This window comes from Mesorhizobium sp. M0663, from assembly GCF_040320585.1.
In the GTDB taxonomy this organism is placed as follows: Bacteria; Pseudomonadota; Alphaproteobacteria; order Rhizobiales; family Rhizobiaceae; genus Mesorhizobium.
Map to the genome: position 1 here is coordinate 1 of NZ_JAMYPX010000027.1, position 57,671 is coordinate 57,671.

Below are 57,671 nucleotides of genomic sequence, written 5' to 3' on the forward strand. Positions count from 1 at the left end.
TGATCGCCGCTATCGCGGTCGCCGCGGCGTAATTATATTCCTCCAGCCGGATGACGATCAGAAGCGGCGCGATCTCGGATTTGAACGGCAGGTTGCCGGCGATAAAGATGACGGAACCGTACTCGCCGACGCCGCGCGCGAAGGCCAGCGCGAAACCGGTGACGATGGCAGGCGCCAGTCCGGGTAGTAGAACGCGGCTGATGATCTGGAAGCGATTGGCGCCGAGCGTGGCGGCCACTTCTTCGACCTCCTTGTCGATCTCCTCCATGATCGGCTGCACGGTGCGCACGACGAAGGGCAGACCGATGAAGACCAGCGCGATGACGATGCCGAGCGGCGTATACGCGACCTTAATGCCGAGCGGCGTCAGCAGGCTTCCGATCCAGCCATTCGGTGCGTAAAGCGTGGTCAGCGCGATGCCGGCAACCGCCGTCGGCAGCGCGAAGGGCAGGTCGACCATGGCATCGGCGATGCGGCGGCCTGGAAAGCTGTAGCGCACCAGCACCCACGCGACGATCGTGCCGAAGACGACGTTGACGGCGGCGGCAATGAAGGCGGTGCCGAAGCTGATTTCAAGCGCGTTGATGGTGCGGCGGTCGGTGACGATCGCCCAGAAGTCGGTCCAGCCGAGCGCCGCCGAGCGCCAGATCAGCCCGGACAGGGGAATGAGGATGATGAGGGTGAGGTAGGCAAGCGAGAAGCCGAGCGTCAATCCGAAACCCGGAATGACGCTCGGCTGCCTGAATCGCCACCCCGCCTTGGCGGGTGCTGTGGTCATGTCGTCCTGATCTAAATGCTACTGGGCCGGTTTGTAGATCTGGTCGAATATACCACCATCGCCGAAATGATAAGGCTGTGCCTTCTTCCAGCCGCCAAAAAGCGGGTCGTCGATGGTGATCAGCTTGATCTCAGGCAGCTTGGCCAAGTCCTCCGCCGGCACCAACTCGGGCTTCGAAGGGCGATAATGGTTTTTGGCGATGAGCGTCTGGCCTTCCTTGGAATAGAGATAGCTCAGATAAGCTTCGGCAACTTTCCGCGTGCCTTTGGCGTCGACATTAGCGTCGACCACGGCGACCGGCGGCTCGGCCAGGATCGAGGTCGGCGGGTAGACGATATCGAAATTGTCGGCGCCGAACTCGTCGAGCGCCAGATAGGCCTCGTTTTCCCAGGCGAGCAGCACGTCGCCCAGCCCTTTTTGCGCGAAGGTCACGGTTGCGCCGCGCGCACCGGTGTCGAGAACCGGGACATGCGCATAGAGATTGCCGACGAATTCCTTGGTCTTGGCCTCGTCGCCGCCATCCTTGGCGCTGGCATAGGCCCAGGCGGCGAGATAGTTCCAGCGCGCACCACCGGAGGTCTTGGGATTCGGCGTGATCACCTGGACGTCGTCCTTGACCAGATCGCCCCAGTCATGGATGCCCTTGGGGTTTCCCTTGCGGACGAGAAAGATGATGGTCGAGGTGTAGGGCGCCGAATTGTTTTCGAATTTCGTCCGCCAGTCGGGATTGATCCTCTTCGCTTTCGAGACAATGGCGTTGATATCGCCTTCGAGCGCCAGCGTCACCACGTCGGCGTCGAGGCCGTCGATCACGGCGCGAGCCTGCGCGCCCGACCCGCCATGCGACTGCTGGACGGTGACCGTCTCGCCTGTCTCGGCCTTCCAGTGGGCGGTGAAGGCCTCGTCGAATTGTTTGTAGAGCTCACGCGTCGGATCATAGGACACGTTGAGAATGGTGGTGTCGGCAAACGCGAAACCGAGCGTGCCGAACTGGACAGACGTGGCGACCAGTGCGCCGAGCAGTTTCCTGAAATGAGGTTTGGTCATTTCCGCCTCCGTTGAACTCGCGCCAATCTACCGAATTGATAGAATTTAGATGCATTCAATGTTGCCTTTTTTGGCCTATTGAAGCAATTTTTCGCCTAGTTTCGGCGATGCGAGAAACTATTTTCCCCGCATGGACCATGATCGCGCTCCCGACGCGATTATCTAGAGACGGCTAGCTTTTCGGCAATGGCTGCGTCGCGCCCGAAGGTTTCGGCCGGCTATTCGGCGGTAACGGGAAAGTTGAAGCGCTCTTTTGGAAACGGCTCGTTCTCCAGCGTGAAGTGCCACCATTCGCGGGCGTAATTCTTGAAGCCGCCGGCACGCATCGCCTCGACAAGTCTTTTGCGGTTAGCCGCCGCTTCACTGGCTATGGATCGGTGAGCCGTTTCGCTCGCTGGATCGAAACAGTCGAAACCCGTGCCGAAATCGAGCGTGTCGGCATCGGTCGCGCCGCAGGACGGTTTCGGAGCGCTCTTGCGGTCGGCTCGCGCGATCGCGACATCGACCGTCGATCCGCGCGAATGGGTGGACAGTTCGCCGATATAGCCCTTGGCGATGAGATCCTTGCGCTTGACCTTTGGGTACCACTGCGGGTCCGGTGGTCCACTCGTTTTTGTCCAGTCACCCATGTCGGAGACAGCCCGCGCAGGGCGATAGCAGTCGAACACGACCAGCGTCAGCCCTTCGGCGGCAATCGCTTTCTGCACTGCCGAAAGCGCTTGCGCCGCTTGCCTGGTGAGGACGCATACCGGCGCATCGTAGCCGCTTACCTTGCGATGCAGGAAATTTTCGAGGCCGGCATAGCGGATATCCTGCCGGATATTGGGATCGATGTCGGCTAGCCGAACAAAGCTGGCGGGCAGCGCGTCAGCAGACGCCGAGAAAGTACCGGCGGCCGAAAGCAAGACGTAAAACACAATCCCCTGAATCACCTGCCGGAAATTATTCAAGGGAAACTTTCACTCGACGAAAACCTTCACACTGGCCGCGCGTCCCGCCGCGTCGATCACGGTTAGGGTCGAATAGCCGGCGCCGTCCGGCTGCCAGGTCGCGGTGCGCCGCCGGTCGATGCCGACCAGCGGCTTGCCGTTGGCCAGCCAGCGGAATGGTGCGCGGCCGCCTTGCAGCTTGAGCACCAGCGGCGAGGGGTCGGCCGAGGAAGTGCCGAGATCGACGCGAGCGCCGTCGGGCGGAAAGATGATGGTTGGCGCAGGTTCGGTCGGCATCGCCTGTACCAGCCCATCGGCGCCGGCGCCGAAGCGCGTCAGCGTCACCGGCAGCTCCTCGCGCTTCGGACGCCGGACGCCGGACGGCTGGCTCGGCAGCGGTACGGCGGCCAGGCTGGAACGGACAAAACCTTCGAACAGGATGGGCGCAGCCGAGACATAGCCGGACAGGCCGGGCACAGCGCCGGCGTCGGGGCGGCCGACCCAGACGCCGAGCACGTAGCGGCCGTCGAAGCCGACCGACCAGGCGTCGCGATAGCCGTAGGAGGTGCCGGTCTTGTAGGCGATGCCGCGTTGGGCGGCACCCTGGGGAGGCTTGACGCCTGACAGGATGTCGGTGATCTGCCAGGTCGCCTGCCCGTCGAGGATGGTGGTGGTCGAGCGTTCGGCATTCGCCGGCTCGGTGCCGTCATGCAGCGTGTGTGCCTTGCCGCCATTGGCAAGGCCGGCATAGAGTTGGACCAGGTCGCGCAGGGTCACCCCGACGCCGCCGAGGCCGATCGCCAGGCCGGGCGCTTCGTTGACGGGCAGGATAGGGGTCACATCGGCCTGGCGAAAGCGTGCCATCAGCCGGGCCGGGCCGACCGCGTCGAGCACGCGGATCGCCGGCACGTTGAGCGACAATTGCAGCGCCTGCCTGATGCTGACATCGCCCTGATAGCCCATGTCGAAGTTCTTCGGCCGATACCCGGAGAAATCGGCTGGGCTGTCCTCGATCAGCATCTCCTGCGCCACCAGGCCCTGTTCGAAGGCGAGGCCGTAGATGAACGGCTTCAGCGTCGAGCCAGGCGAGCGAACGACCTTGGTCATGTCGATCCAGCCCGAACGGCTGGCATCGAAGAAATCGGCAGAGCCGACCTCACCAAGAATATCGCCGGTACGGGCATCGGCCAGTACCATGGCCACCGAGAGGCGAGGGCCGAGCCTGGCGGCCGCATCCTTGGCCACCTGCTCCAGCCCTTCCTGGACACTCTTGCGGATCGTCAGTTGCAGCTTCTGGCCGGGAATGGCCTTGGACAGCATCGTATAGGCCGCATGGGCAGCGAGCGCCGGCAAGGTCCGCCGGAGCCCCGACACATCGTCGAGCGCGGCACGCGCGGCCTCACGTTCGCCGAGCAGGCCCGCCGAGACCATGCGGGTCAGCACGCGGTCGCGGGCGGCATGGGCGACGTCGAGGTTGCGGTCAGGGCGCCGCTTTTCCGGCAATTGCGGCAAAGCGACGAGCAGGGCCGCCTCCGAGACCGTCAGCCGTTTCGGCTCCTTGCCGAAATAGGCAAGCGAAGCCGCGCGCACACCTTCGAGATTGCCGCCATAGGGCGCCAGCGTCAGATAGCGTTCGAGGATCTCGCGCTTGGAAAGCCGCCGTTCGATCTGGAGGGCGCGCAGCATCTGCTTGATCTTCGAGCCGAGGCTGCGGCTGTCGCGCGGTTCGATCAACCGGGCGAGTTGCATCGGCAGCGTCGAGCCACCGGACACGATATGGCCGCTGGTCGCGAACTGGCCGGCGGCACGCGCCAGTGCCAGCACGTCGACGCCTTGATGATCCCAGAAACGCTTGTCCTCATAGGTGACCAGCATGTCGACGAACTGCTTGTCGACCTGGTCCAGGCTGGTAGCGAGCCGCCAGTAGCCATCCGGCGTAGCGAAGGCGCGCAGCAGCTGGCCGTCTCGGTCCTGCACCTCGGTCGAGACCGTCAAAGCAGCCGGCAGCGGCGGCGGAAATGCGCGGTCGAGCTGCCAGAGGGCGGCGGCGGTGATTGCAGCGAGACCGGCCAAGGAAATGCCCGTGATGGCCGCTCGGCGCAGGAATTTTCTGGAGAGCACGGCGCTGCCCTTCTTCCTTCTCCCCTTGTGGGAGAAGGTGGATTGGCGCGCAGCGCCAAGACGGTTGAGGGGTGCTGGCGAGAGCGCTATTGGTGCCAAGCTGGAACACCCCTCATCCGACCTCGCTTCGCGAGGCCACCTTCTCCCACAAGGGGAGAAGGGAGAGCCGGCCGCGACCTCGGCTCCCTTTCTGCATCGCTGAAGATTGGCAAAATCCTTTGCGAAGGCGCCATCGCCATATTCCTATCCGCCATTTTTTGCCTTACGGCGCCTTGACCTCCATCATGCCGGTGGCGGTGCGGGCCGAATATTGCGGCCGGTACATGTCCTCGATCGTTGCCGCCGGGTGGGCGTAGGTGCCCGGCGTCACCGCGCGCACGACGTAGGCGAGTGTGATGTTGCGGTCGCCGTCGCCGTCGTTGGGATTGAACGCCGCGACGAAACGGTCGTCGCGGAATTCGAGATGGGCGGCATCGGTCTGCGCCAGCCAGGAGAAGTTCGTCAATTGGGCGCTGGAGACCAGGCCCGGATTGTCGATCTCGAAGCCGGCCGGCAACAGGTCGCTGATCAGCAGTCGCGAAGGCCAGGTGTTCTGCTCGTAAACCTTGAGCACGACGACATAGCGTTCGTTCTGCTTGACCTCCGTCACGTTGGCCTCTGTGCCGTCTAGCTTGTAGTAGGTACGGCTGATGGTAAAGCCGTTGCCGCCGGCCGGCAGAGGCTGGATCGGCGAAGCCACGGTGGTGACGACCGCCTGCAGCGGATTTCTGCCGGTGTTGACGATGGTCAGCGGACTGTCGGCCAGGTCGCCACCGGCGATCTGGTCCGAATAGCCGCCGGCATGCGGTGCGCCGTTGACGGTCAGCGCGATCGAATCATGCCGGCCTTCAGCGCGCGGGCCGCCAGCAGCATCCAGGACTCGTCCTGTGTGCTGGTCCACCTGGCGTCGGCGCGTTCCCTGGTCACTAGTTGGATCAGCGCCGGCACGATGGTCGGCACCGGCTTGCTTTCCGCGGCAAGCGCCAGGATCGCCGCGCCGTCGCGCAGTGGCGAGCCATAGTCGGACCGGTAATAGTCATATTCGGGCGTCGACTTGGCCAGTTGCAGCGCGGCCTGGAAGGTTGCCTCCGAGCGCTGGGTGTCACCGTAGAGCGCGAGAGACGCCGCCAATTGGGCGACGGCCATCGGGCTGGTAAAGGCTTCGAGCTGGGTGTCGGCATAATAACGCAGATCGCCGACCGAGGCCTTTTTGTTGCGGGCAAGCACATAGAGCGCATAGGCGATCTCGCTGCCGCGATCCTGGACGTCCTGATCGTAGCCGATCGCGTTCTGCAGATTGCTCAGCGCCTGGTTCATCGCCAGGGCCGGTACGTCGTACTTCTGCTCGCGCGCCCGGGTGAGGAAATCGGTGACATAGGCGTCGAGCCACAGATCGCCGGAACCCGGACCCCACAGGCCGAAGCTGCCGGCCGAGGCCTGATAGCTCAGCACCTTGTAGATAGCGTCCTGGGCGCGGCCATGCAGATCGGGGTCGCTGGCCATGCCGATGCCGGAAGCCATCTCGTTGACGTAGAGAAGCGGCATGGCGCGGCTGGTGGTCTGTTCGGCGCAACCATAGGGATAGCGGTCGAGCGTCATCAGCAGCGACGGTACATCGAAGGCAGCCGCCTGCGAAACGCCGACGCTGACCGAAGCGCCATCGAGCAGGCTTGCCGCCAGCAGTTCCTTGTCGACGCGCAGCGCGCCGCCATTGCCCTTGAGGTCGACGACCATGCGGGTGGTCACCGGTAGTTGCGCCGGGCGCACCGGCACATAGAGCGTCTGCTCGACGGCGGTGCCGTCGGCATGCGCAAGCTTGATGGTGATCGAGGCGTTGCCTGCGGTCTGCGCAATCAACGGCACGGTCAGCGTCTGCCGCTTGCCTTTGGCCAGCGTCAGCTTTTCAGGCAAGGCGGCACTGCGGGTAGACAGGTCGCCCGTCGTGTCGATGGTCAGCTTGTAGTCGCCAGCGGGGCCGTCGGTGTCGGCGACGTCGAGCCGCATGACGGCGGAATCGCCGGGCGCCAGGAATCGCGGCAGGCCGGCGGTGATCACCACCGGATCGCGAACGATGACGTCGGACTGGGCATGGCCGACTGCTTCCTTTGTCCAGGCGACGGCCATGACGCGCACGGTGCCGTTGAACTGCGGTATGTCGAAGTCGATCCGCGCCTTGCCGTCGGAGTCGAGCTGGACCGGGCCGGAGAAGAAGGCGACCAGCTTTTCGGTCGGCGGACTGCCTTGCGATTGCATGTTGGCGCCGTCGCCGCCGGTGCGCAGCTTACCGGTTGTGCCCAGCGAGCCGTCGATCAGCCGGCCATAGATGTCGCGAACCTCGAGACCGAGCATGCGCTGCCCGAAGAACCAGTTCTCCGGATCCGGCACCTTGTAGTTGGTCAGGTTGAGGATGCCGACGTCGACGGCCGCGACCATGACATAGGCGTTGGTGCCGGGCTGAACGCCGGCTACGGCGACCGGGATCGACAGCTGCTGGCGCGGCATGGTCTTGTCCGGCGGCGCCAAGCTGACGGCAAGCTTCCGCGAGCCGGGATCGAGCTTCAGCCATTTGACGCCGATGGCGCGCGCCGGCATACGTGTCTCTTGCGCATCGCCCGGCCTGAACAGCGTTGCCGTGACGTAGGCGCCGGCACCCCAGTCGTCGCCGACCGGGATGTCGACGGTGCTGCCGCCGGCCGGCACGCTGGCGGTGACGGTCTTCAGGAGCTTGTCGGCGCCGATGGTGACGAGCAGCTCGCCGGCAAAGTGCGGCGACACTTTGAGCTTGGCCACTTCACCCGCCGCATAGGTATCCTTGTCGAGGGCGATCTCGAGGCCGTCGGGCGTTTCGGTGGTGGTGGAACTGACATACCAGCCGGCGTCGAACTCGTAGCTGGTGGCCGGGCCTTCCGGATCCGCTGTCTCGATCTCGAGCCGGTAGCGGCCCCAGTCGACCGGGAGCGACACCGTCGCCTCGCCATCGGCGCTCAGGTCGACCTGGCCGTTGGCCACCGCCTTGGTGAAGGTGACCGGCTCATAGTTCCAGGAGTTGCTCGAGCGGTACCACTGGTAGCTACGCTCGACCTTGACCAGCGACCACTGCGCGCCCTTCAGCGCCTCACGCTTGCCGTCTGGGTCGACAGCGATCAGGCTGAACTTGGCCGTGCCGTCTTGCGGCACCTCGTCGTCGTCGAAATCCGGGCGGATGCCGATCATGTGGCCCTGCGGGCGGATGCCGATATTCAGCGAGCGCTCGACGGCACGGCCGCCGGTTTCACGCATCCTGACAGTGACCTTTGCATCGACCAGCTTGGTGGTGGATGGCAATTGATCGACCGAGACCGGGAAGGTCGCCTTGCCGTCCTCGCCGACCACCGGCAGGCCGGTGAAGGGCGTCACCGTCGGTTCCGCCGACTGTTCGTCGGCCAGACCGAAGGAATAGCCTTTGAAGCGGTCCCAGTCGCGGGCGGTCGACAGCGTCAATTCGCCTTCGAGCGCGAGGCCCGCGGCCGGCGCGCCGTAGAGAAAGCGGCCGTCGACGGTAATGTTGGCGGTCTCGCCCTGCGCGATCTCCTGCTTGTCGGAGGACAGGTCGAACTCGATGCGGTCCGGTACGAAGTCCTCGACCAGGAACATCTGGCTGGCGACCGCCGCCTGCTTGGGATCGGTATGGATCGCCACCGTCCAGGTGCCGCGCATGGCGTTGGGTTCCAGCGGCAGGTCGACCGCGTGACCGCCGGCCGATGCGCCGTCGCTGACGATGCGGCGGTCCTCGACGCCGTCGGGCCGCGAGAAGATGAAGGTCAGCGGCAGGTTCTCGACCGCCTTGGCGGCACTGTCGCGGGCAAGAGCCGCGACATGGACATCTTCGCCGGCGCGGTAGATGCCGCGCTCGGTCCAGGCATAGACGTCGAGCGCGCCAGGTGCCGGCCGTCCGGCGACGCCACGGTCGGACAGGTCGAAGCCGGCGCGGCCCATATCGAGGAAGACGAAATCGTCGTCGCCCTGTTTGGCCATCAGCACGGCCGGGGCCATGCCGCTGTCGCCGCGCGTCAGGCCGGGATTGAACACCGCCCGCCCTTCCGCGTCGGTGGTCGCGGTGCCGAGGATTTCATTGTTCCTGGCCAGCAGCGTCAGCTCGGCGCCGGCGATCGGCTTGGCGGTTGCGAGCGAACGGGCAAAGACGTTCAGCCCATCCTGTCCGGTATAGGTCGACAGGCCGATATCGGAGACGACGAACCATTGCGTGGCGTGCGAATCATAGTCGTCGCTGCGATCGTTGACGGCTTGTGCGGTCAGCACATAGACGCCGGGCTTGCGCTTCGGCAAAGCCTCGTCGATTGGGAAGGAGGTAGTGACTTCCTTGTTGAGGTCGTTGGCGATGTCGAGCTGGCCTTGCCAGACCGGCTCGCCCATCTGTTCGGAGATGTTCGAAATGTCGTAGCCGTCAAGCTGGCGCAGGAACTGATATCCCGACAGAAGCTGGGCCAGCGAGCGGTCGCCGATGCGGAAGAGCTTCATTTCGGCGGCATTCATGTTGACGGTGACGACCGGTATGCCGCGGCGTGCGCCTGCGGGCAGCACGAAGCTGTCGCCGGTGAAGCGGGCCGAAGGCGCGCGGTCCTGCACGTAGATCGACAGAACCACCGGTGCCGCGGTGACTTCGCCAATGGCGGCCGGCAAGCCGGCGCGGAAGGTCACGTCATAATGTTGGCCGTGCTCGAGTCCTTCGACGCAGATCTGCTTGTCCTTGGCTTCGACGCCCTTGGGAGCGGCGTTGTCGACAGTAACGAACTGCGAGTAGTCGACGCCGGTCTTGACCAGTTCCTCGGAGAACTGCGCGCAGATGCGTGGCGCGCTGGTGTCGGCATCGACGGTATGATCGATGACGCGGAAGCCCTTGCGGGCCTTGAGATCCTGATAGGCGGCCCTGACTGCCGGCGAATTGACGAGAGCGAGGCTCGCCTCGTAGGCCTGCAGGGCCGGCCTGTAGAGATCGCGGCGATCAAGGCCGTCCCCGAGCAGCGCCAGCACGTCGGCGCGCGTCTTGGTGGTGCGCAGCAATTTGTAGGCGTTGAAGGCGGCGGAAGTGGCGTTCGCCGGTAGGGTCGACGGCTCCGAGCTGTTGGCGGTCGGATGGACGGCAAGCGTTTCGCGCGCCAGCTCGAGCCAGAGCTGGCCATCATAAGGCAACACCGAAACCGCCGCTTCGTATTTGTGCATGGCCGAGCGATGATCGCCCGTCAACGCCGACTGTTCGGCGCCGGCTCTCAGCGCCGTCAGCCCTTCTGTCGGCTTGGTGTAGGTCGGGCCAGTGAGCTTGTTGCGGTATTGCTGGGCCTGGTCGGCCATCCAGTTGGGGAAGAAGGCGAGTTCGGGTGGCGCGCCGATGTCGGGATCGCCATCGATGTTGACGATCTTGCCGGCGACGGCGCCGCCGAAGGGTTTCAACGAATTGTAATCGGATTTAAGGAAGCACCATTTGGCCTTGAGGTTGTAGGTGAAGGCGCGGCAGGCCGGGTCGCCGAGGCAGGTGGTCTTGCACTGGTCGAGGCTGACATTCTGGTCGGATCTGAGATCGAAACCGAAATAGTCGGAATTGTCCGATGTCACCACCCGCCGGGCTTCGGCCGCTTGCGCGACACCGCTCCAGGCAAAAAAGAGAAGGAAAAGAATCGATAGACCACGAGCCGCGCGCATTGCCATAAACCCCTCCAGACAAGTGCTTACGTCCAGAAATCTTCAAGCTTCAGTCGCGCTTGTCAACATCGGGACGCGGCAGGATCCGCCTGCCAACGGTTTGCTTTCCGGCCGGTGACCGGTAGTAGCTCCATAGGACAGGGGATCACGCTTTCTTGCGGCGACGCAGAAGGTGTGAGTTCCAAGCCCTGTCTATTTCAGCAATTGGATTGTGGCCCCTTTACGAGTGCTTCAGAACTTCATTCCAATTTTAGGTTTGCGAGCTAGGCTAGGAGCGTAATGCCGGCGTATGAAAGGCAGATGTCGGGAGGAACCGCGCCACGGCGCGCGCTTTCGCGCGCCCTGCTTTTCGCATTGTTGTGCTCTACGGCACTTGTTGCCGAAACCGGAAGTGCGGCAGCCTTCGAGATTTTCGGCATCAAGCTGTGGGGATCCAAAGACGAAGATGCCGATATCGTCGACCCGCTGCGCTATGCGGTGACGATCGAGGCGCCGGACGCCGACAAGGATCTCGCCGAGAAGCTCGAAAACGCCTCGGCGCTGAAGGCCGACGAGGAACACCCGGTATCCGGTTCTCTCGGCCTGCTGGCCAAGGCGCGCAGTGACCGTGAGCAACTTGTTGCCGCACTCTACACTGACGCCCGCTACGAGGGTGTCGTCACCATCACTATTCAGGGCAAGCCGCTCGACGATCTGCCGCCCGATGCCGAGTTTTCGGGTCCGCAGCCGATACCGGTGGTGATACGCATAGCAGCCGGGCCGAAATTCACGCTTGGCAACATCAGACTGGAAGGCGATGCGGCGGGGCTGGCAAGTGCCGATTTCGGCCTGATCGCCGGCGGTGACGCCAGTTCGGGCGCCGTGCTCAAGGCCGAGGCGGCGATCGTGCGGGCACTCAAGCAAGAAGGCAGGCCGCTGGCCAAGGTGACGGGCCGCGAGATCGTCGCCGAGCACGCCGGTTCGACGCTCGACGTGACGCTTGCCGTCGCGGCCGGCCCGGTCGCCGGCTATGGCGACACCACTGTCGAGGGCACGGAAAACGTCGACCGCGACTTCACTGAATATATGACCGGCCTTAAGCGCGGGCGCCAATATTCGCCCGATGAGATCGACGATGCGCGCGACCGGCTGCTCGGGCTCGAGGTCTTCAACAGCGTGACGGTGAAGGAAGCCGACGCCCTCGACGCCGAGGGCAACATCCCGATCGGTGTCCAGGTAAGCGAACGCAAGCCGCGCTATTTCGGCATTGGCGGCAGCTTCTCAAACACCGAAGGGCTGGGCCTCGAAGGCTATTGGGGGCATCGCAATCTGTTTGGCCGCGCCGAAAAGCTGCGCATCGACGGCAAGATCAGCGGCATCGGCAGCAACGACTTGACCCAGCTCAATTACAATGCCGGCGTCATGTTCGAAAAGCCGGGCGTGATCGGGCCGGCGTCGAAATTCATTGCCAGCGTCAATACCGTGCTGGAGCACCCCGACGCCTACGACCATTTCTCGGTCAAGGGCAGCACCGGCCTATCCTACGAACTCGACAAGAAGCAGACGGTTTCCGCGCAAGTCGCGCTGGATTATTCGAGGATCCACGACGCTTTCGGCAAGCACACCTATCTGATCGCCAGCATTCCACTGCAATATGTCTACGACAATCGCGACAGCAAGCTCAATCCGACCCGGGGCTTCAGGGTGCTGGCCTATGGCGAGCCGAGCTACGACATTTTGAGCGGGGCTGCGTTTGTCAAGCTGAAGGGCGAGGGGTCGGCCTACCAGTCACTCGATTCGGCCTCGAAATTCGTTTTCGCCGAACGTGTCGCCATCGGCTCTATCATCGGCGCCAGTCTTCAAGATGTTCCGGCAGATCGACGCTTCTACTCAGGCGGCGGCGGTTCGGTGCGCGGCTATGCCTATCAAGGCATCGGCCCGAAGGACAGCAATGGAGAGCCGATCGGCGGGCTTTCGTTCTTCGAGACCTCGGTCGAGATGCGCATCGCCGTCACCGACAAGATCGGCGTCGTGCCGTTCGTCGATGCCGGCACGGTGTCGACCAGGCAGGTCCCCGATTTTTCGGACATGAAGGTCGGCGCGGGTGTAGGCTTGCGCTATCTGACGGCGTTCGGGCCGCTGCGCGTCGACGCGGCGGTGCCGCTCAACCGCGGCCCCGACGATCCTCATTTCGGCATTTATGCCGGCATCGGCCAGGCATTCTGATGGCAATATTCAGGCGCATCCTCCGTATCCTTTTCTACACGCTGCTCATCGTCGTGGCAGCGGCGGTGGGGGCGCTCGTCGTGCTGACCAAAACCGAGCGCGGCCGCGAAAACCTTGCCGGCATCATCTCGACCATGGCCTCGACCGGTGATCGCAAGGTCACTGTCGTCGGCATCGACGGTATCTGGTCGGGCGCGCTGAGGCTCGATCATGTCGTTCTGGAGGATCGCGAAGGCGCCTGGATGGTGGCGCGCAACGTGGCCGTCGACTGGTCGCCGCTGGCACTCCTGTCGAAGAGCTTCAGCGCCGATCGCATTGGGGCCGAGCGTATCGAGTTGGCAAGGCTGCCGGTGGCCAATACACAGTCGAGCCAAAGCGGAGCGACGACGCTGCCGGTTTCCATCGACGTCAGGCAACTCGACCTTCCCGAAATCGCGCTCGGGCAGGCTCTGGCCGGCAGCGGTGTCGCCGAACTTGCAGCCAAGGGAGCGCTCAAGGCGGACGCCTCACCATTGGCGATCGAGACCAACCTCAACATCGTTCGCCACGACGGCAAGCAAGGCACGGTCGACGCCAAAGCCCATTTCGCGCCGGCCGACAACAAGCTCGACCTCGACCTTAAGGCATCCGAGCCGGCCGGCGGCATCATCGCCAACCTGCTCAACCTGCCGGGCGCGCCGCCGGTCAACATTGTCGTTTCCGGCACTGGACCGCTCGCCAACTGGAATGGCATCGGGACCTTCGTTGTCGACGGCCGGATCGTCACCCAGCTTACCGGTCGCCATCAGCTCACCGACAAGGGTCATTATGTCGAGGCCAATGGCGATGGCGAATTCGAGCGCTTCCTGCCCGAAACCCTGAAACCGCTGTTTGCCGGCAAGACCACCTTCGACCTCGCCGGCACGGCGACCGCGGCCGGCGGCGTCGATGTCGAGCGCGCCAATATCGACAGCGGCGCCTTGCACGCGACCGCCGCCGGCATTGTCGATCCGAACGGCGCCAGCGACCTTTCGGTGAAGCTCGCCGCAAAGGGGCCGCCGATCGTGCTCAGCCTCGGCAGCGAGGCGCAACCGATAACCGTGGCAATCAAGGATGCCACGGCCCGCGCTTTCGGCGATGGCAAGGCGCCGATGGTGGATATCGGCGCGTCGCTGGTCTCGGTGGTGGCGGGCGGCACGCGGGTGGACGACCTGATCGGGCAAGTGCATTCCGATGGTTTCGACATTCAGAACCGTAGCGGGCCGGTCACCATCAAGCTGACGGCGGCCGGCCTGAACACCGACGTCGCGACTTTGGCGCCGCTGATAACGGGCAGGGTCAGCGCCGGTCTCGCCGGCTCCGTCAGCAAGGAACAGATTGTCGTCGACGAAGGCACGCTACGCAGCGACGCGCTCAACGCGTCCGTAACAGCCACAGTGGCGCTTGCCGATCTGTCGATGACGCTCAAGATGAATGCCGACGCGGCTTCGACGGCGCTGCCGCCGCAAATCAGCTCGGTTCTCGGCGAGCGCGTGCAGTTTTCCGCAACCGCGACACGCGACCCGGACGGTGCGTTCGCCGCCAACGCATTGCAACTCACCTCCGGCACGCTTAGCGCCAGCGGCACCGCCAGTGCGCAAGGCACCGATATCCGGGCCGATATCAAGGGTACGCTGGGCGACGTGTCGGTGCTGTCGCCGCTGGTCGGCGCCAAGGTCGGCGGCGCCGTCGGTTTCGGGCTTACCGCAAGCGGCGCGCGCAGCGCACCGGATTTCTCGGTTTCGGCCAACAGCGACAGCCTGACGGCGTCCGGCCATGCGGTGAAGCAGATCAAGCTGAGCGCGAGCGGCAAGGCCGATATCGCCAGTCCCGCCGCCGATGTCTCGCTGACCGGCTCGGTCGACGACCAGCCGCTCGACCTCAAGGCATCGCTGGTCACAACCGACGGCAAGCGCTCCATCAATGGACTTGCCGTCTCGTTAGCCGACAACAACGTCTCCGGCGACCTCGGGCTCGACGACAACCTGCTGCCGCTCGGCACGTTGACCCTCGATGCCGCCGATATTGCTCCGCTGGCCGCACTCGCAGGCCAGTCGGTAGCCGGCGACGTGCGCGGCACCATCCGCTTTGCGAACGACAACGGAGCGCCGACGGTCGCGATCGATGCGACGAGCGCCGTGATTTCGCGCGGCGAACTGGCGGCGAAGACAATCGCCGTCAACGCGCTGGTCGCCAATTATCTCAAAGCACCGGCAATCGCCGGCAAGATCAAGGCCGACACGATCACCTCCGGAACCACGGTGATCAGCGGCATCGATGTCGACCTGAAGCGCGATGGCGACTGGACCGGCTTTAGCGGCGGCGCCACGGTCGCCGGCATTCCGGCCAGCGCGTCCGGGCGCGTCAGGGTTGCGAACGGCACCACCAGCATCGAGCTTGCCTCGGGCGAGGCGACCGTCCGCGGCATCAAGGCAGCTGTCGCGCAGCCATCAGCGCTGACAATCGCCAATGGCAGGGTGAGCATAGAGAAATTGGCGCTCGGTGTCGGCGGTGGTTCGGTTGCCGTGTCGGGTACGGCCGGCCAGACGCTCGATCTCGCTGCCACCTTGTCGGCGATGCCGGCAGCGCTTGCCAATGATTTTTCACCGGGTCTCGATGCCGTCGGCGCGCTCAGCGGCACCGCGCAGGTCACCGGATCGTCGGCTGCCCCAGATATTCGCTTCACCGCCCGGCTCAGCGGCGCCGAAACCAGCCAGACCCGGCAGGCTGGGCTCGGGCCGCTGGATCTCGACGCGGCAGGCCGTTTCTCGTCGGCCAGCGGCCTGGCCATCGAGCAGGCGACGCTTGCCGGCGAGAAAATCTCCGGCAAGGCAGCCGGCACCATCAATCCGAACGGTGCCAGCGATTTTTCGCTCGACCTGGCCTCTACCGGTCCGAGCCTGCCGTTGTCGCTTGGCAGCAAGGAGAGCCCGATCAAGCTCGAGCTACAGGCGATATCGCTAACGGCGGCCGGGCAGGGCGCCCAGCCGAAGCTCGACATTTCCGCGACGCTGCCATCGGCCGCCACCAATCTAGCTACGATCGAGGGCATCACGCTTGCGCTGCACTCCGATCGCTTCGACGTGAAAGCCCGGACCGGGCCGATCTCTGGCTCGGTGACCGCCGAAAAACTCGGCATCGACAATCCGACCGTCGCGCCGCTGATTGCAGGGAAAATCACTGCCAAGCTCGCCGGCAGCCTTGCCGCCGATACCATCGTCATCGATAGCGGCACGGTGACCAGCGACGCGTTGAACAGCGGCTTCAACGGGCGGGTCTCGCTGGCCGACGGCGCCATCGACCTCAATGTCAGGGCGGACGCCACCTCGGCGGCACTGCCGGGGGCGGTACGTGGCGTGCTCGCCGAGCGAACGCAATTCAGTGCCGCGCTGAAGCGGGACGCCAATGGCAATGTCACCGCCAATACCGTCAGGCTGTCGTCCGGTTCGCTGACGGCAGACGGCCAGGCGAGCCTTGCCGACAACAAGCTCAGCGCCGACGTCAAAGGCGCGCTAGGCGACGTCTCGCTGCTATCCAAGGACGCCAAAGGCGCCATCTCTTTCGCGCTGAATGCGCAAGGCGCCAGCACCGCGCCGGATCTGTCGCTGAGTGTCAACAGCGACAGGCTTTCGGTCGCGGCGCGCGAGATCACCGGTCTGAAGCTCACTGCCACCGGCAAGGCTAATGCCGCCAACCCGGCTGCGAATGTGCAACTCACCGGAAATGTCGGCGGCCAACCGCTGCAGGGCAGCGCCGCGCTGGCGACATCGGACGGCAAACGCGCCATCAATGGACTTTTGCTGTCGCTCGGCAAGAACCGTATCTCCGGCGACCTGGCGCTCGACGATGCCTTCCTGCCGGCCGGCACCGTGGCGCTCGACCTGCCCGATATCGGTCCGCTTGCGGCCCTGGCACTGGAAAAGGCCGATGGCGATGTGCGCGGCACGATCGCCTTCTCCAAGGCGGGTACCGTGCCGCAAGTCGCCGTCAAGGCGACGACGGCCTCGATCTCGCGCGGCGATGTCTCGGCCAAGGCCGTGAGCATCGACGCGCTGATCGCCAACTATCTGGCGGCACCGGTGATCTCGGGCAAAATCCGTGCCGACAGCGTAACTTCCGGCGGCACGGCTATTCGGGGCGTCAACGTCGATCTCAAGCGCGACGGCGAATGGACCGGCTTTTCCGGTGGCGCCACCGTCAAGGATATTCCGCTGAGGGCGGCCGGCCGGGTCAAGGCGGTCAAGGGCACGACGACGGTCGAACTTGCCTCCGGCGAGGCGACCATCCGCGGCATCAAGGCGGCCATCGCCCAGGCCTCGACCATCAACATCGCCAATGGAGTGACCAGCCTCGACAGGCTGGTGCTCAACCTCGGCGGCGGCACGGCGACGGTCACGGGCAAGGCTGGGCAGGCGTTCGACCTCAACGCGACGCTGGCCCGCATCCCGATCTCGATAGCCAACAGTTTTTCGCCGGGCCTCGATGCCGCCGGTTCCATCTCAGGCACGGTGAAGGTGACGGGCGCGCCGGCCAATCCGGCCGTTGCCTTCAAGATCGACGCCGCAGGCGTTCAGACGTCGCAGACCCGTGGTGCAGGTTTCGGCGGCATGGGCGTTTCATCCTCAGGTACGTATTCGGGCAACAGACTGACCTTCGACGCCAACATGAGCGATGCCGCCGGCCTCGGCCTCAAGGGCGGCGGCACGATGACGACATCAGGCGGGCCCACCCTTGATCTCAACTTTTCCGGCAAGGTGCCGTTCGCCTTCCTCACCAGGACACTCGCCGCGCAAGGCCTGTCCCTGAGCGGCACGGCCGACGTCGATGTGCAGGTGCGCGGCCCGGCGACGTCGCCGGTGATCTCAGGCACGGTCCGCACGTCAGGCGCCCGCCTGCTCGACGCGCGCTCGGGGCTTGCGATCAACGACATCACTGCCGATGTCGCTATCGGCAATGGCGTGGCCAGGATCAATCGCCTGACCGGCACGCTGTCGACACGCGGCAGCCTTTCGGCCAGCGGCACCGTCGGCATCGATCCGGCTAAGGGTTTTCCAGCCGATCTGTCGATCAAGCTCGTCGACGGCCGCTATACCGACGGCAAGGTGGTCACTGCCAATCTTGGCGGCGACCTGACCGTCAAGGGACCGCTCATCTCCGCGCCGGTGATTTCCGGTACCGTCAACTTGGCCAAGACCGTCATCACCGTACCCGAAAAGCTGCCCGGCTCGCTGGCCGAGCTCAACGTCAAGCACAAGAATGCGCCGGCCGCCGTACGTGCGCAGGACAAGGCGTTGCGCCCGGCCGCTGCAAGCAGCGGTGGCGGCGGCAGCGGCCTCAATCTCGACGTCACAGTCAATGCGCCGAGCCAGATCTTCATCCAGGGCAGGGGTGTCGACGCCGAGCTCGGCGGTTCGCTGCGGCTGACCGGCCCGGCATCGTCACCCCAGGCGGTCGGCACCTTCACCTTGCGGCGCGGGCGGTTGACGATCCTTGCCAAGCGGCTGACCTTCACCGAAGGCACCGTCGGCTTTTCCGGCTCTCTGGTGCCCTACCTCAATCTCACGGCGCAATCGAAGACGACCAGCGCCACCGTGACCATCGTGGTGTCGGGCGAGGCGAACAATCCGAAATTCACCTTCTCCTCGGTACCCGCGTTGCCGGAGGATGAGGTGCTGGCGCAGCTGATCTTCGGCCGTTCGATGTCGAACCTGTCGCCGCTGCAGATCGCGCAGCTTGCCGAGGCTGCCGGACAACTGGCCGGCGTCGGCGGCTCGACCTCCCTGCTGCAGAACCTGCGCAGCGCAATCGGCGTCGACGATCTCGACGTAATCACCGATGAACAGGGTGGCACCGCCGTCTCGGCGGGCAAGTATCTCAACGACCGTACCTATGTGACGATCCAGAAGGGCGACAGGCCGGGCTCGGGTAAGGCAACCGTCGATCTCGACGTTGGGCGCGGCGTCAAGCTGCGTGGCGAGGCAACCGACGCCGGCGAAGCCAAAGGCGGTGTTTTCTACGAACGGGAATATTGAAACCGGCCGTTCGCGCAGAACAACTGGTTGCCTGAAGAACGAGCGGCGCAGCGGCGAATGTCCCAGTTTAATTGCCCGTTGAGATTTCAGACGAAATCCCTGGCGCAGTAGCAAATTTGCGCCAAGACTGTCGTTATCGCGCGAACCGCCCTGCTTTCAAAGTTGCACATTCCTTGGCATGTTCCCAATCCGTGCCGTCTTTGACATCATGGCGCGGATGCGGAATGTTAAAAGGCAGAAAGCCAACAATGGGAGTTAGTCATGACGATCTACAAGAGTAACGGCGACCGCGTTCCCGATCACATCCTGGCCATGGCCGAAGATGCCAAGGCAGGCAAGATGGATCGTCGCGAATTTCTGGCTCTCGCCAGCGTCTTCGGCGCCTCGACGGCGATGGCCTATGGCATGCTTGGCCTTGCAGACCCGACGCCGGCCAAGGCGGAAGAGGTGAAGGGCAAGAAAGGCGGCATACTGAAGGTCGCGCAATGGATTAAGGATCCGAAGGATCCGCGCAAGTCCGACTGGTCGGAAATCGCCAATGCCGAGCGCCAGGCGCTCGAGCCGCTGGTCAAATACACCACCGAATACACGTTCCGCCCCTATCTGCTGGAGAGCTGGGACGTGAATGACGACGCCACCGAATACACGCTGCATGTGCGCAAAGGCGTCACCTGGAACAACGGCGATCCGTTCACCGCAGACGACGTCATCTTCAACCTCAAGCGTTGGGCCGACAAGAAGGCCGAAGGCAATTCCATGCCGGGTCGCCTCGGTTCGCTGGTCAAGGACGACAAGCTGGATGAGAGCGCGGTGACCAAGGTCGATGACCACACGATCAAGCTGACGCTCAGCAAGCCGGATATCGCCCTCATTCCCAACGTGTGCGACTATCCCGGCCTCATCGTCCACAAGACGTTCGACGAAAAAGGCGGCGACTTCAAGTCCTGCCCGATCGGCACTGGGCCGTTCGAGCTGGTCTCCTACGATGTCGGCCAGAAAGTGGTCTACAAGCGCCGCGAAGACAACAAATGGTGGGATGGTGACGTCTTCCTCGACGGCATCGAGTTCATCGACTACGGCACCGATCCGGCGGCGATGGTCAGCGCCTTCGAAGCAGGCGAAGTGCACACCAATTTCGAAACCTCGGCCGACTATGTGTCGATCCTCGACGGCATGGACTTGGCGAAGTCCGAGGTCGTCACCGCCTCGACGATCGTCTGCCGCACCAATGTGGCCAACAAGCCTTACGGCGACCAGAAGGTTCGCAACGCCCTGCAGCTCGCGGTCGACAACAATGTCGTCCTCCAGCTCGGCTACGGCAATGCCGGCACGGTTGCCGAAAACCACCATGTCGCCCCGATCCATCCGGAATACTATGAATTGCCGAAGATTGCTCGCGACCCGGCCAAGGCAAAGGCGCTGATGGCCGAAGCCGGCCAGGCCGATTTCGAGCACGAACTGATCACGGTCGACGAGGACTGGCACAAGAACACAGGCGATGCGATCGCCGCGCAGATGCGCGACGCCGGCATCAAGGTCAAGCGTACGGTGCTGCCGGGTTCGACCTTCTGGAACGACTGGACGAAGTATCCGCTGTCGATGACCAACTGGAACATGCGGCCGCTCGGCGTCCAGGTTCTGGCGATCGGCTATCGCACAGGTGAGGCCTGGAACGAGACGGCCTGGTCGAATCCGGAGTGGGATGCCAAGCTCAACGCTGCGCTCGCAGTTGCCGACGCCGCCAAGCGCAAGGAAATGATGAAGGATATCGAGCAGATCCTGCAGGATTCCGGCATTATCATCCAGCCTTATTGGCGCAAGCTCTACAGCCATTCGGTCAAGGCGGTGCAGAACTACAAGATGCACCCGACCTTCGAGCGCGACTACGGCAAGGTCTGGCTCGAGCAGGCCTGACCGGACGATCCGGAAAGGGGCGTCTCGCCCCTTTCCCTCGCTCTTTGCATGGTCCTTGGACCGGAAGTCGGCGCAGCAAAAAGTTGCGGACTCTTCGGCCTGGGTCTGCAATAAAAAGGGTATTGCATCTGGGACTGGTCTGAAGGCTTGTTCTGCCGCTGGCGGCAGCGCACGGCTTGCAAACCGGTTCCACCCCCCAACCCGACCGGCAGGGGACCGCCATGCTTTCTTTCGTTATCAGGCGTCTCGGCACCATGGCATTGACGATGCTGTGCCTGACGATGATCGTCTTCTTCCTGGTCAATCTCGGGCCTAATCTGAAGAAGCTCGCGATCAGCCAGACCGAAATGCACACATCCGCCGAGCAGCTTGAGGCTTGGCTGGTCAACCATGGCTATCGGCAGAATTTCTTTATCCGCTACGGCCAATGGCTGGGCATCATGCCCAAGCAGCCGGTGACCGACCCGGCGACCGGCAAGCCCGCACAGCGTTTCTCCTTCTGCAACGATCCGGTCGTGCCGACATTCTCCGGCATCCTGCAAGGCGATTTCGGTTGCTCGACCAAGTTCAAGACGACGGTCGCTTCGAAACTCTTTCCGGCGCTCAGCGCCACCGGCATCCTGATGCTCTGCGTGCTGGCCGTAATGGTGCCGATCTCGCTTTTGATCGGTATTCTCGCCGGCATGCGCGAGGGTTCACGCACCGACCGCACATTGTCGGTGGCTTCGATCGCCTCGACGGCGACGCCCGAATATGTTTCGGGCGTTATCTTCACCGTGATCTTTGCCTCCTGGCTCGGCGTGCTGAACGGTTCGGCGGCCTCGGCCAGCCAGGGCATCACCTTCTATAATTTCACCTTACCGGTGATGACGCTGGCGATATACGGCATCGGCTACATCGCTCGCATGACCCGCGCCTCGATGGTGGAGGTGATGACACAGCAATATATCCGAACCGCCCGGCTGAAGGGCCTCTCCTTCGGCAGCGTGGTGATAAAGCACGCTCTGCGCAACGCGCTGATCGCGCCATTCACGGTCATCATGCTGCAGTTCCCCTGGCTGCTCACCGGCGTCGTCATCGTCGAGGTGATGTTCCGCTACCAGGGGTTCGGCTACACGCTGGTCGAGGCCGCCGGCAACAACGACATCGATCTTCTGCTCGGCTGCTCGCTGGTCTCGGTGTTTATCGTCCTGATCACACAGCTCATCTCCGATGTCGGCTACGCGTTTCTCAATCCGCGCATCAGAGTTCAATAGGAGACCGGCGGATGCAGGTCGAATATCTCAGCGCCTTCAACGTCGTACTCGGCGTGCTTACCCGCTTCTGGCCGGTCTGGATCGCTCTCGCCCTGGTGATGGGGGCGAGCTTCGGCTACAAGAAGAAGCTAGGCCTTTACGGCCAGCTTTTCGACAGCGGCGTCGGCATCGTCGGCGTCGGCATCTGCCTGTTCTGGCTGTTTACGGCGATCTTCGCGTCGACCATCTCGCCCTTCGATCCGCTCGCCCAAGTGCCGATCATGAAGGACGCGCTGCCGGGCGCAATCGAGCCGGCGTCGAAACTTGTATACTATTTCGGCGGCGACAAGCTCGCCCGCGACGTGTTCTCGCGCATGGTCTATGGCAGCCAGATCGTGCTGATCATCGCGCCAGCGGCGACCGGTTTTGCGCTGATGGTCGGCATTACGCTCGGCCTGCCGGCCGGCTATTATGGCGGCAAGATCGATACGGTGCTGTCCTTCCTCGCCAACCTTGTGCTGGCCTTCCCGGTGATCCTCCTGTTCTACCTGCTGGTGACGCCGGGCATCATGGACACGCCGATCCCCTACGCGATGGCAGGGCTGTTCTTCCTGTTTCCGATCATCTTCTTCAGTGTGCTGTTCTGGACGCGCTACAAGAACCGCCCCGACCGCCTCTATATCCTGCTTGGCCTGACGTTGGTACTTGGCGGCTGGATCTATGCAGGCCTTGTCTTCGATGCCGATCCGTTCAAGATCATCCACATCGATCCCAACCAGCTCAACATCTTCGTGGCGGTGGTGTTCGCCTCCAGCCCCGGCGTGTTCCGCATCGTGCGCGGCCTGGTCATGGATATCAAAACGCGCGACTATGTTGCGGCGGCACAAACGCGCGGTGAATCGCCCTGGTACATCATGCTGTGGGAGATATTGCCCAATGCGCGCGGGCCGCTGATCGTCGACGCCTGCCTGCGCATCGGCTACACCACGATCCTGCTCGGCACGCTCGGCTATTTCGGGCTGGGACTGGCGCCGGAAAGCCCGGACTGGGGCACGGCGATCAAGGATGCCAGCCGGCTGCTGCGCTCCTTCATCCACCCGGCGCTGCCGCCGACGATCGCATTGATGTCGTTCGTGCTCGGCCTCAACCTCCTGGCGGATTCGTTGCGCGAACAGTCTATGAAAGATTGATGCCGGGAAGATCGATGCCGGGTTCGGCCCGACATGCCTGAAGAACAAGGATTGGAGCGACCCATGAATGAGGCAGTTCGAAATCCCGCCAAGCCGACCAATGGGCCGACCAATGGGCCGATCATCGAGATCGAGAACCTGTCGATCTCCTTCTTCACCCGCAAGGGCGAAATCCCGGCGGTCATGGATTTTTCCTGCACGGTCATGCCTGGCGAGGCGATGGGTATTGTCGGCGAATCCGGCTGCGGCAAGTCGACCGTGTCGCTGGGCATCATGCGCGACCTCTCCAACATCGGAAAGATCGTCGGCGGAAAGATCAAATTCCAGGGCAAGGACATGGGAGAACTGTCCGACGAAGAACTGCGAGCTATCCGCGGCAACAAGATCGCGATGATCTACCAGGAGCCGATGGCCAGTCTTAACCCGGCGATGAAGGTCGGCCAGCAGCTGATGGAAGTGCCACTGATCCACGACAAGGTGTCGAAGGACGAAGCTTACAAACGCGCCTTGGAAATGGTGCGCGCGGTGAAGCTGCCGGATCCCGAGCGCATGATGCGTTCCTACCCGCACCAGCTTTCCGGCGGCCAGCAGCAGCGCATCGTCATTGCCATGGCGCTGCTGTCGAAGCCTGCGCTGCTTCTGCTCGACGAGCCGACCACAGCGCTCGACGTGACGGTTGAGGCCGGCATCGTCGACCTGGTCAAGGGGCTGGGCGAGAAGTTCGGCACCTCGATGATCTTCGTGTCGCACAATCTCGGCCTGATCCTGGAGACCTGCGACCGCATCACGGTGATGTATTCGGGCGAAGCGGTGGAGACCGGCAAGATCAAGGACGTCTTCGACCGGATGCGCCATCCCTACACGCAAGGCCTGTTCCGCTCGATCCCGCTGCCGGGCGCCGACAAAAATTCGCGGCCGCTGATCTCCATCCCGGGGCAGTTGCCGCTACCGCACGAGCGGCCGAAGGGCTGCAATTTCGGCCCGCGCTGCCACCATTTCGTCGAGGGCGTCTGCAACGCCGCCGAAATTCCGATGATCGCGGTCGAAGGCCATGACGGGCATTTCTCGCGCTGTGTGCGCTTCAACGAGATCGACTGGGAGGCGCTGCCACCCGGCGCCAAGAAGGTCAACGAGCGGGTGGTGCCCGGTGCGCCGGTGCTCCAGATCGAAGACCTCCGGAAGTACTACAAGGTCGGCGGCAGCGAAGTGTTCGGCTCGAGCGAGGGCCGTGTCGTCAAGGCCAATGAGACGATCTCGTTCATGGCGCGCGAATCCGAGACCGTCGCTATCGTCGGCGAATCCGGCTGCGGAAAATCGACCCTGGCCAAGGTGCTGCTCGGCCTCGAAACGGCAAGCTCCGGCCGCGTCAAGCTCGGCAACAAGGAGATCCAGTCGACCGGGATCGAGAAGCGCAGCGTCGACACGGTGTCATCGATCCAGATGGTGTTCCAAAATCCGTTCGACACGCTCAATCCCAGCCATTCGGTCGGTTCGCAGATCATCCGTACGCTGGAAAAGTTCAATGTCGGCGACTCGGTGGCCGACCGCCGCAAGCGGATGCTGGAATTGCTCGACCTGGTGAAGCTGCCGAGGGCATTCGAGACACGCAAGCCGCGCCAGCTTTCAGGCGGCCAGAAACAGCGCATCGGCGTTGCGCGTGCCTTTGCCGGCGACGCCAAGGTGGTGGTGGCCGACGAGCCGGTCTCGGCACTGGATGTGTCGGTCCAGGCCGCGGTGACCGAGCTCTTGATGGACATCCAGCGCAAGAACAAGACGACGATGCTGTTCATCAGCCACGATCTGTCGGTTGTGCGCTACATCGCCGACCGCGTCGTCGTCATGTATCTCGGCTATATCGTTGAGCAAGGCACGACCGACCAGATATTCGCGCCGCCCTATCACCCCTATACCGAGGCATTGCTGTCGGCGATCCCGATCGCCGACACAAGCGTGGTCAAGAAGCACGTCGTGCTGGAGGGCGACATCCCTTCGGCGATGAACCCGCCGTCCGGCTGTCCGTTCCAGACGCGCTGCGGCTACAAGAAACTGGTGCCGGACAACCTTTGCGAAACCAAGGTGCCGCCAGTCAAAAATCTCGGCGACGGCCATATGAGCTTGTGCTGGCTGTCCGACGACGTGCTGGCGAAAATGGAGCCGGTGATCAAATTCGACAAGGAGCACGCCGCAAATGAGGGCGTGCCGGATGATGCAAACCACGGTGTTGGCCCGGGCTTTGCCGGAGATCCGCCCAAGCGCCCGCATGGCAAGACTGGCAGCGTTGAAGCCGATGCCGAGGGTCAGGCAGTGGAGAATGCCGAAGCGGTCGCCAAAGCCCGCCGTCACGAGGTTCGCGACGAGGTTTCAGAGACCGGCACCTCAAGCTCTGCCGACAGCCAGGTGGCACCAATCATGCCGCCGACTGTCGGCGACGGCCGACAGGCCGAGGACGCCACGCGCAAGCCGCGCAAACCCAAGGGCGGCTGAGAGCCGTTAATAGGCTAGGGCGCGCATTGCCGTAGCTGCGCGGCGTAGTCCTGCGCCATCTGTTCGGTGGCATGCGCATAGCGCTGCACGTCGGCGTCGCCGCGATTGCCGCGCTTATAGGCATTCCAGCCGAGATAGTAGGCGAGATACAGATTGTAGGTGTCGTTGCGGGCGACGCCGAGGGTCTCGGCGGTCTTGGAATGATACCAGCCGACGAAATCGACGGCATCGGCAAACCTGGTGCGGCGCGCCGCCCAGCTGCCGGTCTCGTTCTGGTATTGCGCCCAGGTGCCGTCGAGCGCCTGCGAGAAGCCGGTGGCGCTGGAGATATGTTTCCAGGGAATGAAGCCCAGCAGCTTGGTGCGCGGCGGCCTGGCGTTGCTCTTGAAGCCGGATTCCTTGCGCACCGTCGCCATCAGCACGGGAACCGGCACGCCGTATTTCTGCTCGGTGCGTTGTGCCGCCGCCTGCCAATTGTCGAACCAGCCGTCATTCTGGTCGAAAACGGCGCAGACATCGTTGATGTGGTTCGGCGGCGTCGCGCAGGCCGAAAGCGCCAGCGGCACGGCAATCGCTACAATTTTACTAAAACTCAACCTACGCATTGCAAGAGCATTAGGCCGAAAACATAAAAGGAATCTTGCTGCGTTCCTTAACGGCTCATCGGCCGCTTTGCCTGACGCGGAACAAGTATAACCATTCCGACGTTTGTTGTCGCTTTTACCGATGTGAAATTCCCGGAATGCCGCCTTGGCTAAAATCACGCCCGCAGGTGGCGGATTCTTGACAGCTCGATCCTCGTGCCGGCGCTTTGATGCGCGGCATGAGCGAACCAAGACGCAAGCGCGGCGCCGAGCGAACCAGCAACAGGGGACCGACCGCCATCCCGCAACTGCCGTTGCGCCGCGTCACCAATCCCTATCCGCCAATGGCGATGCTCTCGGCCGACCAGATCGAGGCGATCCACCAGGCGTCGATGCATATCTTGGAGAATTTCGGCATCGAGGTGATGAGCCCGCGGGCGCTGTCGCTGTTCGAGAAGGCCGGGGCCAAGGTCGATCATGCAACGATGAACGTCCGCATCGATCGCGGCATGATCGAGGAAGCGCTGAAGACGACGCAGTCCAGCTATACGCTGACGCCGCGCAATCCCGCCCATGCCGTCCACCTCGGCGGCAATACCATCAACTTCACGCTCGTCGCCGGGCCGCCGAATGTGCACGACATGGAGCGCGGCCGCCGTGCCGGCAATTTGCGCGATTATTCCGATCTCGTCCGGCTGGCGCAGCATTTCAACTGCATCCACATGCTAGGCAACCAGGTCTGCGCGCCGGTAGAATTGCCGGCGAATTCCCGTCATCTCGACACCTATTTCGCCAATCTGACACTGACCGACAAAAGCTTTCACGTCTCGGCCATCGGCCGCGGCAGGGCGCTCGACGGCATCGAAATGATGGCAATCGCGCGCGGACTGACGCTTGACGAGATGCGCGACGATCCCGGCGTCACCACGATCATTTCGGTCAATTCGCCGCGCCGCTTCGACGAGATGATGGCCGAGGGGCTGATGACGATGGCCGAGTTCGGCCAGTCGGCGGCGGTAACGCCATTCACGCTGATGGGGGCGATGAGCCCGGTGACGCTTGCCGGCGCGCTCGCCCAGCAGAATGCCGAGGCGCTGTTCGGCGTGGTGCTGACGCAACTCGTCCGCCCCGGCGCGCCGGTGATGTATGGCGCCTTCACCTCCAATGTCGATATGAAATCGGGAGCGCCGGCGTTCGGCACGCCTGAAAACACCAAGGCGAATATCGCGTCCGGACAGTTGGCGCGGCGTTACAACCTGCCTTATCGCACAACGCCGGGCTCGGCTTCCAATGCCGCCGACGCGCAAGGCGCCTATGAGACGCTGATGGCGCTGTGGGGCGCGGTGCTCGGCCATGGCAACCTCGTCTACCATGCCGCCGGCTGGCAAGAGGGCGGACTGACAGCGTCGTTCGAAAAGTTCATCATCGATGTCGAGATGATCCAGCACATGATGGAGTTTTTGCGCCCGATCGAGGTCAACGAGGCCGAGCTTGCCGTCGAGGCTCTGGGTGCGGTGCCGACAGGCGGCCACTTCTTCGGCGAGCCGCACACGCTGGAGCGCTATGCCACTGCATTCTATCAGCCGATACTGTCCAACTGGCAGAATTTCGAGGCCTGGCAGGAGGCTGGCGGGCTCGATGCCACGGCGCGGGCGACGAGGCTTTGGAAGAAGGCGCTGGAGGACTATGTCGAGCCGGTGATGGAAATCTCCAGGCGCGAAGCGCTGGAGGCGTACGTGGCCAAGCGCAAGGAAGCGATCGGGCAAAGCGAGCCGTGATGATCGAAGGCTTGCGCTCGTGGGGCTCCTCCCCGAATTCATCGTTCCCATCCAACTCGTTGACGTCAGAGAGAATCCCATGAAATCGCATGCAAAGGTCGTGGTTATCGGCGGTGGCGTCGTCGGGTGCTCCGTGCTGTTCCATCTGGCCCGGCACGGCTGGACAGACATCGTGCTTCTGGAGCGCGATGAATTGACCTCCGGCTCGACCTGGCACGCCGCCGGCGGCATGCACACCATCAATGGCGATCCCAATGTCGCCAAGCTGCAGAAATACACAATCTCGCTCTACAAGGAGATCGAGGAACTGTCCGGCCAGGCGACCGGCGTGCATTTGACAGGCGGCGTCTTGCTGGCAGCGACGGAGGCGCGGCTCGACTGGCTGCGCGGCGTCGTCGCCAAGGGCCGCTATCTCGGCATCGAGCTCGAGGAGATATCGCCTGATGAGGCGGCCGAGCTGATGCCGTTGCTCGATCCCAAGCAGTTCGTCGGTGCCGTGCGCAACAAGGAGGACGGTCATCTCGATCCGTCCGGCGTTACTCATGCCTACGCCAAGGCGGCGAGGAAGCTTGGTGCCGAGGTCGAGCGTTTCACCAAGGTCGAGGACATCGTGCGGCGCGCCGACGGGCTGTGGCGCGTCATCACCAACAAGGGCGAGGTTGTGGCCGAACATGTCGTCAATGCCGGCGGCCTGTGGGCGCGTGAGGTCGGCCGCATGGTCGGGCTGGAGCTGCCGGTGCTGGCGATGGAGCACATGTACCTGATCACCGAGGACATGCCGGAGGTCGCCGCCTGGAACCAGAAGACCGGCACGGAGATCATCCATGCGGTCGACTTCGACGGCGAGCTCTATCTGCGCCAGGAACGCGGCGGCATGCTGATGGGCACTTACGAAAAGGCCAACAAGCCATGGTCCGAGTTCCAGACGCCATGGAATTTCGGCCACGAGCTGCTCGAACCCGACATCGACCGCATCGCACCGTCGCTGGAGGTTGGCTTCCGGCATTTCCCGGCGTTCCAGAACACCGGCATCAAGCAGATCATCAACGGACCCTTCACCTTCGCGCCGGACGGCAATCCGCTGGTCGGGCCCGTGCGCGGCCTGCCGGGGTTCTGGGTGGCCTGTGGTGTCATGGCCGGGTTCTCGCAGGGCGGCGGCGTCGGCCTGGCGCTGTCGAACTGGATGATCGAGGGCGATCCCGGCGCCGACATCTGGGCGATGGACGTTTCGCGCTACGGCGACTGGGCCACGATGGCCTATACCAACGCCAAGGTGCGCGAGAACTATTCGCGGCGGTTTTCGATCCGCTTCCCGAACGAGGAACTGCCGGCTGGGCGACCGCTCAAGACGACGCCGGTCTATGATCTGTTGTCGGCCGAGGGCGCGCAATGGGGCGTCGCCTATGGGCTGGAAGTGCCGCTGTGGTATGCGCCCGAAGGGGTCAAGGACGAATTCTCCTGGCGCCGCTCGAGCGACTTCGAGCATGTCGCGAAAGAAGTGGAGACGGTTCGGCAACGCGTTGGTCTGTCGGAAATCTCGTCATTTGCCAAATACAGAGTGACCGGCGCGGGTGCAGCAACCTGGCTCGACCGCTTGCTGGCCTGCAAGCTGCCAAGGCCCGGCCGCATGACGCTGGCGCCGATGCTGAAGGAAGACGGCAGGCTAATCGGCGATTTCACGCTGGCCAATCTCGGCGGTCCAAATTCTGCATGTAAGGATTGGTTCCTGGCCGGCAGCGGTGTCGCCGAGCAGTACCACATGCGCTGGTTCGAAGCGCACCTGCCGAAGGACGACTCTGTTAGCATCGAGGCGCTGGGAGCAAAACTCACCGGCTTATCGATCGCCGGGCCGAGCGCGCGGAACCTTCTTGAAAAGGTCACACGATCTGACGTGTCGAATACGGCCTTTCCGTTCATGGCCATCAGCAGGATGGATATCGGCATGGCGCCGTGCCTGGTCGGGCGCGTCAGCTACACCGGCGACCTCGGCTACGAGATCTGGGTGGCGCCGGAATATCAGCGTGCCGCCTGTCAGGCGCTGATGGCGGCGGGCGAGGAATTCGGCATCGGCCTGTTCGGCTCGCGCGCGCTCAATGCGCTGCGGCTCGAGAAGAATTACGGCTCATGGGCGCGCGAATACCGGCCGATCTATGGGCCGCTGGAGGCCGGCCTCGACCGCTTCGTCACCTACGGCAAAGAGGCCGATTTCATCGGCAAGCAGATGGCGCTGGCCGAGCGCAAGCAAGGCGGCAGACTGCGGCTGCGGGCCTTTGTCGTCGATGCTGCCGATGCCGACGTCATCGGCGACGAGCCAATCTGGTACGGCGGTGCCGTGCGCGGTTGGGTCACGTCGGGCGGCTACGCGCATCATTCGAAAAAGTCCGTCGCCATCGGCTATGTGCCGAAAGAGATTGCCGACGAAGCCGACGGCTTCGAGATTGAGCTTCTGGGCAAACGCCACGCTGCGCGCATGCAGCCGATCCCGCTGTTCGACGCGAATTTCGAGCGGATGCGTGGGTGACGTTTCAGGCACCGCGGCGGTTGTCCAGCGCCAGGGCTCCGGCGCCGGCAAACACCAGATAGAGGAAGATGAAGCAGAACGAGATCGCGGCATCGCCGCCGTTGTTGACCGGGAAGAAGTCGCGCGGCATGTGCGCCATGAAATAGGCGATCGCCATCTCGCCGCTGAGAAGGAATGCCACCGGTCTGGTGAAAAGCCCCAATACCAGCAGGATGCCGCCTCCGAATTCCAGGATGGCCGCGGTCAGCGATAGCCCGCTCATGGTGCCGGCATGGTCGCCGACGGGGAAATTGAACAGTTTCTGGGTGCCGTGCTCAATGAACTGCAGCGCCGTCACGATGCGCAAGGCGGCAAGGGCGAACGGTTGATATCCGGCGAGGCCTTCGAAAAGCTTCATCTACGACTCCATTTTCACCTAGCCCGGCCATAGGTCATCGCCAAAGGCCGGACCATTCACATAGTCCGGCCTGCATTCAACTGTCGGTGAGTGAGTCGTGAGGCGTGCTGTAGCCTTGGGGTCGCACGATGGCGGCCCCGCGATCAGCGCGGCCGTTAATGCCCGGGCGCTGTCAGAGCAAAGTGCGCGCCTTGCGGGTCTGTGCACTGTACGATCCAGCTGCCGCCGGGGACCTCCATCGGACCCATCAGGATCTTGCCGCCATTGTCGGTGACGCGCTTGGCTGCCGCGTCGATGCCGGGCACGTTGAAATAGAACTGCCAGACCGGCGCCGGGATCTGCTCGGGCTTGTTCATCATGCCGCCAACGGGCTCGCCGCCGAAGGCGAAAAGCTGGTAGACGCCCATCGGACCCATATCCATGGCGTCGCCCTTCTCCCAGCCGAACTGGCTGGAATAGAAATCGAACGCCGCCTTCCAGTCTGACGTGTAGAGCTCATGCCAGCCGATGTTGCCGGGGGTCGCCAACGGTAGCGGCGGCTGGTCGGGGCCGCTGGGCTGCAGGAAGTTGAACATCGCGCCTTGCGGGTCTGCAACGACGGCGAAGCGGCCGACGCCAGGAATGTCGTCGGGCTCGCGGTGAACCGCGCCACCAGCCTTCTTGAGGGAGGCCGTTGCGGCATCGACGTCCCTGGTGAGGATATAACCGACCCAGGCCGGCGGCATGCCCATCTTGCGCGCGTCATCGGGCAGCGTCATCAACCCGCCGACGCCGCGCTCGCCGACATTCATGACGATATAGCGCGGCATGCCCTGGGCCCCTTCGAAAGGCTGCCCCCTCCAGCCCACCACGGAGGTGTAAAACGCCTCGGCGGCGTCGAGATCGGTGGTCATCAGCTCGTACCAGAAGAAGGGCATGGGGGACTGTGGCATTGTCGTGCTCCTTGCGGTTTGTACATCGATCATGCGCGATCCATTCTAGGACGATCTTCACGACGAAAATCCGACAGCCAACCAAAAAAGATGACGGCAAATTGGAAATGTTACCGGGTTGCGCGCCCTGCGGTTTTCGACTTTGCTCGCAGTCAACGAGGGGTTGTTGATCCATGCGCCGGATGTCGCTCACTTCCGAACTTGTCGCGAATATCTCTTCAGCACCGTCCATCATCTGGAAGAGTTCGGCATTCTCGCGACCGCAATCTGTGGCGGCTGCAGGAAGTCGTCGCGGACGAGATCAGGTCGATGCATGGCCGCAAGCCCTGAAGCCGGCTCCCAGACGGCGCCCTGACCAGAGCGGACCATCACCAGTCTAAGGGCTATCCCGCTGCCCGGAATGGTTGTGGAAGGCGTGGTGCGCAACGCAGTGATCAGATCCAAGCGGCCATGGCTTCACGAGCAATCACCTCTTCCGTGCATTCGAGACTGAGCAATAGGAAATGCGAACAGTCGTCTGTCGGCCCGGGTATTGATCGCAACCAGTGCGAGTTCTCGACTCGTAGGAGGGGCCATCTATAGGAGGCTTGCCTGCCAGAGCCAATCAACGGGATTGAGCTGCTAGCGCTGACATGGGTCACTCCCAACATGTCGTCATGAGCCGAAAGTGCTAGCACTCCGTGGAAGTTGATCTTGAGGGTTCGTTCGGATGCCCCGACGAAGAAGTCGCCTTCGACGGCCAATTCAAAGTAGTTGTCGGATTTCAGACGCCACACCTGACAGGCAGCCAGCGGTAAATCTTCCACAGGCTCCCACCGCTGAACCGCCTCCTGAACAATGTCCATTACCTTCTCCAATGTTTGAAAATCGCGCACGATGCTCAAGCGCCTACCGCCTGGTAACGCTTTCGAACAGCTTGTCGCCACTTGGTAGCCAATTCTGGGCGCCGCATCCATTGAGGCGCAACGGACAGTGCTCAAAAACATGAGTGCGTTTATCATGTTTTTATCGAGCGGTTTCAGCGGTTTGCGCCGAAAATTGACCAATTGATAAAAAAATAAAACGTGCTAGCCTTCCCCAAAACAAGAACATGGGGAACTGACGATGCCAGAAGGCCAGTTCAAGCAAGGCATTGCCGGCGGGCGGCTTTCGCCGGAACAATATGCCGATAATTTTGCCGACCTGCACCCGCCGCTCGATCATCACGAGGCGCTGGTCGAGTCCGACCGCTGCTATTTCTGCTATGACGCGCCGTGCATGAATGCGTGTCCGACCTCGATCGACATCCCGCTGTTCATCCGCCAGATTTCGACGGGCAATCCGATCGGCTCAGCCAGGACTATTTTTGACCAGAACATTTTGGGCGGCATGTGCGCCCGCGTCTGCCCGACCGAGACGCTGTGCGAAGAAGTCTGCGTGCGCGAGGTGGCCGAAGGCAAGCCGGTGCAGATCGGTCGCCTTCAGCGCTACGCCACCGATGTCGCCATGGCCGAAAACAAGCAGTTCTACAAGCGCTCCGAACCGACCGGCAAGACGGTCGCCGTGGTCGGCGCCGGACCGGCCGGGCTTGCCGCCGCGCATCGGCTCGCCCGCTACGGCCACGACGTGACCATCCTGGAAGCCCGCCCGAAGCCCGGCGGCCTCAATGAGTACGGTATCGCCGCCTATAAAAGCGTCGACAATTTTGCCCAGGCCGAAGTCGACTATGTCACGTCGATCGGCGGCATCGACATCCAGAACGGCAAGGCGCTCGGCCGTGATTACCAGCTGTCGGACCTGACCAGGAATTACGATGCGGTGTTCCTCGGCATGGGGCTTGCCGGCGTCAATGCCTTGCGAGCGGATGGCGAGGAAGCGCAAGGCGTCACCAATGCCGTCGAGTTCATTGCCGAGCTTCGCCAAGCCAGCGATCTGGCCAGCCTGCCGGTCGGCCGGCGCGTCGTCGTCATCGGCGGCGGCATGACGGCGATCGATGCGGCGGTGCAGTCGAAGCTGCTCGGAGCCGAAGAGGTGACGATCTGCTATCGGCGCGGCCCGGAGCACATGAACGCCTCCGAATTCGAGCAGGACCTGGCCGCTGCCAACGGCGTCATCATCCGGCACTGGTTGCAGCCGAAGCGGGTCATTGCCGACGGCGGCAAGGTGTCGGCGATCGAGCTCGAATACACCGCGATGGACGGCGACCGGCTCGTCGGCACCGGCGAGCGGCTGACGTTGACCGCCGACCAGGTGTTCAAGGCGATCGGCCAGAGTTTTGTCCCGGCTGCGCTCAACGGCAGCGGGGCTTTGCTTGACCTGGAAGCCGGCCGTATCAAGGTCGACGCCGAAGGCCGCACCTCGCTGCCAAACGTCTGGGCCGGCGGCGACTGCATCTTTGGCGGCGACGACCTGACAGTCTCGGCCGTCGCACAAGGCCGCGACGCGGCGGAAAGCATTCATCGGGCACTGACCTCGAACGGGAGGGCATGAGCATGGCAGACATCCGCAACAATTTCGTCGGCATCAAATCGCCGAACCCGTTCTGGCTAGCCTCGGCGCCGCCGACCGACAAGGCCTATAACGTCATTCGCGCCTTCAAGGCTGGCTGGGGCGGCGTTGTCTGGAAGACGCTCGGCGAAGAAGGGCCGCCGGTGGTCAACGTCAACGGGCCGCGCTACGGCGCCATCTGGGGCGCCGATCGTCGCCTGCTTGGCCTGAACAATATAGAGCTGATCACCGACCGCGACCTGCAGGTCAATCTGCGCGAGATCAAGCAGGTCAAGATGGACTGGCCCGACCGGGCGATCGTCGTCTCGCTGATGGTGCCTTGCGAGGAGCATGCCTGGAAGGCGATCCTGCCGGTGGTCGAGGAGACCGGCGCCGACGGCATCGAGCTCAATTTCGGCTGCCCGCACGGCATGTCGGAACGCGGCATGGGTGCGGCAGTCGGCCAGGTGCCGGAATACATCGAAATGGTGGTGCGTTGGTGCAAGGCCAATACGCGCATGCCGGTCATCACCAAGCTGACGCCCAACATCACCGACATACGCAAGCCGGCACGCGCTGCCCTTGCCGGCGGCACCGACGCGGTGTCGCTGATCAACACCATCAATTCGATCACCGGCGTCAACCTCGACAATTTCGCGCCGGAGCCGACGATCGACGGCAAGGGTTCGCATGGCGGCTATTGCGGTCCGGCGGTGAAGCCGATCGCCATGAACATGGTGGCCGAGATCGCGCGCGATCCGGAAACGCATGGCCTGCCGATCTCCGGTATCGGCGGCATCACCACCTGGCGCGACGCCGCCGAATTCATGGCGCTCGGCGCCGGCAATGTGCAGGTGTGCACGGCGGCGATGACCTACGGCTTCAAGATCGTGCAGGAGATGATCGCCGGCCTGGAAAACTGGATGGACGAGAAGGGCCATGCCACGCTCGACGACATCGTCGGCCGTGCCACGCCCAACGTCACCGACTGGCAGTATCTCAATCTCAACTACGTCGCCAAGGCGCATATCGACCAGGATGCCTGCATCAAATGCGGCCGCTGCCACATCGCCTGCGAGGACACTTCGCACCAGGCGATCACCGCAATCGTCGACGGCGTCAGGCATTTCGAGGTGATCGAGGCCGAATGCGTCGGCTGCAATCTCTGCGTCAATGTCTGTCCGGTCGAGAACTGCATCACCATGGAGGCGTTGGCGGTCGGCGTGATGGACCAGCGCACCGGCAGGCCGGTGTCGCCGATCTATGCCAACTGGACGACGCATCCGAACAATCCGATGGCCAAGGTGGCGGCGGAGTAGCGCACAGCCCGTTGTGGAAAAGCGGCACCTGCGGGCGCCGCTTTTTTCAAATGGCTATTGCGGACATAAATTATCCAGGATAGTATATCTCCATGAATTGGAGATCAGAACAATGAAGCTGGGCGAAGGCGTCGAAGCGGCCATCCACTGCGCCGCGATGCTCGCCGGCGTTGACGGCGCCGCGACCTTGCCAGGTGCTGCCATGGCCGAAGCGTTCGGGCTGTCGCCGAGCTATCTGCTTAAGCATCTCAACGCGCTGACTGCGTCCGGCATTCTGGAATCAGTGCCGGGGCCGTCCGGCGGCTACCGGCTGGCGCGGCCGGCGGAACGCATAACGCTGCTCGATATCGTGCTGGCCGTCGAGGGGCGTGAACCGGCGTTCCGCTGCGCCGAAATCCGCCAGCGCGGCCCAGCGAAGCTCGATGCCTCGGTCTATGTCAAACCCTGCGGCATCAACGTAGCCATGCTGAAGGCCGAGCGTGCCTATCGCGCCGCGCTCGCCGACGCCCGGCTGTCCGACATCGTTGCAGAATACACGGCCGATGCCGATCCCCGTTCGGTCGCCGCGAACTGCGCCTTCGTCGAGCGCCATCGGCGGCCGCAGAAATCAAGTTCAACCAAGCAAGCATGAAAGGCTACAGACGATGAAACAGAGGCTGCAATTTTTCGGCGCGGCGCCGGAGATCATGAAGGCGGTGTCGGCGCTCAACAAGGCAGTCGACGAATGCGGGCTCGAAAAAAGCCTGTTGCATCTGATCAAGCTCAGGGCGTCGCAGATCAACGGCTGCTCGTATTGCGTCGAGATGCATAGCCGCGAAGCGCGCCGCGACGGCGAAAGCGAGCAGCGGCTCTATCTCGTCTCCGCCTGGAAGGAATCGCCGCTGTTTTCAGAGCGCGAACGCGCGGCCTTGGCCTGGACCGACGCGCTGACCAGGATTGCCGACAACGGTGTGTCGGACGAACTCTATGCAAGGACGCTCGAATATTTCTCGGAAGAGGAGCTGGTCAAGCTCTCGGTGGCGCTCGGCATGATCAACACCTGGAACCGGCTTTGCGTTCCGTTCCATGCAATCCATCCGATGCCAGCGGTCTTGGCCGCCTGAGGACCAGGTGCGCGGCCTTGCGCCGCGCGCCTCTTTTCTGCCCAAGGACACCCGACAGCATGTTTTTAAACTTTGATAGTGAGATCCTATTCGCCGCCCGCCTGCTGCTTGGCGGCGCCTTTGTCTTTGCCGGCCTGCGCAACATTCAGAACGCGGCGTTGGTAAGCCAATTGATGACGACGCGCGGCATGCCGCAGGCACGGCTGGTGCTGTGGCTGGGGATCGTCCTGCAGATCATCGCCGGAGCACTGGTGATCGCGGGCATCTGGACCGCTCCGGCAGCGGCATGCCTGATCCTGTTCCTGATCGTCGCCACGCCGATGTTCCATAACTTCTGGGATCATCAGGGCCCGGAGCGCGCGTCCCGCATCAACGGCTTTGTCGGCAACGTCGCGCTGGCCGGAGGATTTCTGGCGCTGATCGCGCAGTCGCTTTGACAACGACTGATGCCTCTTGGAGGCAGCCGCTCACGCCGCATACCGCAAGCCGCCATCACAGGTCAGGGCCTGGCCGGTGACGAAGCTGTTCGAAACCAGGAACGCAATTGCCTCGGCGACGTCCTCGGCGCGGCCGATACGGCCGACCGGCGTCTTGCCGGCGTACTCGGCAAACACCGCATGGCGCTGTTCATCGGGCAGGAAATCCCACCACGGCGTGTCGATGACGCCCGGCGCCACGGCATTGACGCGTAACGGCTTCAGCTCCATCGCCAGGATCGGCACCACGGTCAGCAGCATGCCGTTGACGGCGGCGATGCCGGCGACACCCGGCGCCGACAATTGCGCCGACACCGCCGAGATGAAAGTCACCGAGCCGCTCTTGTTCAGCGTCGGCAAGGCGGCCTGCAGGCAGGAGAGCGGTGGCCGGACCTTCTCGTCGACGCCACCGCCGATGTCGGTCAGGTCAAGTGTTTCGAACGGGCCGAGCCCCTTGCCGCCGCTGGCGGCCAGCACCAGGTGATCGAAAGGGCCGAGATCGCTGAAGAACCGGCGAACCTCGTCCGGCTTCGCGGCATCGAAGGCAGCTTTTTCGACCGCGCCGCCAAGGCTTTGCCATGCATTGTCGAGCCTTTCCCTGCTGCGCCCGGTGATCGTCACCTTCATCCCCGGGCCGAGCAGCTTTTTCGCGGTGGCGAGGCCGATGCCGGAGGAGCCGCCGACGATCACGGCGTGCTGCGTTTTCTCGATCATGAATTTTCTTTCTTCGATGTTGCGGAGACGGGTGCGAGCCCGACAAGGCCGAGGCTCAATTCGCGCAACTGCTGCCTCGCCTTAGCGTCATAGGCTTGCGCATCGGCGCGGGATTCTCTTTGGCCGTCGAAATAGAGGCCGCTTCGCCCTTCGAGCGCCGGCGATGTGGCGAGATTGATGATGGCCTCGGCGCCGGTTTCGACCGAGCTCCACGGCGTGATGCCCGCCTGCCGCACCATCGTAGTGTTCATGTAGCTTGCCGGATGCAGGCTGTTGACCGTGACGCCGGTGCTCTTCAGCTGCTCCGCCAGATCGATGGTGAACATGATCTGCGCCAGCTTGCTCTGGCAGTAGGCACGGACGCCGTCATAGGAGCGGGTCAGCATGACATCACTGAAGTCGATCGCCCGTTGCCCGGCCGAGGCGACGTTGACGATGCGCGCCGGCGCGCTGGACTTGAGCAGTGGCAGCAGCTCCGTGGTGAGCAGGAAACCGGCGAGATAGTTGACGGCAAAGCGCAGCTCGTAGCCGTCGGCGCTGACCTGCCGTTTCGCGTTGGGGCCGGCGGTGCCGACGCCGGCATTGTTGATGAGGATATCGAGCCGCTTGGTCCTAGCGCGGACGGCTTCGGCGAGGCGGCGGACCTCGGCCAGGGAGGAGAGATCGGCGACAAGCAGCTCGGCGTTGCCGCCGGCGGCTTCGATCTCGGTCACGATCGCCTTGCCCCTTGTCGCGTCGCGGCCATGCACCAGGATGCGGGCGCCGCCGGCGCCGAGCCGTTGCGCGACAACGCGGCCGACGCCGTCGGTAGACCCTGTGATGAGGATTGTCTTGTCTTTCAGTTCCATGTTCGGAGCCTCCATCTTATCGCTCTGAGCGGAAAGATGGGGCACCAGACGCATGCCAAACAGTTCAAACTTTATCCTGGTATCGGTACTGCTATAATAGCGCCGATGGATTCCACCACGCACTCCGCCGAAGGCAGCCGTCGCCGCGAGCTTGGCGCATTTCTGCGCTCGCGGCGCGAAAGGCTGACGCCTTCGGCCACCGGCATCTCGACCGGCTTGCGCCGGCGCACGCCCGGGCTGCGGCGCGAGGAGGTGGCGATGATCGCCGGCGTCGGCACGACCTGGTACACCTGGCTGGAGCAGGGGCGCGACGTCAGGCCATCGGTGGAGGTGCTGACGGCGCTCAGTCAGGCGTTGCGTCTGGATGCGGCCGAGCAACGGCATCTGTTCATCCTTGCCGGCCGTCCGCAGCCGGAGCGTCGCGTCGACGCCCCGGAAAGGGTCGACGGTCCCTTGCTGCACATGCTGCAAAGCCTGGTCCTGCAGCCGGCCTATGTCGTTGGGCGTCGCTGGGACGTGCTGGCCTGGAACTCTGCCGCGGCAGCCGTATTCGGCGACTATGGCCTGCTGGAGGGCGATGCCCGCAACATCGTCCATATGGTTTTCACCAGCCCGCAGCATCGGCGCCTGCTCGTTGACTGGGAGGAACTGGCGCGTGCCGTGCTGGCGTCATTCCGGGCAGAAAGCGCCAGATATGTCGGCGACCCGGATTTCGAGCGGCTGATCGCGCTGATGACACGTTCAAGCCCGGAGTTTCGGGCATGGTGGCCGCTGCGCGATGTGGCCCGCAACCTGTCGGGTGTGAAGCATGTCAGGCATCCGACGGCAGGCGCCATGGCGTTCGAGCATATGAGCCTGTCGATCGACGACGGCTCGGACATGAAGCTGATCGTCTACACGCCGCTCGCCGAGCAGAACTCGATCGCCAAGCTCGAACAGCTGCTGGAGACGCTTCCGGCCGAGCGGCGCAGCGCGTGAACCCAGCTTCGTCATCCCAGGGCGTAGCAGCCGCGAAGCGGCGTCGCGGAGACCCTGGGATCCATGCCGTGACATCTGCCGAAGAATGCAGCGGAGCAGAATACTGCACTGCAGCAACGCTCTGAGGTCACGGCATGGATCCTGGGGTCTGCGCTGCGTCGCTCCGCTCCTTGCTGCGCCCCAGGATGACGAAGCAATGGGGGAGGTTTGCGACAGCCGAGCTGCCTCAGCCCTTCGGCTTCAGCCCGTCGATGAACAGCTGCTCGAGAAACCTTGCTGCATCCTCGAAGCGGCCGTCGCCGCCGCGGTCGGGGCCGAGCACGGCGCGGACCTGGACGTCGAAATCGGCGTAATGCTGCGTTGTCGCCCAGATCGAAAAGATCAGGTGCCAGGGGTCGGTGCGGGCGATCTTGCCGGCGCGCATCCAGCCCTTGATGACGTTGGCTTTCTCGTCGACCAGCGTCTTCAACTCCCCTTCCAGCATCGGCATGATGCGCGGCGCGCCCTGCAGGATCTCATTGGCGAACAGGCGGCTCTCGCGCGGGAAATCGCGCGCCATTTCCAGCTTGCGCCTGATGTAGCTGCGCAGTTCGGTTAGCGGATCGCCGATGTCGTCGAGTTCGCGCAGCGGCGCCAGCCAGGTGTCGAGAAGCCGCTGCATCAGCGTCTCGTGGATGTCCTCCTTGCGGCGGAAATAATAGAGCAGGTTCGGCTTCGACATGCCGGCGGCTTCGGCGATCTGGTCGATGGTCGAGCCGCGAAAACCGTTGGTGGAGAAGACTTCTAGCGCCGCCTCCAGGATGAGCTCGCGCTTTTCCAGCTGAATGCGGGTGCGGCGAGGAGCGGAGCTTTCGACCGCCCCCGTCACCCCGCAAAACCTTCGCCGTGAGGAGTGTCTGGACCAATTCTCTGGACCAGTTTTTCCTCGCCCTGTGGAGCGCACTTCGAAAGCCGCATTTCCGCTAGTAATCCCTTGACCGCTGATAAGGCGGTGCTAACGTTTGTCCAACCGGTCAAAAATTTGCGTAGCACGAAAACGTCGCGAAGACCAAGCGTTGGAAAGACCAAGCGTTAGCCGCACCGAAACAGGTTACAAGGGGAAGTCTTGGTCATGTCCAACCGGCTGAAAGTCACGCCGAACGATCTCAGCGCATTCTGGATGCCGTTCACGGCAAACCGGCAGTTCAAGCAGGCGCCGCGCATGATGGTGTCGGCCAAGGATATGCACTACACGACCAGCGACGGGCGCAAGGTGCTCGACGGCACCGCCGGCCTGTGGTGCGTCAATGCCGGCCACTGCCGCCCGAAGATCACCGAGGCGATCCAGAGCCAGGCGGCCGAGCTCGACTACGCTCCCGCGTTCCAGATGGGCCATCCGATCGTGTTCGAGCTGGCGAACCGGCTGGTCGACATCGCGCCGAAGGGCATGGACCATGTGTTCTTCACGAATTCCGGATCGGAATCGGTCGAGACCGCGCTGAAGATGGCGATCGCCTATCACCGCGTAAAAGGCGAGGGCTCGCGTACCCGCCTGATCGGCCGCGAACGCGGCTATCACGGCGTCAATTTCGGCGGCATCTCCGTCGGCGGCATTGTCACCAACCGCAAGATGTTCGGCACGCTGCTCGGCGGCGTCGATCACATGCCACACACGCATCTGCCGGAAAAGAACTCTTTCACCAAGGGCGTGCCGGAGCATGGCGCGGAACTGGCGAACGAGCTGGAGCGCATCGTCGCCTTGCACGACGCCTCGACCATCGCCGCCGTCATCGTCGAGCCGGTGGCCGGTTCCACCGGCGTCATCCTGCCGCCGAAAGGCTATCTCGAGAGGCTGCGCGAGATCTGCACCAAGCACGGCATCTTGCTGATCTTCGACGAAGTCATCACCGGTTTCGGCCGTCTCGGCACGCCGTTCGCCGCCGACTATTTCGGTATCACGCCGGATATCATGACCACCGCCAAAGGCGTCTCCAACGGCGTCATCCCGATGGGCGCGGTGTTCGTGAAGAAGGAAATCCACGACGCCTTCATGACCGGCCCCGAGCACATGATCGAGTTCTTCCACGGCTACACCTATTCGGGCAATCCGATCGCCTGCGCGGCGGCGTTGGGCACGCTCGACACCTACAAGGAAGAGGGGCTGCTGACGCGCGGCGAGGAACTGGCGCCGTACTGGGAGGACGCGCTGCACTCGCTGAAGGGCGAGCCGAACGTCATCGATATCAGAAACATCGGCCTGATCGGCGCGATCGAGCTGGCGCCGATCGCCGGCCAGCCGACGAAGCGGGCCTTCTCGGCTTTCGTCAAGGCATTCGAGCGCGGTGCATTGATCCGCACCACCGGCGACATCATCGCGCTATCGCCGCCGCTGATCATCACCAAGGGTCAGATCAACGAATTGATCGACCATGTGCGCGAAGTGCTGAGGGCCGTGGATTGAACCAGGTGCAGCTTTCCCTCCCCCTCGAGGGGAGGGTGGCCGCGAAGCGGCCGGGTGGGGTCGGTGCGGCAGTGCGCCAGCCTGACCTTCGGCCGCATAGGTGCCTGTGATGCCCCGGACCCGCGTGAGCTTCGAAATGCGCCAAAAGGCGCGCGCGCTTCGAGTACATGCGACCAAAGGCGAATCGCTGCTTTGGTATGAACTGCGCGAATTGAAATCGGCTGCGATGAAATTCCGGCGCCAGTGTCCGATCGGGCCTTATATCGTCGACTTTGCCTGCCTTGCGGTAAAGCTGGTCGTTGAAGTCGATGGTGATCTGCACGAACAGGAGAAGGGCAAACGGCACGACGCCGTCCGTGATGCCTATCTGCGGTCGCTCGGGTTCGATATCTTTCGCGTCGATGAGCCCGATGTCATAAACAGCGCTTGGCATGTCGCACAGGTGGTCAAGGAGAAGGTCGCGCGCATGTCAGCCGACCCCACCCGACCGCTTCGCGGCCACCCTCCCCTCGAGGGGGAGGGGGACGCTGGCGTGCCACAACCAATGAGGTTTTAGAATATGGCCGCCCCCGGCGAGAATCTGCGAATCAATTCAGACCGTTTGTGGGATTCGATAATGGAGATGGCGAAGATCGGCCCCGGCATTGCCGGCGGCAACAATCGCCAGACCGTGACCGATGAGGACGGCGAAGGGCGGCGTCTGTTCAAGCGCTGGTGCGATGAGGCGGGGCTCGAAATGGGCGTCGACGAGATGGGCACGATGTTTGCCCGTCGCGAAGGCACCGATGCCAGCCTGCCGCCGGTCTATGTCGGCAGCCATCTCGACACCCAGCCGACCGGCGGCAAGTATGATGGTGTGCTCGGCGTGCTCGGCGGGCTGGAGGTCGTGCGCTCGCTCAACGATCTCGGCATCAAGACAAAGCATCCGATCGTCGTCACCAACTGGACCAACGAGGAAGGCGCGCGCTTTGCGCCGGCGATGATGGCGTCCGGGGTATTCGCCGGCGTGCTCGATCAGGCCGACGTTTATTCGCATGTCGACAAGGATGGCAAGAAATTCGGCGAGGAGCTCGAACGGATCGGCTGGAAGGGCACCGAGAAAGTCGGCGAGCGCAAGATCCACGCCTTCTTCGAATTGCATATCGAGCAGGGCCCGATCCTCGAGGACGAGGGCATCGACATTGGTGTCGTCACCCATGGCCAGGGACTGAAATGGCTGCAGGTGACGTTGACCGGCAAGGAGGCGCATACCGGCTCGACGCCGATGCCGAAGCGGCGCAATGCCGGGCTCGGCATGGCGCGGGTGATCGAATTGGTGCACGAGATCGCCATGGACTACCAACCCGACGCCGTCGGCGCGGTCGGCCATATGGAGGTCTATCCGAACTCGCGTAACATCATTGCCGGGCGCACCGTCTTCACCATAGACATCCGCTCGCCGGAAAAGGAGGTGCTGGACGCCATGGACGAACGCATCCGCGAAGGCATCGACACAATCTGCGACGCGCTCGACATCAAATATCAAATCGATCAGGTCGGCCATTTCGATCCGGTCACTTTCGACGCGGGCTGCGTCAAGGCTGTGCGGGATGCGGCGGAGCGCCTGGGATATACGCATCGCAACATCGTCTCCGGCGCCGGCCATGACGCCTGCTGGATCAACCGCGTCGCACCCACCGCAATGGTGATGTGCCCCTGCGTCGACGGTCTCAGCCACAACGAGGCCGAGGAAATCACCAAGGAATGGGCAGCGGCCGGCGCCGACGTGCTGTTCCATGCGGTCGTCGACACGGCGGTGATTGTCGAATGATGGGATAGCCTCGCAACGCCGCTCACAAGAAGCGCGAAGAGAACAAAGGGAACATGAAAATGTCCAAAGTCATCAAGAATGGCACCATCGTCACCGCCGACCGCACGTGGAAGGCCGACGTGCTGTTCAAGCACGGCAAGATCATCGGCATCGGCTCGGATTTGCATGGCGACCATGAGTTCGACGCCAGCGGCTGCTATGTGATGCCGGGCGGCATCGACCCGCATACCCATCTCGAAATGCCGTTCATGGGCACCTATTCGGCCGACGATTTCGAATCCGGCACGCGAGCGGCCCTTGCCGGCGGCACGACCATGGTCGTCGATTTCTGCCTGCCGGCGCCGCAGCAATCGCTGCTCGAGGCCCTGCAGATGTGGGACAACAAGACCTCGAAGGCGTCCTGCGACTATTCCTTCCACATGGCGATCACCTGGTGGGGCAAGCAGGTGTTCGACGAGATGGCCACTGTCGTCGACAGGGGCATTACCTCGTTCAAGCATTTCATGGCCTACAAGGGCGCGCTGATGGTCGATGACGACGAGCTCTATTCGTCGTTCCAGCGCTGTGCCGATCTCGGCGCGCTGCCGCTGGTCCATGCCGAGAATGGCGACGTGGTGGCGGCGCTGTCGCAGAAGCTGCTGGCGGCGGGCAATAGTGGCCCCGAAGGGCACGCCTATTCGCGTCCGCCGGAAGTGGAAGGCGAGGCGACCAACCGCGCCATCATGATCGCCGACATGGCCGGCGTGCCGCTCTATGTCGTGCATGTCTCCTGCGAGCAGGCGCACGAAGCCATCCGCCGCGCGCGCCAGAAAGGCATGCGGGTATTCGGCGAGCCGCTGATCCAGCACCTGACGCTGGACGAGAGCGAATATTTCAACAAGGACTGGGACCATGCGGCGCGGCGCGTCATGAGCCCGCCCTTCCGCAACAAATGGCACCAGGATTCGCTGTGGGCGGGCCTGCAGGCCGGATCACTGCAAGTGGTGGCGACCGACCATTGTGCCTTCACCACCAAACAAAAGCGCAACGGCGTCGGCGACTTCACCAAGATCCCGAACGGCACGGGCGGGCTCGAGGATCGTTTGCCGGTGCTGTGGACGACCGGCGTCAACACCGGCCGGCTGACGATGAATGAGTTCGTCGCGGTGACCTCGACCAACATCGCCAAGATCCTCAACATGTATCCGAAGAAGGGCGCCATCGTCGAAGGCGCGGATGCCGACATCGTCGTCTGGGATCCGAAGCGCAAGAAGAAGATCACGGCCAAGAAGCAGCAATCGGTGATCGACTACAATGTCTTCGAAGGTTTTGAGGTAACCGGCCTGCCGCGCTTCGTCTTCTCGCGCGGCGAACTGTCGATCGAGGAAAACGAGGTCAAGGCGAAGCCCGGCCATGGCGAGTTCGTCGCTCGCGAGCCGAACGCGGCGGTCAACCGGGCCCTGTCGACCTGGAAGGAGATTTCCGCGCCGCGCAAGGTGGAACGTACAGGCATCCCGGCGACGGGCGTTTGAGCTTGGGGAGCCACGGAGCGATTATCTCAATGGCCGCGGTGATCCTTGCCGCCGGGCCGGCGGCGGCTGACGTCCTTGCCGGCTCCTTTGGCAATGAGGTCGGTTGCGCTGGTGTACGGCTCGGTTATCAGGACAGCGACGATTATGTCGTGCTGACCGCCGACGGCGTCGAAACCTATGGCAGCGGCTGCCAGTTCGCACAGCGACTGACGACAGCGCCTGGCACCTTGTTGTTGAGCTCCACCTGTTTCGCCGAGGGCGAGGAGGGCACGACCACGGATGTCGTCAAGGTCATCAACAGAGGAGGGGACGGTTTCTTCGTGACCATTCCCGGCCTTGAGGAGATAGGGCCGCTGAAATCATGTTCGTGACGGTGCCGATGGCGACCGCTGCCTCGATGCCGGCGTCAGGCGACCAACCCGTCCAGTTTCGGCAGCAGGACGACGCTTTCCTGTTCGTTGGGATCGGTGCGGGCAATGACGGCCGAGGCGGGGCCGTCGCTCAGATTGGCCGGCAGATGCGGCACGCCGGGGGGAATATAGAAAAGATCGCCGGCCTTGACCACGATATGCTGTTCGAGCCGGTCGCCATACCAGGTATGGACTTCGCCGGAGAGCACATAGATCGCGGTTTCATGGTTTTCGTGCATATGCGCCTTGGCGCGGGCACCCGGCGGCATGGTCAGCAGATGCATGCAGATGCCGGACGAGCCGACTGTTTCGGCGGCGATACCGGCGAAATAACTCAGGCCCTGCTTGCCTTCATAAGAGCTTTCAGGGCGGATAAGATGGCAAGTCGGTTTGGGCGACATCGGGGCAACTCCGGGCGTCTATCTGATGGGACAAGGGCGCGTAGAACTGGGGCGCGTAGAACTGGGGCGAGTAGGACTGGGCGAGTGGAAAGCAACATCGGGGTAAAATCAATGGGATTCCGGCCGGCGCCGCAGTGGCCGGAAGCGACAGGCTACGGCCGATGACGGGAGTATCGCCAGCCGTTGTTTCGGCAAGCAAGCTTGGCCTGACCTTCCAGACCAATGATGGTCCGGTGCAGGCGCTGTCGAACGTCGACCTGACGATCGGCAAGGGTGAATTCGTGTCCTTCATCGGGCCCTCCGGCTGCGGCAAGACGACCTTGCTGCGCGTCATCGCCGATCTGGAGAAGCCGACATCGGGAGCCATCTCCGTCAACGGCATGACGCCCGAGCAGGCGCGCCAGAGCCGCGCCTATGGCTATGTCTTCCAGGCGGCCGCACTTTATCCGTGGCGCACGATCGAGCGCAATGTGGCACTGCCGCTGGAGATCATGGGCCTGTCCAGGGCGGAGCAGGCGGCGCGCATCAAGCGAACCCTCGACCTTGTCAACCTCGGCGGCTTCGAGAAGAAATACCCCTGGCAGCTTTCGGGCGGCATGCAGCAGCGCGCCTCGATCGCACGGGCGCTGGCTTTCGATGCCGATCTTTTGTTGATGGACGAGCCGTTCGGCGCGCTGGACGAGATCGTGCGCGACCATCTCAACGAACAGCTGCTGGAGCTTTGGGAGCGGACCAACAAGACCATCTGCTTCGTCACCCATTCGATCCCTGAGGCGGTCTATCTGTCGACGCGCATCATCGTCATGTCGCCGCGCCCGGGGCGTGTCAGCGACGTCATAGAATCGACGCTGCCGAAAAAGCGGCCGCTCGATATCCGCGAGACGCCGGAGTTCCTGGCCATCGCGGCACGCGTGCGCGACGGGCTGAGGGCGGGGCACAGCTATGATGATTGAGCGGGATGAGCTCCCTCCTCTCCCCGTCGGGGCTAGCGGGGCCATCCATACCTTCGTCATCCTAGGGCGGAGCAGCCGCGAAGCGGCCTGCGCAGACCCTAGGATGACGAAAGAGACGATTGCCGTAACAAAAGTACCCGGCCTCCGCTTCGCTCCAGCCACCCTCTCCCCGTCGGGGAGAGGAGGGCGTTTACCCGGCGAGGCCTGCTAGATGGACTCGTTTCGCGACAAGATCGTTCCGGTGACCTCGATCCTCCTGGGCGTCGTCGTCGTCTGGTACGTCATGGCTGTCATCCTCAACGCGCCGTTCCAGCGCGATCTCGACCGCCGCGCCAATCAGACGCCGGGTATTGTGGAATTCATCGGCAAGACGCTGGTACAGCCGAAGCCGACGCTGCCGGCGCCGCATCAGGTGGCGGTGAATTTTTTCGAAAACACCTTTCTGCGCAGCATCACCTCGAACCGCAGCCTTGTCTACAATGCCTGGGTGACGCTGTCGTCGACGCTGCTCGGCTTTGCTTTCGGCACGGCGCTCGGCATCGTCATCGCCGTCGGCATCGTGCATGTGGCGACGCTCGACCGCAGCCTGATGCCGTGGATCATCGCCTCGCAGACCATTCCGATCCTGGCGGTGGCGCCGATGATCATCGTCGTGCTGGCGGCGGTCGGCATCACCGGGCTTATCCCGAAGGCGCTGATCTCGACCTATCTGTCGTTCTTCCCGGTGGCGGTCGGCATGGTGAAGGGACTGCGCTCGCCCGAGCTCACCCATCTCGACCTGATGCACACCTATAATGCCAGTGCCTCGCAGGCCTTCTGGAAATTGCGTGTGCCGGCTTCGGTGCCGTTCCTGTTCACCTCGATGAAGGTGGCGGTGGCCGCCAGCCTGGTCGGCGCGATCGTCGGCGAGTTGCCGACCGGCGCCGTCGCCGGCATCGGCGCCAAATTGCTCGCCGGCGCCTACTACAGCCAGACCATCGACATCTGGTCGGCTCTGGTTGCCGGGTCGGTGGTCGCGGCGCTGCTGGTGATGGTCGTCGGCATCGCCGGGCGCCTCGTCGACCGCGCCATGGGCGGGAGGCCGGCATGAGCTCCATCCTGAGCCTTTCCTCAATCACGCCTCGATCCTGGCAGGGGTATGCCGCGCTTGTCCTGCTTGTCGGCGCGCTGCTTCTTTGGCCGCTCGTCAGTGCTACGCCCGGTTACGGCATGGCGACTACGGTTTTGATTTTCATTTTGCTGCTCGTGGCAATCGAGGCCGACAACTTTCCACCGATGATCGGGGTGGTGTTGCTGTTCCTTGGCGCGCATGGCGCAGCGTGGATGCTGCTCGCCGGCATAACCGGCAATGAGGGCAGCGCTCGCGCATCCTTCTATCTGCTGCTCGTCGCGGCGTGGTTTCTGGCCTGGCGCTGCGTAACGGTCCTGTCGTCGTTTCGCCCGACATCGCGCTGGGCGTCAACCGCCCTGCGCCTGATCATTCCGGCCATCTTCGGCGCCTGGATCCTGATCATCTGGGAGGCGGTGACGCGTGGTGCCGGCATTCCCTTCATCCTGTTGCCGCCGCCAAGCGCCGTCGGTGCACGCATCGTCGGGTCGCTGCCGGTGCTGGGGGCCGATGTCAGGCAGACCATCTTCAAGGCGGTTATCTTCGGCTATGTGGTGGGGAGCAGCGCCGGCTTCCTCGTTGCCATCGCCGCCGACCGCGTGCCGTTCCTGCGGCGCGGGCTTTTGCCGATCGGCAATATGGTGTCGGCGCTGCCGATCATCGGCGTCGCGCCGATCATGGTCATGTGGTTCGGCTTCGACTGGCAGTCGAAGGCAGCGGTGGTCATCATCATGACCTTCTTCCCGATGCTGGTGAACACCGTCGCCGGGCTTGCCGCCTCCGGCCATATGGAGCGCGACCTGATGCGCACCTATGCCTCGAGCTACTGGCAGACGCTGTTCAAGCTGCGGCTGCCGGCGGCGGCACCCTTCATCTTCAATGCGTTGAAGATCAATTCGACGCTGGCGCTGATCGGCGCCATCGTCGCCGAGTTCTTCGGCACGCCGGTGGTCGGCATGGGATTCCGCATTTCGACGGAAGTCGGGCGGATGAACATCGACATGGTGTGGGCGGAAATCGCAGTTGCAGCACTTGCGGGTTCGGTCTTTTATGGCGTGGTCGCTCTTTTCGAGAGAGCAGTCACGTTTTGGCATCCCTCTGTCCGTGGTGGATAGGGGCGGTGGGTTTAGGGCGCTAACTTCAGAGGGTAAAAACATGAAAAGACTTGTTGTTTCGATGCTGGCCGGCGCGATGTCGCTTGCCGCGTTCCAGGCGATGGCCGCGGACAAGGTGACGCTGCAGCTGAAATGGGTCACCCAGGCACAGTTCGCCGGCTATTATGTCGCCAAGGCCAAGGGCTTCTATGACGCCGAGGGCCTCGACGTCGATATCAAGCCCGGCGGACCGGACATTGCACCGGAGCAGGTTATTGCCGGCGGCGGCGCCGACGTCATCGTCGACTGGATGGGCGGTGCGCTGGCTGCGCGCGAGAAGGGCGTGCCGCTGGTCAACATCGCCCAGCCGTTCAAGAAGGCCGGCATGGAGCTGGTCTGCCCGAAGGACGGTCCGATCAAGACGGAAGCCGACTTCAAGGGCCACACGCTCGGCGTCTGGTTCTTCGGCAACGAGTATCCGTTCTATGCCTGGATGAACAAGCTTGGCCTCAAGACCGATGGCGGGCCGGACGGCGTCACCGTGCTCAAGCAGAGCTTTGACGTGCAGCCGCTGATCCAGAAGCAGGCGGATTGCATTTCGGTCATGACCTATAACGAGTACTGGCAGCTCATCGACGCCGGCTACAAGCCGGAAGAGCTGACCGTCTTCAACTATTCCGCCATGGGCAATGATCTGCTCGAAGACGGGCTCTATGCCCTGGAGGACAAGCTCAAGGATCCGGCCTTCGAGGATAAGATGGTGCGTTTCGTGCGCGCTTCGATGAAGGGTTGGAAATACGCCGTCGACAATTCCGACGAAGCGGCCGGCATCGTCATGGACAATGGCGGCCAGGACGAGAATCACCAGAAGCGCATGATGGGCGAAGTCGCCAAGCTGATCGACAATGCCGATGGCAAGCTCGATCCGGCGACCTACGAGCGCACCGCCAAGGCGCTGCTCGACCAGAAGATCATCAGCAAGGAGCCTACCGGCGCCTACACGACGGCGATCACCGACAAGGCCATCAAATAGGGCTGTCAAACTGGCTTGTAGCGGAAAAGGGGCGGGCGACCGCCCCTTTTTAGTGGGAGGTAAAATGAACGTTACCGGCGGAAACATCCGCTCGCAAAATCGTTGTGCCGGTGCACCCGCCCAAGGGTGTCACAACGGAGGTTTCCATGCGCATCCAGTCCTTCACGCCGATGCTTTCGGCGCTGGCCATTTCTGCAGCCATCTTCTCTGCTTCACCGGCCTTGGCCGAAACCATAAAGATGGCGGCGACGCTCGATGGTGCTCAGCAGAACCCGCCCGTCACCACGAAGGGCAAGGGCACCGCCACGCTCAGGTTCAACACCGCCACCAAGAAACTCAGCTGGACCGTGAGATATTCCGGCCTCAGCGGGCCGGCGAAGGCCGCACACATTCACGGCCCAGCGGAAAAGGGTCAAAACGCCGATCCAGTGGTGCCGTTCGAAGGCAAGCTGAAGAGCCCGATCAAGGGTTCGGCGACATTGACTGATGCCCAGGCCACCGATCTTGAGGCTGGCAAATATTACGTCAACATCCACACCGCGGCCCACGCGGACGGCGAGATCCGCGGCCAGATCGAGAAGGCCAAATAGGCAGATCACGACGACAAAACAGGGCAATCATCCTGTTTTGTCAGGCCTTGTCGCGAATCTGGGTCATCGTGCGGGTCGGCGTGATGGCTTCAGGGTCGAGCCTGATCTCTACGATCGACGGCTTGCCGCTGGCCCGCGCTCGCTCGAAGGCCGCGGCGAAGTCGGCGGTCTTTTCCACCGTCTCGCCATGGCCGCCATAGGCACGGGCCAAAGCAGCAAAGTCGGGATTCTTCAAGTCCGTGGCGACGACACGGCCGGGATATTCGCGCTCCTGATGCATGCGGATGGTGCCGTAGATGCCATTGTTGACGACGATGACGATGATCGGCAGCCCGTATTGCACGGCGGTGGCGAATTCCTGGCCGTTCATCAGGAAACAGCCGTCGCCGGCGAAGGCGATCACGTCGCGGTCGGGGAAAAGCTGCTTGGCGGCGACCGCCGCCGGCGTGCCGTAGCCCATCGAGCCGGATGTGGGTGCTGCCTGCGTGCCGAAACGCCGGAAGCGATGGTAGCGATGCACCCAGGTGGCGTAGTTGCCGGCGCCGTTGGTGAGGATGGCGTCGTCCGGCAGCATCGTTTCGAGATAATTCATGATCGGCCCCATCTGGACGGCGCCGGGGCCGCTCTCCGGAGGCGTCGACCAGTCGAGATAGGCGGCGTGCAGCTTCGCTGCCTCAGCCGCCCACACCGGCGTTGCGGCCGGCTTGCGTCTGGCAAAGGCTTCGACGAAAGCGGCAGGCGAGGCATTGATCGCCAGCGCCGGCCGGTAGACGCGGCCGAGTTCGCCGGCGTCGGCATGGATATGGACCAGCGTCTGGTCGGGGTAGGGACTCTTCAGCAGCGTGTAGTCGGATGACGGCATCTCGCCCATGCGGCCGCCGATCAGCAGCACAAGGTCGGCCTGCTTGATGGCGGTTGCTACCTTGGGATTGATGCCGATGCCGACATCGCCGGCATAGTTCGGGTGGAGATGGTCGAACAGCATCTGGCGGCGGAAGGAGCAGCCGACCGGCAGCGACCAGGCTTCGGCTATCGTCCGCATCCGTGCAACGGCCTGCGCGTCCCAGCGCGTACCGCCGAGGATGACGAAGGGCCGCTTTGCCTTGTTGAGCAACACTTCCAGTGCGTCGAGCTCGACTTCGCCAGGCCGCGTCTCGACAGGGGTATAATGCCGGGCGTCCGGTGCCTCGGCGAGGCTGGTCAGCATGTCCTCGGGCAGCGAGATGACGACCGGGCCCGGGCGACCGGACGTCGCCACCGCAAAGGCGCGTGTGACGAATTCGGGTATGCGTGCGGCGTCGTCGATCTCGACCACCCATTTGGCGATATCGCCGAAGAACCTGACGTAGTCGACCTCCTGGAAGGCCTCGCGCCCCTTGGCGTGGCTGGCGACCTGGCCGATGAACAGGATGAGGGGGACTGAATCCTGCATCGCGATGTGGATGCCGGCCGAGGCATTGGTGGCGCCTGGGCCGCGGGTGACAAAGCAGATGCCGGGCCTGCCGGTCAGGCGGCCGTGGCAGTCGGCCATCATTGCGGCACCGCCCTCCTGGCGGCAGACGATTGTGCGGATCGGTGAATCATGCAGCGCGTCGAGCACCGCCAGATAGGATTCGCCAGGTACGCAATAGATACGGTCCGTTCCGTTGGCTTCGAGCGCATCGACGATGAGTTGTCCGCCGGTCTTCATTTTCCTGACCTCTCCAGTTCGGCAAGGATTTCTTGGGTGTGTTCGCCGAGACGCGGCGACGGGCGCTCATAGACCAGCGGCGTGCCGGACATGACCATCGGCGCCCGCACCGAGGGCAAGAGATTGCCATGGCCGTCATCGAGGTCGAGCCGCATGCCGCGCGCTATGGTCTGCGGGTCGGCAAACATCTGGCCGATGTTGTTGATCGGGCTGGCCGGCACTCCGGCAGTCTCAAGTCTGGCCAGCAACGGGTCGCGATCGAAGGCTTTCAGCGCCTCGATCATATGCTCGCGCAGCTTCGCCCGGTTGGCGACGCGGGCGGGATTGGTGGCGAAGTCAGGGTTCGACGCCAGCTCATCGAGGCCGACGGCAGCGCAGAACTTTGCGAACTGGCCGTCATTGCCGACCGCCAGGATGATGTGGCCATTTTTCACCGGCACCACTTCGTAGGGCGCGATGTTCATATGCGCATTGCCCATCTGCACCGGCGACTGTCCGGAGACGAGATAGTTGAGGTTCTGGTTGCCGAGCGTCGAGATCTGGGTGTCGTAGAGCGCCATGTCGATATGCTGGCCTTCGCCGGTCTTCTCGGCATGGCGAAGCGCCGCCTGGATGGCGATGACCGAATAAAGCCCGGTGAAAACATCTGAAATAGCGACGCCCGCCTTTTGCGGTTCGCGGCCGGCTTCGCCGGTGATCGACATCATGCCGGCCATGCCCTGGATGATGAAATCATAGCCGGCACGCGGCGCATACGGTCCCGACTGGCCAAAACCGGTGATCGAGCAATAGATCAGCCGCGAGTTGATTTTCCTCAGGCTGTCATAGTCGAGGCCGTATTTCTTCAGTCCGCCGACTTTGAAGTTTTCGATCAGCACATCCGATGTCGCGACCAGCCGGCGCACCGTCTCGGCACCCTCGGGCGTCGAGAAGTCGATGGCGATGGAGCGCTTGCCGCGGTTGCAGGAATGGTAATAAGCGGCCGAAAGGTTCTCGCCGTCATGGCCGATGACGAAGGGCGGTCCCCATTTGCGGGTGTCGTCGCCGCCGTCCGGGCTCTCGACCTTGATCACGTCGGCGCCGAGGTCGGCAAGCAGCTGTCCGGCCCATGGCCCGGCGAGGATGCGTGCGAGTTCGATGACGCGGATGCCTTTGAGCGGAGGCTCAGTCATGGATCACCGTGGTTGATCGAAAGCGCAGCCTCTATCAATCCCGCGCGCCGCTGTCACGGCCCTTGCAATGGGCCAGTATCACTGTGCCCTCAGCACGCGGTCGGCCCAGGCGGCAAAATCCTCCATGATGATGTCTCGGTTGATCTCGTTCAGGCTTTCGTGGCGGGTTTTGGCGTAAACCTTTGAAACGAGATTCGAAAAACCCATCATGTGCATCCGGCCGGCAAGATGGCTGACCGCCTTGCCGCCGTCCGAGGCCGGATCTTGCTCGCCTCCGACCAGATTGACGAACAGGTCGCGCCGCACGCCGGAAAAATTGCGGTCGCTGCCGCAATGCAGCGTCATCATGACGATGTCCTGCCACATCGACACCGATGCGTCCCAGCCGCAAAGCGGGTCGGCGATGTATTTCTCGACTTCAACGGCATCGCGCGACAGCCAGTCGAACGGCGTCCGGTGATTGGGCACCGCCTTGCCCCAGGCCCGGAACGTCAGCCGGGGCAGCAGGCGCGACGGCACGTCTGAGCCAAGCCGGAACTTTTCCCAACCAAGCATGGCCAGCGCGATTTGGCCGAGCAGTCCGGCCGAGAAATTGCCGTTCCAGATCGCGGCGGCATGGATGCGCGCCGAGTGGCGGAGGACAAAGTTCAGCGCGACCGACGCGCCCAAGGAGTGACCGAAGACGATGACCGGCAGGCCCGGCTGTTCCCTGGCGATGAGATCATGGACGGCGGCGACATCGGCGATGACCTTGGCACCGCCATCCACATCGGCGAACCTGCCAGGTGGCGCGTCGGGCGCCTTGGTGGCGCCGTGGCCACGGTGGTCGTGCGCGTAGACCTGGTAGCCGCGCTCGCCAAGGAAATCGGCGAAACGGGCATAGCGCGCCGCGTGCTCGGCCAACCCGTGATTGACCTGGACAATGGCGCGCGGTTGGCCGATGGCGTGTTTCACATAAAGGTTGAGCTCGGCGCCGGTCGGCGATGCCAGCATCCTCTGCTTGTCAAATGGCATGTCTCGCTCCCGTCGGCGACTGTTGGGCGACGCAGCGATCGACGTCAAGGGACGTAGGTACCCATTCGACGGTAGTTGACAGCATGCTGTCAATGTGATTACATGACAGCATACTGTCAAATGGTCAGCGGCAGATTGGGGGTATGACTATGAAAACCACCGGGGCCATTTCGCGGCGTGCAATCTTGCTGGCGGGCTTCGCCTTCACGACGATCACCCTGTTGTCAGGGATTGCTGCGTTCAGTCAGGAAACCAGGGAGATGACCATGATGACGTCCACTGTTCCAGGCCCGCAAGGCCAGCTTGCCACTTATAGGATCAACGCCGGCAATGGCCTGCCGATCATGTTCCTGCATGGAGATTGCAGCCGCGCTTCCCACTGGGACCGGGTGATGCAGCTCTCCGTCGAAGGCCGCGAGGCGGTAGCCTTCGATTTTCGCGGTCATGGCGCCTCCGCGCCGGCGCAGGACGGTGACTATGGTTATGACGGTCGTGCAATGGATGTCGGTGCCGTGGCCGACGCGTTTGGCCTGAAGCGGTTTCTCATTGTCGCGCACAGCGGCGGCGGTGGCGTGGCGCTCGCTTATGCCGCCAGCCATGCCGACCGGGTCGCCGGTGTCTTGCTCGTCGACCCGGCGACCGATCCTCGTGCGCTGCCGCAGGCGATTCGTGACGGCTTTGTCCGCGATCTGGCCGGTCCGCAAGGCCGTGATGTCCTGAACGCCTATTACACGTCGATTGCCGGCCCTAACGCGGCTGTTCGCCAGCGTGTTCTGGCCGATGCGGCAGTGGTCGATCCGGCGGCGAGGGCAAGTGTCGGCAAGGCACTGGCCGAATGGAACCCGGAGCCGGCACTCGATGCGTATCGCGGGCCTATGTTCGTATTGGCTACCGAGGCCAGTGACACTCCAGCCGCGCTCTACCGGCTGCGCACGGACATTCCGCGCCAGATCGTGGCGGGCAGCGGCCATTGGGTGATGCTTGACAAGCCCGAGGTCGTAGCCGAAGCCGTTAATAATTTCGTCGCGACCATCGAGGCCGGCCAGAAATGACGACCAGGACCGAAGCGGCAAATGTGCTCACCGAACTGGTGCTTGCCGTGTTCAGGATGAACGGCAGTTTTCTGGATGCGGCCGACCGGCTGGCCGCTCCAACCGGGCTGACGGCAGCGCGCTGGCAGGTTTTGGGTGCAGTTTTGAAGGAGCCGAAATCTGTGGCCGACATCGCCCGCGACATGGGTCTCGCCCGTCAGAGTGTACAGCGGCTGGCCGACATACTGGCTGCGGAGGGGCTTGCCGCCTACGCCGACAACCCGGCGCATCGCCGCGCCAAGCTGTTGTCGATAACCGATGCCGGCCGGGCAGCGGTCAAGAATATCGGCACACGCCAGCATGTTTGGGCGAACCGCGTTTCGGAGGGTATGGACGCCGACGCGCTGAAAGCCTCGCTTGATCTGCTGCGCACCCTGACGGAACGGGTGGAGGCGGGCGGATCCTGATCGACCGCGCGGGAGCCGTCTCAATGCGCTGGCGATTGTTTTTACGGCCGGCGAAAGAAATCGTAATTCTGACATGTCGCAAGTTTCTAGCTTGCGGCGTGAATCACGAGGAGTGCCGGAATGCGGATTTGGGCGATATGGGGGGCGGTGTTTGTTGCGTTTGCTGGCGCAAGCGCGGCGCGGGCCGATGTGAAGATGACCGGCTCTTTCGTCGCCGATGCCGCCTGTCCGGCAACGCAGGCGATCAAGAGCAGCAAGAATCCCGGCAATGTCTCGACCGCGGCTGGTCAGAGTTATGATCTGCTGGCCGGCAACAAGGACGCGCCCACGCACTATCTCATTCGCGTGCCGGGCGCCGATCCGGAGCGCCGCTGGGTTAAGATCAGCTGCGGTCGTGTTTCGGGCGGCAGCGCGTCGACGATGCCGGCTGCACCGGCGCCTGCCGAGCCGAACAAGCCATCGGCGTCCGGAAAGCCGGAATATGTCTTCGCGCTGAGCTGGCAGCCGGCTTTCTGCGAGACCAAATCCAGCAAGGCCGAATGCCGTGCGCAGACCGCCGCCGGTTTCGAGGCGACCCACTTCACCTTGCATGGGTTGTGGCCGCAGCCGAACGGAAATTTCTATTGCCAGGTCGCCGCAAGCGACAAGGCGAACGACGATCCGGCGCACTGGCGAGACTTGCCGCCGGTCACCCTTGACCCGAAAACGCGAGCGGAACTCGACCAGGTGATGCCGGGCACCGCATCCGCCCTCGAAAGGCATGAATGGATCAAGCACGGCACCTGCTACGGCAAGAGCCAGCAGGAGTATTTCGCCGTCGCTTTGAACCTGATGCGCGCGATGAATGCGTCGCCGGTGCGCGATCTCTTCATCAAGAACATCGGCAAGCAACTGACATCCGATCAGATCCGCAGCACCTTCGACAGTGCCTTCGGCAAAGGCGCGGGCGACCGGGTCCGCGTGTCCTGCGTGGTCGATCCTTCGAACGGCAGGCGGCTGATCGGCGAACTGACGCTCGGCCTGACCGGCCCGATCGCTTCGAACGCTTCGCTCGGTGCCCTGCTGCTTGCCTCGGCGCCGACAGCCAAGGCTGGCTGCCCGAAGGGCGCGGTCGATGCCGTCGGGTTCCAGTAAACAGGCCG

The 57,671-nt window shown here is 63.3% G+C and carries 42 protein-coding genes and 2 pseudogenes; 28 read left to right on the plus strand and 16 right to left on the minus strand.

The window, feature by feature from the left end:
• The 5 genes and pseudogenes from cysT to NKI54_RS29340 all read right to left on the minus strand — a co-directional run.
• Positions 1–778 (minus strand): sulfate ABC transporter permease subunit CysT (cysT, locus tag NKI54_RS29320; RefSeq protein WP_352693137.1); only part of this gene is annotated, 778 nt, incomplete at its 3' end.
• A gap of 18 nt (positions 779–796) precedes the next feature.
• The gene (locus NKI54_RS29325) at positions 797–1,825 is read right to left on the minus strand and encodes a sulfate ABC transporter substrate-binding protein (RefSeq protein WP_023675840.1); all 1,029 of its coding nucleotides are present in this window, start codon (positions 1,823–1,825) and stop codon (positions 797–799) included.
• Positions 1,826–2,043: 218 nt separating this feature from the next.
• Positions 2,044–2,742 (minus strand): M15 family metallopeptidase, encoded by a 699-nt coding sequence (locus NKI54_RS29330; protein WP_352621236.1) that lies wholly within the window; start codon positions 2,740–2,742, stop codon positions 2,044–2,046.
• Positions 2,743–2,784: 42 nt separating this feature from the next.
• Entirely contained in the window at positions 2,785–4,875 is a 2,091-nt protein-coding gene (gene pbpC / locus NKI54_RS29335) for a penicillin-binding protein 1C (protein ID WP_352637284.1), read from the minus strand.
• Between the two features lie 262 nt (positions 4,876–5,137).
• Positions 5,138–10,617 (minus strand): annotated as a pseudogene (locus tag NKI54_RS29340) (alpha-2-macroglobulin family protein).
• A 273-nt stretch (positions 10,618–10,890) separates the two neighbouring features.
• Between NKI54_RS29340 and NKI54_RS29345 the strand changes: the two are divergent.
• The 6 genes from NKI54_RS29345 (at position 10,891) to NKI54_RS29370 (ending at position 25,689) form a co-directional block, all read left to right on the plus strand.
• On the plus strand, positions 10,891–12,816 hold the full coding sequence (locus tag NKI54_RS29345; protein WP_352637282.1) for an autotransporter assembly complex protein TamA: 1,926 nt from the start codon (positions 10,891–10,893) through the stop codon (positions 12,814–12,816).
• Complete coding sequence (locus tag NKI54_RS29350) at positions 12,816–18,866, plus strand: translocation/assembly module TamB domain-containing protein (RefSeq protein ID WP_352693139.1); 6,051 nt, start codon at positions 12,816–12,818, stop codon at positions 18,864–18,866. Before NKI54_RS29345 ends, NKI54_RS29350 begins: the two co-directional genes overlap by 1 nt.
• 261 nt (positions 18,867–19,127) lie before the next feature.
• On the plus strand, positions 19,128–20,780 hold the full coding sequence (locus NKI54_RS29355; protein WP_352693141.1) for an ABC transporter substrate-binding protein: 1,653 nt from the start codon (positions 19,128–19,130) through the stop codon (positions 20,778–20,780).
• A gap of 221 nt (positions 20,781–21,001) precedes the next feature.
• Positions 21,002–22,036, plus strand: coding sequence for an ABC transporter permease (locus NKI54_RS29360; protein WP_023675847.1), 1,035 nt, complete (start codon positions 21,002–21,004; stop codon positions 22,034–22,036).
• 11 nt (positions 22,037–22,047) lie between these two features.
• Positions 22,048–23,205, plus strand: a complete 1,158-nt coding sequence (locus tag NKI54_RS29365) for an ABC transporter permease (RefSeq protein WP_023675848.1) — start codon at positions 22,048–22,050, stop codon at positions 23,203–23,205.
• A gap of 63 nt (positions 23,206–23,268) precedes the next feature.
• Positions 23,269–25,689: a dipeptide ABC transporter ATP-binding protein gene (locus tag NKI54_RS29370; protein ID WP_023675849.1), complete on the plus strand. Its 2,421-nt coding sequence runs from the start codon at positions 23,269–23,271 to the stop codon at positions 25,687–25,689.
• 14 nt (positions 25,690–25,703) lie between these two features.
• Here NKI54_RS29370 and NKI54_RS29375 read toward each other — a convergent pair whose 3' ends face one another.
• Positions 25,704–26,294 carry a transglycosylase SLT domain-containing protein gene (locus NKI54_RS29375; protein WP_023675850.1) on the minus strand — a complete coding sequence of 197 codons (591 nt, stop codon included), beginning with the start codon at positions 26,292–26,294 and terminating at the stop codon, positions 25,704–25,706.
• A gap of 218 nt (positions 26,295–26,512) precedes the next feature.
• On the opposite strand from NKI54_RS29375, the gene NKI54_RS29380 reads away from it, so the two are divergent.
• A complete protein-coding gene (locus NKI54_RS29380) occupies positions 26,513–28,051 on the plus strand; it encodes a trimethylamine methyltransferase family protein (RefSeq protein ID WP_352693143.1) in 1,539 nt (512 codons plus the stop codon).
• A 79-nt stretch (positions 28,052–28,130) separates the two neighbouring features.
• A complete protein-coding gene (locus NKI54_RS29385; RefSeq protein ID WP_352693145.1) occupies positions 28,131–30,572 on the plus strand; it encodes a GcvT family protein in 2,442 nt (813 codons plus the stop codon).
• Positions 30,573–30,576: 4 nt separating this feature from the next.
• Here the strand turns inward: NKI54_RS29385 and NKI54_RS29390 are convergent, their stop codons facing one another.
• Complete coding sequence (locus NKI54_RS29390) at positions 30,577–30,969, minus strand: DoxX family protein (RefSeq protein WP_352637271.1); 393 nt, start codon at positions 30,967–30,969, stop codon at positions 30,577–30,579.
• 155 nt (positions 30,970–31,124) lie between these two features.
• Complete coding sequence (locus NKI54_RS29395; RefSeq protein WP_352456224.1) at positions 31,125–31,901, minus strand: VOC family protein; 777 nt, start codon at positions 31,899–31,901, stop codon at positions 31,125–31,127.
• A gap of 205 nt (positions 31,902–32,106) precedes the next feature.
• Here NKI54_RS29395 and NKI54_RS29400 point away from each other — a divergent pair.
• Positions 32,107–32,231 (plus strand): annotated as a pseudogene (locus tag NKI54_RS29400) (gamma-glutamylcyclotransferase); the annotation flags it as partial.
• A 104-nt stretch (positions 32,232–32,335) separates the two neighbouring features.
• Here NKI54_RS29400 and NKI54_RS29405 read toward each other — a convergent pair.
• Positions 32,336–32,785, minus strand: a complete 450-nt coding sequence (locus NKI54_RS29405; protein WP_352637270.1) for a hypothetical protein — start codon at positions 32,783–32,785, stop codon at positions 32,336–32,338.
• 220 nt (positions 32,786–33,005) lie between these two features.
• Between NKI54_RS29405 and NKI54_RS29410 the strand changes: the two genes are divergently transcribed.
• The 5 genes from NKI54_RS29410 to NKI54_RS29430 all read left to right on the plus strand — a co-directional run bounded on the left by NKI54_RS29410 (position 33,006) and on the right by NKI54_RS29430 (position 37,226).
• A complete protein-coding gene (locus NKI54_RS29410; protein WP_352621224.1) occupies positions 33,006–34,370 on the plus strand; it encodes an NAD(P)-dependent oxidoreductase in 1,365 nt (454 codons plus the stop codon).
• A 2-nt stretch (positions 34,371–34,372) separates the two neighbouring features.
• Entirely contained in the window at positions 34,373–35,686 is a 1,314-nt protein-coding gene (gene preA, locus NKI54_RS29415) for an NAD-dependent dihydropyrimidine dehydrogenase subunit PreA (protein WP_352578713.1), read from the plus strand.
• A 112-nt stretch (positions 35,687–35,798) separates the two neighbouring features.
• Positions 35,799–36,317: an RrF2 family transcriptional regulator gene (locus NKI54_RS29420; RefSeq protein WP_352453193.1), complete on the plus strand. Its 519-nt coding sequence runs from the start codon at positions 35,799–35,801 to the stop codon at positions 36,315–36,317.
• A 13-nt stretch (positions 36,318–36,330) separates the two neighbouring features.
• A complete protein-coding gene (locus NKI54_RS29425) occupies positions 36,331–36,789 on the plus strand; it encodes a carboxymuconolactone decarboxylase family protein (RefSeq protein WP_352505556.1) in 459 nt (152 codons plus the stop codon).
• 59 nt (positions 36,790–36,848) lie between these two features.
• Entirely contained in the window at positions 36,849–37,226 is a 378-nt protein-coding gene (locus tag NKI54_RS29430) for a DoxX family protein (RefSeq protein ID WP_352571805.1), read from the plus strand.
• Between the two features lie 30 nt (positions 37,227–37,256).
• Here NKI54_RS29430 and NKI54_RS29435 read toward each other — a convergent pair whose 3' ends face one another.
• Positions 37,257–37,979: an SDR family oxidoreductase gene (locus tag NKI54_RS29435; protein ID WP_352637269.1), complete on the minus strand. Its 723-nt coding sequence runs from the start codon at positions 37,977–37,979 to the stop codon at positions 37,257–37,259.
• Positions 37,976–38,827: an SDR family NAD(P)-dependent oxidoreductase gene (locus tag NKI54_RS29440; protein ID WP_352693147.1), complete on the minus strand. Its 852-nt coding sequence runs from the start codon at positions 38,825–38,827 to the stop codon at positions 37,976–37,978. Before NKI54_RS29440 ends, NKI54_RS29435 begins: the two co-directional genes overlap by 4 nt.
• 105 nt (positions 38,828–38,932) lie before the next feature.
• Between NKI54_RS29440 and NKI54_RS29445 the strand changes: the two genes are divergently transcribed.
• Positions 38,933–39,805 (plus strand): helix-turn-helix transcriptional regulator, encoded by an 873-nt coding sequence (locus NKI54_RS29445; RefSeq protein ID WP_352637266.1) that lies wholly within the window; start codon positions 38,933–38,935, stop codon positions 39,803–39,805.
• Between the two features lie 226 nt (positions 39,806–40,031).
• Here NKI54_RS29445 and NKI54_RS29450 read toward each other — a convergent pair whose 3' ends face one another.
• The gene (locus NKI54_RS29450; RefSeq protein WP_254819042.1) at positions 40,032–40,673 is read right to left on the minus strand and encodes a TetR family transcriptional regulator C-terminal domain-containing protein; all 642 of its coding nucleotides are present in this window, start codon (positions 40,671–40,673) and stop codon (positions 40,032–40,034) included.
• A gap of 243 nt (positions 40,674–40,916) precedes the next feature.
• Between NKI54_RS29450 and aptA the strand changes: the two genes are divergently transcribed.
• The 5 genes from aptA (at position 40,917) to NKI54_RS29475 (ending at position 45,937) form a co-directional block, all read left to right on the plus strand.
• A complete protein-coding gene (aptA, locus tag NKI54_RS29455; RefSeq protein WP_352637265.1) occupies positions 40,917–42,245 on the plus strand; it encodes an omega-aminotransferase AptA in 1,329 nt (442 codons plus the stop codon).
• A 136-nt stretch (positions 42,246–42,381) separates the two neighbouring features.
• Entirely contained in the window at positions 42,382–42,801 is a 420-nt protein-coding gene (locus NKI54_RS29460; protein WP_352693149.1) for an endonuclease domain-containing protein, read from the plus strand.
• A 3-nt stretch (positions 42,802–42,804) separates the two neighbouring features.
• Positions 42,805–44,055: a Zn-dependent hydrolase gene (locus NKI54_RS29465; RefSeq protein ID WP_352637263.1), complete on the plus strand. Its 1,251-nt coding sequence runs from the start codon at positions 42,805–42,807 to the stop codon at positions 44,053–44,055.
• 59 nt (positions 44,056–44,114) lie between these two features.
• Positions 44,115–45,566 (plus strand): dihydropyrimidinase, encoded by a 1,452-nt coding sequence (gene hydA, locus NKI54_RS29470; protein WP_352637262.1) that lies wholly within the window; start codon positions 44,115–44,117, stop codon positions 45,564–45,566.
• Between the two features lie 29 nt (positions 45,567–45,595).
• On the plus strand, positions 45,596–45,937 hold the full coding sequence (locus NKI54_RS29475; protein ID WP_031211553.1) for a hypothetical protein: 342 nt from the start codon (positions 45,596–45,598) through the stop codon (positions 45,935–45,937).
• Positions 45,938–45,972: 35 nt separating this feature from the next.
• Here NKI54_RS29475 and NKI54_RS29480 read toward each other — a convergent pair whose 3' ends face one another.
• Positions 45,973–46,377 carry a cupin domain-containing protein gene (locus tag NKI54_RS29480; RefSeq protein ID WP_352693152.1) on the minus strand — a complete coding sequence of 135 codons (405 nt, stop codon included), beginning with the start codon at positions 46,375–46,377 and terminating at the stop codon, positions 45,973–45,975.
• Between the two features lie 161 nt (positions 46,378–46,538).
• Here NKI54_RS29480 and NKI54_RS29485 point away from each other — a divergent pair, with 161 nt between their 5' ends.
• The 5 genes from NKI54_RS29485 to NKI54_RS29505 all read left to right on the plus strand — a co-directional run bounded on the left by NKI54_RS29485 (position 46,539) and on the right by NKI54_RS29505 (position 51,155).
• A complete protein-coding gene (locus NKI54_RS29485) occupies positions 46,539–47,330 on the plus strand; it encodes an ABC transporter ATP-binding protein (RefSeq protein WP_352571793.1) in 792 nt (263 codons plus the stop codon).
• Between the two features lie 211 nt (positions 47,331–47,541).
• Complete coding sequence (locus NKI54_RS29490; protein WP_352637261.1) at positions 47,542–48,420, plus strand: ABC transporter permease; 879 nt, start codon at positions 47,542–47,544, stop codon at positions 48,418–48,420.
• Positions 48,417–49,553, plus strand: coding sequence for an ABC transporter permease (locus NKI54_RS29495; RefSeq protein WP_352637260.1), 1,137 nt, complete (start codon positions 48,417–48,419; stop codon positions 49,551–49,553). Before NKI54_RS29490 ends, NKI54_RS29495 begins: the two co-directional genes overlap by 4 nt.
• A gap of 40 nt (positions 49,554–49,593) precedes the next feature.
• Positions 49,594–50,565, plus strand: coding sequence for an ABC transporter substrate-binding protein (locus NKI54_RS29500; protein WP_023675876.1), 972 nt, complete (start codon positions 49,594–49,596; stop codon positions 50,563–50,565).
• A gap of 146 nt (positions 50,566–50,711) precedes the next feature.
• Positions 50,712–51,155 carry a CHRD domain-containing protein gene (locus NKI54_RS29505; protein ID WP_352589394.1) on the plus strand — a complete coding sequence of 148 codons (444 nt, stop codon included), beginning with the start codon at positions 50,712–50,714 and terminating at the stop codon, positions 51,153–51,155.
• Between the two features lie 40 nt (positions 51,156–51,195).
• On the opposite strand, the gene NKI54_RS29510 is transcribed toward NKI54_RS29505, so the two are convergent.
• The 3 genes from NKI54_RS29510 to NKI54_RS29520 all read right to left on the minus strand — a co-directional run bounded on the left by NKI54_RS29510 (position 51,196) and on the right by NKI54_RS29520 (position 55,031).
• Positions 51,196–52,845, minus strand: coding sequence for a thiamine pyrophosphate-binding protein (locus NKI54_RS29510; RefSeq protein WP_352589397.1), 1,650 nt, complete (start codon positions 52,843–52,845; stop codon positions 51,196–51,198).
• Entirely contained in the window at positions 52,842–54,017 is a 1,176-nt protein-coding gene (locus NKI54_RS29515) for a CaiB/BaiF CoA transferase family protein (protein WP_352589400.1), read from the minus strand. Before NKI54_RS29515 ends, NKI54_RS29510 begins: the two co-directional genes overlap by 4 nt.
• A gap of 78 nt (positions 54,018–54,095) precedes the next feature.
• On the minus strand, positions 54,096–55,031 hold the full coding sequence (locus NKI54_RS29520; RefSeq protein ID WP_023675880.1) for an alpha/beta fold hydrolase: 936 nt from the start codon (positions 55,029–55,031) through the stop codon (positions 54,096–54,098).
• Positions 55,032–55,180: 149 nt separating this feature from the next.
• Here NKI54_RS29520 and NKI54_RS29525 point away from each other — a divergent pair, with 149 nt between their 5' ends.
• From NKI54_RS29525 to NKI54_RS29535, 3 genes are all read left to right on the plus strand, one after another.
• A complete protein-coding gene (locus NKI54_RS29525) occupies positions 55,181–56,083 on the plus strand; it encodes an alpha/beta fold hydrolase (protein ID WP_352589403.1) in 903 nt (300 codons plus the stop codon).
• The gene (locus NKI54_RS29530) at positions 56,080–56,529 is read left to right on the plus strand and encodes a MarR family winged helix-turn-helix transcriptional regulator (protein WP_023675882.1); all 450 of its coding nucleotides are present in this window, start codon (positions 56,080–56,082) and stop codon (positions 56,527–56,529) included. Before NKI54_RS29525 ends, NKI54_RS29530 begins: the two co-directional genes overlap by 4 nt.
• A 120-nt stretch (positions 56,530–56,649) precedes the next feature.
• On the plus strand, positions 56,650–57,663 hold the full coding sequence (locus NKI54_RS29535) for a ribonuclease T2 family protein (protein ID WP_352589406.1): 1,014 nt from the start codon (positions 56,650–56,652) through the stop codon (positions 57,661–57,663).
• Positions 57,664–57,671 lie beyond the last annotated feature (8 nt).

What these genes read in the sequence shown, in the direction of transcription:
- NKI54_RS29355 (WP_352693141.1), top strand. Translation starts at nt 19,128, where the DNA reads ATGACGATCTACAAGAGTAACGGCGACCGCGTTCCCGATCACATCCTG.
- NKI54_RS29395 (WP_352456224.1), bottom strand. Translation starts at nt 31,901, where the DNA reads ATGCCACAGTCCCCCATGCCCTTCTTCTGGTACGAGCTGATGACCACC.
- NKI54_RS29530 (WP_023675882.1), top strand. Translation starts at nt 56,080, where the DNA reads ATGACGACCAGGACCGAAGCGGCAAATGTGCTCACCGAACTGGTGCTT.
- NKI54_RS29505 (WP_352589394.1), top strand. Translation starts at nt 50,712, where the DNA reads ATGCGCATCCAGTCCTTCACGCCGATGCTTTCGGCGCTGGCCATTTCT.
- NKI54_RS29380 (WP_352693143.1), top strand. Translation starts at nt 26,513, where the DNA reads ATGAGCGAACCAAGACGCAAGCGCGGCGCCGAGCGAACCAGCAACAGG.
- NKI54_RS29345 (WP_352637282.1), top strand. Translation starts at nt 10,891, where the DNA reads ATGCCGGCGTATGAAAGGCAGATGTCGGGAGGAACCGCGCCACGGCGC.
- NKI54_RS29445 (WP_352637266.1), top strand. Translation starts at nt 38,933, where the DNA reads ATGGATTCCACCACGCACTCCGCCGAAGGCAGCCGTCGCCGCGAGCTT.
- aptA (WP_352637265.1), top strand. Translation starts at nt 40,917, where the DNA reads ATGTCCAACCGGCTGAAAGTCACGCCGAACGATCTCAGCGCATTCTGG.
- NKI54_RS29525 (WP_352589403.1), top strand. Translation starts at nt 55,181, where the DNA reads ATGAAAACCACCGGGGCCATTTCGCGGCGTGCAATCTTGCTGGCGGGC.
- NKI54_RS29460 (WP_352693149.1), top strand. Translation starts at nt 42,382, where the DNA reads ATGCGCCAAAAGGCGCGCGCGCTTCGAGTACATGCGACCAAAGGCGAA.
- NKI54_RS29510 (WP_352589397.1), bottom strand. Translation starts at nt 52,845, where the DNA reads ATGAAGACCGGCGGACAACTCATCGTCGATGCGCTCGAAGCCAACGGA.
- NKI54_RS29500 (WP_023675876.1), top strand. Translation starts at nt 49,594, where the DNA reads ATGAAAAGACTTGTTGTTTCGATGCTGGCCGGCGCGATGTCGCTTGCC.
- NKI54_RS29365 (WP_023675848.1), top strand. Translation starts at nt 22,048, where the DNA reads ATGCAGGTCGAATATCTCAGCGCCTTCAACGTCGTACTCGGCGTGCTT.
- NKI54_RS29375 (WP_023675850.1), bottom strand. Translation starts at nt 26,294, where the DNA reads ATGCGTAGGTTGAGTTTTAGTAAAATTGTAGCGATTGCCGTGCCGCTG.
- NKI54_RS29350 (WP_352693139.1), top strand. Translation starts at nt 12,816, where the DNA reads ATGGCAATATTCAGGCGCATCCTCCGTATCCTTTTCTACACGCTGCTC.
- NKI54_RS29495 (WP_352637260.1), top strand. Translation starts at nt 48,417, where the DNA reads ATGAGCTCCATCCTGAGCCTTTCCTCAATCACGCCTCGATCCTGGCAG.
- preA (WP_352578713.1), top strand. Translation starts at nt 34,373, where the DNA reads ATGGCAGACATCCGCAACAATTTCGTCGGCATCAAATCGCCGAACCCG.
- NKI54_RS29325 (WP_023675840.1), bottom strand. Translation starts at nt 1,825, where the DNA reads ATGACCAAACCTCATTTCAGGAAACTGCTCGGCGCACTGGTCGCCACG.
- NKI54_RS29390 (WP_352637271.1), bottom strand. Translation starts at nt 30,969, where the DNA reads ATGAAGCTTTTCGAAGGCCTCGCCGGATATCAACCGTTCGCCCTTGCC.
- NKI54_RS29430 (WP_352571805.1), top strand. Translation starts at nt 36,849, where the DNA reads ATGTTTTTAAACTTTGATAGTGAGATCCTATTCGCCGCCCGCCTGCTG.
- NKI54_RS29490 (WP_352637261.1), top strand. Translation starts at nt 47,542, where the DNA reads ATGGACTCGTTTCGCGACAAGATCGTTCCGGTGACCTCGATCCTCCTG.
- NKI54_RS29485 (WP_352571793.1), top strand. Translation starts at nt 46,539, where the DNA reads ATGACGGGAGTATCGCCAGCCGTTGTTTCGGCAAGCAAGCTTGGCCTG.
- NKI54_RS29425 (WP_352505556.1), top strand. Translation starts at nt 36,331, where the DNA reads ATGAAACAGAGGCTGCAATTTTTCGGCGCGGCGCCGGAGATCATGAAG.
- NKI54_RS29520 (WP_023675880.1), bottom strand. Translation starts at nt 55,031, where the DNA reads ATGCCATTTGACAAGCAGAGGATGCTGGCATCGCCGACCGGCGCCGAG.
- NKI54_RS29515 (WP_352589400.1), bottom strand. Translation starts at nt 54,017, where the DNA reads ATGACTGAGCCTCCGCTCAAAGGCATCCGCGTCATCGAACTCGCACGC.
- NKI54_RS29480 (WP_352693152.1), bottom strand. Translation starts at nt 46,377, where the DNA reads ATGTCGCCCAAACCGACTTGCCATCTTATCCGCCCTGAAAGCTCTTAT.
- NKI54_RS29410 (WP_352621224.1), top strand. Translation starts at nt 33,006, where the DNA reads ATGCCAGAAGGCCAGTTCAAGCAAGGCATTGCCGGCGGGCGGCTTTCG.
- NKI54_RS29440 (WP_352693147.1), bottom strand. Translation starts at nt 38,827, where the DNA reads ATGGAACTGAAAGACAAGACAATCCTCATCACAGGGTCTACCGACGGC.
- NKI54_RS29420 (WP_352453193.1), top strand. Translation starts at nt 35,799, where the DNA reads ATGAAGCTGGGCGAAGGCGTCGAAGCGGCCATCCACTGCGCCGCGATG.
- NKI54_RS29385 (WP_352693145.1), top strand. Translation starts at nt 28,131, where the DNA reads ATGAAATCGCATGCAAAGGTCGTGGTTATCGGCGGTGGCGTCGTCGGG.
- NKI54_RS29465 (WP_352637263.1), top strand. Translation starts at nt 42,805, where the DNA reads ATGGCCGCCCCCGGCGAGAATCTGCGAATCAATTCAGACCGTTTGTGG.
- hydA (WP_352637262.1), top strand. Translation starts at nt 44,115, where the DNA reads ATGTCCAAAGTCATCAAGAATGGCACCATCGTCACCGCCGACCGCACG.
- NKI54_RS29435 (WP_352637269.1), bottom strand. Translation starts at nt 37,979, where the DNA reads ATGATCGAGAAAACGCAGCACGCCGTGATCGTCGGCGGCTCCTCCGGC.
- NKI54_RS29370 (WP_023675849.1), top strand. Translation starts at nt 23,269, where the DNA reads ATGAATGAGGCAGTTCGAAATCCCGCCAAGCCGACCAATGGGCCGACC.
- NKI54_RS29535 (WP_352589406.1), top strand. Translation starts at nt 56,650, where the DNA reads ATGCGGATTTGGGCGATATGGGGGGCGGTGTTTGTTGCGTTTGCTGGC.
- NKI54_RS29475 (WP_031211553.1), top strand. Translation starts at nt 45,596, where the DNA reads ATGGCCGCGGTGATCCTTGCCGCCGGGCCGGCGGCGGCTGACGTCCTT.
- NKI54_RS29360 (WP_023675847.1), top strand. Translation starts at nt 21,002, where the DNA reads ATGCTTTCTTTCGTTATCAGGCGTCTCGGCACCATGGCATTGACGATG.